The following is a 57,397-nucleotide window of genomic DNA, read 5'->3' as shown; positions in this document are numbered from 1 at the left end:
GCGTATCAATATACGCTGACGGGTGCCGATGCCGGCGAGGTGGCGGGCTGGGCCGAAAAGCTCTCGCGCCGCCTGGCCGACGATCCGGCGCTGATCGATGTCGCCTCCGACACGGAGCTGGGCGGCGGGCGGCTTGCCATCGACGTGGACCGCGAGGCCGCCGCGCGGCTCGGCGTCACCATGCAGGAAATCAGCGACACGCTCTACGACGCCTTCGGCCAGCGCCAGATCAGCACGATCTACGGGCAGGCCAACCAGTACCGCGTCATCCTGGAAGCCGCGCCGCGCTATCAGAGCGACCCCGCCGCACTGGCAAAGGTCTATCTGCCGGGCACGGGCGGGGCCATGGTGCCGCTGGGAGCCATCGCCCATGTCGCCTTCGCCGCCGGCCCGCTGGTTGTCAGCCGGGACGAGCAGTTCCCTTCCGCCACGATCAGCTTCGACCTCGCCCCCGGCGCGTCGCTCGGCACGGCTCTGGAGGCGGTAGTGAAGGCCGAGCGCGCCATCGGCCTGCCCGATACGATCGGCCGGCGCACCAGCGGCGACACGGAGGAGTTCGCGCGCTCGGCCGCCAACGAGCCCTGGCTGATCCTCGCCGCCATCGTCACCATCTATATCGTGCTCGGCCTTCTCTACGAGAGCGCCGTGCATCCAATCACGATCCTCTCCACCCTGCCGTCTGCCGGCGTCGGCGCGCTTCTGGCGTTGATGCTGACGGGGCAGGACCTGTCGCTGATCGCCCTCATCGGCATCGTGCTGCTCATGGGCATCGTGAAGAAGAACGCGATCATGATGATCGACTTCGCGCTGGAGGCCGAACGCGGCGAAGGGCTCACGCCCCGCGAGGCGATCCTGAAGGCCGCCACCTTGCGCTTCCGTCCGATCATGATGACGACGCTGGCCGCCCTTTTCGGCGCGGTGCCGCTGGCTTTGGCGCAAGGGCCGGGCGCGGAGCTGCGCGTGCCGCTCGGTATTTCCATCATCGGCGGCCTCGTCCTCAGCCAGCTTCTGACACTCTACACGACCCCCGTCATCTATCTCGCGCTGGACGGGCTGAAGCGCCGCTTCGCCCCGCGCGGCGCGCCGGTCGAGGGCGAGCCGGCGTGAAACTGTCCGACCCGTTCATCGATCGGCCGATCGGCACGACGCTTCTGGCGCTCGGCCTGATCCTGGTCGGGCTCGTCGCCTACCACGTCCTGCCCGTGGCGAGCCTGCCGGCGGTGGACCTGCCGACCATCCGCGTCAGCGCCAGCAGGCCCGGGGCAGACCCCGAAAGCATGGCGGAAAGCGTCGCGGCCCCGCTGGAACGCCATCTCGGGGCGATCGCGGGCGTCACGGAGATGACCTCCACCAGCGCGCTCGGCGCCACCGGCATCACGCTTCAGTTCGATCTGTCGCGCAGCGTCGACGGCGCGGCGCGGGACGTGCAGGCGGCGATCAACGCCGCCATCGCGGACCTGCCGAGCGACATGCCGGGCCTGCCCTCGATCCGCAAGGCCAACCCGGCCGCCGCGCCGATCCTGACCCTCGCGCTCACCTCCGACACGATGAAGGCGAGCGATGTGTTCGATGTCGCCGACAGCATTCTCGTGCAGCGCATCGCGCAGGTGGACGGCGTCGGCGATGTCTCGGTCAGCGGCGCGGACCAGCCGGCGGTGCGCGTGCGCGTCGATCCCCAGCGCCTCGCAGCTCTGGGCCTGTCGGCCAACGATGTGCGCAACGCCATCGTCAACGCCAACACGCTGGGGCCGATCGGCTCGATCGACGGGCCGGGCTCGGGCTATGCTCTGACCATCAACGCGCAGCTGACGACGCCCGAGGATTATGGCGCGATCCTCTTGCGCGCCGCCGACGGCACCGCCCTGCGCCTGTCGGACATTGCCACGGTCGAGCCCGGCGTGCGCAATCGCCGCTCGGAAGCCTGGTTCAACGGCAAGCCCGCCGTGATCCTCAACCTCACCAAGGCGGCGGACGCCAATGTGGTGCAGACGGTGGACGCGGTGAAGGCGCTGATCCCCGAATTGCACGATCTCCTGCCCGCCGGCATCGACATCGCCGTCCTGCACGACCGCACGCTCACCATCCATGCCAGCGTCGAGGATATGGAGCGCACGCTGCTCATGACGGTGGCGCTGGTCATGCTCGTGGTCTTCGCCTTTCTGCGCGCGCTCGTGCCGACGCTGGCGGCGGGCGTCACCGTGCCGCTCGCCTTTGCCGGGGCCTTCGCGGCCATGTTCCTGTCGGGTCTGGCGCTCGACAATCTCTCGCTGATGGCGCTGGCGGTGGCGAGCGGCTTCGTGGTGGACGATGCCATCGTCATGATCGAGAATATTCACGCCCGGCTGGAACAGGGCCTCTCGCCCATGCAGGCGGCGCGCGAGGGTGCGCGGCAGATCGGCTTCACCGTGATCGCGATCAGTCTGTCCTTGATGGCGGCCTTCATCCCGCTCTTCTTCATGGGCGGCGTCACCGGGCGCTTTCTCGTCACCTTCTCGCTGACGCTCGCCTTCACCATCGCCGTCTCCACGCTCGTCTCGCTGACGCTGACGCCGATGATCTGCGCCCACCATATGCGCCGCGCGCCCGAGGGCCATCGGCCGGGACTTCTGTCGCGTCTGGTGGAGCGGGGGCTGGAGCGCATGGCGGGCTTTTATGCGCGAACGCTCAAAAGCGTTCTGCATCATCGCTTTCTGGCGGTCATCAGCACGCTCGGTTGCATCGGGCTCACGGTGCTCCTGTATGCCCAGGTTCCCAAGGGTTTCGTGCCGCGCGAGGACACGGGCTTTCTCGTCGCCAGCACGCAAGGGGCGAGCGACATTTCCTTTCCCGCCATGGCGGCGCTGGAGCGACGCGCCGTGGCCAGGGTGGATGCCGACCCGGCGGTGGAGAATGTCGGAGCCTCGGTCGGCGGCGGCACGTTCGGCACGGCCAATCGCGGCTCCATGCAGATTTCGTTGAAGCCCGCCGCGGAGCGCGACCCGACGGAGGTCGTCGTCAACCGGCTGCGTCAGGCGCTGGGTGCCATTCCGGGGCTGGAGAGCTCGGTCTACGCGCCGAGCGATATCCGCATCGGCGCGCGAAGCTCGGATTCGGAATATCAGTTCACGTTGTTCGACGCGGACTTCGCCGAGCTGACCGCCTGGGCCCCGCGCATTCAAGAGCGCCTGCGCGCGGAGCCTCTTCTCGCCGATGTCAGCAGCGACCGCCAGCCGAACGGCTTGCAGGCGAGCGTCGAGGTGGACCGGGCGCAAGCGGCCAATCTCGGCGTCGCCATGACGGCCGTGGACTCGGCGCTGAATAACGCCTTCGCGCAGCGCCAGATCACCACGATCTATGGCGACCGGAACCAGTATCGCGTCATTCTGGAAGCCGGTGCGGACTTCGCGACCGACCCGGAGGATGTCCTGAAGATCCAGGTGCCGGGCCTTCACGGCGCGCCCGTGCCGCTCTCGGCCTTCGCCCATATCAAGCGCGAGGAAGCGCCGATGGGGGTGAACCATCAAGGACAGTTTCCCGCCGTTACGATCGCCTTCGATCTGGCTGATGGCGCGACGCTGGAGGCCGCCAACGCGGCGGTGCGCGCGGCCGTCGCCGGCATGAACCTGCCTGACACGCTCCATGCCGAGTTTGCGGGCGATGCGGCCGTCTCGAACGCCGGCGCGAGCCAGCCGCTCCTGATCCTGGTGGCGCTTCTTTCGGTCTATGTCGTGCTCGGCATCCTCTACGAGAGCCTCGTCCATCCGCTGACGATCCTCTCCACCCTGCCCTCGGCCGGGCTGGGCGCGCTTCTGGCGCTCTGGATCACCGGCACGGAACTCACCCTTATCGCCTTTATCGGCATCATCCTCCTGATCGGCATCGTGAAGAAAAACGGCATCATGCTGGTGGATTTCGCGCTGGAGGCCGAGCGCCTGCGGGGCCTGTCGGCGCAAGAGGCGATTTTCGAAGCGTGCCTCCAGCGCTTTCGCCCGATCACCATGACGACGCTCGCCGCCTTCGCGGGCGCCATTCCGCTGATCGTCGCCACCGGCCCCGGCGCGGACCTGCACCGCCCGCTCGGCATCGCCATCGCGGGCGGGCTTCTCGTCAGCCAGGCGCTGACGCTCTACACGACGCCCATCATCTATCTTCTGTTTGCCGGCTGGGCGGAGCGCTGGAAGCAGCCCGCGCCTCATCAGCCGGCCCATTCCTGAGAGAAGCGCTCAGCGCCCCCGGCAGTTCGGCTCCAGCATGAACTCGACCGGAAAGAACGTGTCCGTTCGCCGGCCGACCGGATTGGTCAGAAGCACGAAGGTCCGTCGTCCGTCCGCCAGGCGCTCGGGCACCACGAACAGGAGATGGTCGCCCATCGCGGTGCGCGCGCCGGGCATCTTCGCCGCCAGGATCGCGAACGGGTTGAAATCCGCGATCGCGCCGGCATCCACCCGCATGGCCCACAGCTTGCGCCCGTGAATGGTGAAGCCGAGCGGCTTGAAGCCCCGCGTGCCAAGCCGCCCGGCCGCCTCGGCCAAGGCTTTCGCCGCCTTGGGCGCGAGGCAGCCCATATGGATGTGAAGCCGGTCCTGCGAGCGGGATCGATGGGAGTTGATCCCGAGCGCAAAACCGGTCGGCGCGGGCTCGGCCACGCGCGGATCGAGCAGCCAATGCCGCTGCGCCCAGGCCGCTTCGAAGAAGTTCGGCGCGTCAGCCTCCGGAAGGCGGGGGTCTTCGATGCCGTGGATGGCACTGAGCGCGACGAGGATCGTGCGCCGCCGGTCGATCGGCTCGCGCAGGATGGCGTAGCCTCCGAGATCGCCCTGTAGATGGCCGACCTGGAGGCACGGAAAGGGCAGACTCGTGAGGGCCGCATTCACGGCGCAGGCATCGGCCACCCAGCCGAGCGTCGAGCGCTGATAAGCATGGGCGAGCTTCACGCCGCCATAGAAGGCGGCGAGAGCCAGAACGAGCGCTATGGCGCGCTTTCGCATGAAGACGATCCGAGAAGCACGGGGCCGATCGGCATGGAACGGCGCGGGGGACAGGAAGCGGCTTGGCGGGGGCCGCCACGTCCGAGCGATAGGGCCGGACGGGCCGGCCCGCAAGCCCCGCCAGCCTATGACAGGTCGTGCAGATCCTTGCCCAGATGCGGCTGGAGCGACCAATGCGAGAATCGGACCTGAAGGCCGCCGCGCTCCGGCGTGCAGGCCATGGGGCCGACGCTGTAGCGCTCGGCTCGCGGAAACGGGCAAAGGCGCAGGAGAGGCCAGCGCTTGCCATCGGGCGAGATCTGGAGGCGCAGCACGCCGGCTTTCAGCGACACGCGCAGCCAGAAGTCCGACGCGTCCCCCTCGAACGGGCCGGTTGCCCAGTCGGAGCGCCCATCGGTGACGACGCTGCCCGCCATCGCCCGCCCGTCGGACACTTCGACGCCGAACTTCACCCAGCGCTCGGCATCCAGCCGCACCATGAGGCCGGCCTGGTCATAGAGGCTCTCGAAACGGGCGCGCACGCGGACCTGCGCGGTGAAGCCATCGGATGTGTCGAGGCCGAGATGATGGCCGCTGTCGCGCGTGAACCCGTAATGCGTTTCGCGCCAGAAGTCGGTCGAGGGGCCGGTGGTCAGATCGAGAACGCCGTGTTCCAGCGCATGGGCGGGCGGCTCGTTCAGCCAGATGCCTCGGTCCAGTCCGTTCATTTCCAGTCCGTTCATCCGATGTCTCCTCCCGCGTCCACGGGAGCCGGCCCCGTCGATCGACCTTCGATCAGCGGCACATCCCAGACCTCCACGAGGTCGGCGGCGGGCGTGCCTTGGCGGCGCTCGATCGCCATATCCGCGAGACGCCGCCCCGCCAAGCGCACGCTGGAGCGCAGAACCGTGAGGCCGGGCGCGGCGATCTCGCTCGGCAGGGCGTCGATCACGTCGTCATGGGCCATCAGCGAAATGTCGCCCGGCACGCGCAGGCCCGCCGCCGCGATGGCGCGGGCCGCGCCCGTCGCCATCAGAACCGAGGAACACAGAAACGCCGTCGGCCTCGCGCCCGAGGCCAGCATCGCTCTGGCGGCGGCAAAACCCTGCGCGAAGGTTTGCGGCCCCTGTGCCATCAGGTCCGGGCCGGGGGCGAGTCCGGCTTCGGCCAGGGCGCGGACATAGCCCTCGCGCCGGTCCACCGCGTAGGAATAGATTTCTTCGCCGTTGAGGAGCGCAATCCGGCGGTGGCCGAGTGCGGTGAGATGGGCGGTGCCCTTGAAGAACGCGCCGAGATTGTCGACGCTCATCGAGGCGACGGCCTGGCCGAGCAGCGGTCGCCCATGGCAGACCACGGGAAAGTCGATCTCGGCGAGATCGGCCGTGTCGGGCCGGTCGAGAATGGGCGACAGAAGCACCAGCGCATCCACCGCGCCCGAGCTCACGATCCGCTCGCAGGCCGCGCGCTCCTCTCCCCTCTTGGTCGGAAAGAGATGGATCGCCATGCCTCGCTCGGCCGCCGTTTCCGCGATGCCGGTCAGGAGATCGGTGACGATCGGATTGTCGAGCATATTGTCGGCGATGCCGAACAGGAGTCCGATCGCGTCGGCGCGGCCCGTGGCAAGGCGCTGGGCCGAGAGGTTCGGGCGGTAGTTCAGCCGCTTGGCCGCGTCCAGAACACGGTGCCGCGTCTTCGCGTTGACTTCGGGATAGCCGTTCAGCGCGCGGCTCACCGTCGCCGGCGACAGGCCGAGATAGTCTGCGAGGTCCTTGAGATTGCGGATCATCCCGCCACTTATCCTGTTCCACGATCAACGCCGCCCGAGCGCAACCTGCAAGCGGCAAACCGATCCATGCCATGTTGACACAGAGTTTAAAGCGCTTCAAATTCAATGAAAGCGCTTTAAACAGTGCCGGGACGCAAATTTGTGGGATCATGCAGGGCCGGAGCGGAACCGGCGGAAACCATGAGCCGCCGCATCGTCGCCAGGGAGGGCGACGGGGCGGAAGGCGGCGCTGATTGGAACGAAACGGGAGGACATCATATGCTGAAAGCATTCGCCGCAGGGCTCATCGCCGCCACGATTCTGGGAAATGCCGGCGCGCACGCCGAAACCTTGAGCATCGCGCTCGGCTCGGTCGGGCGCGACGTGGACGAGATGCGCGGGCAGCTTGACGCGTTCGAGAAGGCGTCGGGCCACAAGGTGACCATCGTCACCATGCCGGCCTCCACGACGGACCAGTTCGGCCAGTATCGGCTCTGGCTTTCGGCCGGCAACAAGGATGTGGACGTCTATCGCACCGACGTTATCTGGGCGCCGCAGCTCGCCGCCAATCTCGTGGACCTGTCCGGCCCCATGAAGGACGTGATCGGCCAGCATCTGCCCGCGGTGATTCAGTCGCAGACCGTGGACGGCAAGCTCGTCGCCATGCCGCTCTTCGCCGATGCGCCGGCCCTCTACTACCGCAAGGATCTTCTGGAGAAGCACGGGCGCCAAGTTCCCAAGACTTGGGCCGAGCTGACAGAAACCGCCAAGTTCGTGCAGGACGCCGAGCGACAGGGCGGCAACGCGCAGATGAACGGCTTCGTGTTCCAGGGCGCGGCCTATGAGGGCCTGACCTGCGACGCGCTGGAATGGACTGCCTCCAATGGCGGCGGCCAGATCGTCTCGCCCGAAGGCGAGATCACCGTCAACAATCCCAAGGCCGCCGCCGCGCTCGACATGGCGCATGGCTGGGTCGGCACGATCGCCCCGCAGGGCGTGCTCGGCTACATGGAGGAAGAGTCGCGCGGCGTCTGGCAGACCGGCAACGCCGTCTTCATGCGCAACTGGCCCTATGCCTATCCGCTGGGCAACGCAGCCGACTCGCCCATCAAGGGCAAGTTCGACGCCGTGCCCCTGCCGGCGGGCGAGGGCGGCCAGTCCGCCGCGTGCCTGGGCGGCTGGAACCTCGCCATCTCGCAATATTCCGAGCACAAGGACGCCGCGATCGAGCTGGTCAAGTTCCTGACCTCGGCCGAGGCGCAGAAGTCCCGCGCGCTCGGCACCGCGCGCCTGCCCACCATTCCCTCGCTCTACGAGGACCCCGAGATCGTGGCGCAGCAGCCGCTGGTGGCCAAGTGGAAGAGCGTCTTCGAAAACGCGACGCCCCGCCCCTCCGCGCCCACCAAGGCCAAGTATAACGAGGTGTCGCAGCAGTTCTGGACGGCGGCCAACAAGACGCTGGCCGGCCAGGGCGACGGTGCCGCGAACCTTCAGGACCTTGAGCGCCAGCTGCGCCGTTTGAAGCGCAACGCCTGGTAAGCTTCCGCCGGTGAGCGAACGGTGCCTTCGCCCCCGAGGCGAAGGCACATGGCATGAGCCCTTTCGACGCCGCGCCGCCACCCCAGCCGCGCGCCGGCTCGACCTCTCCCCTTTGCGAGGCGCTTGCGATGTCCAACGCCACACCCGGCGCACCCCCCACCCGGAAAAGCTTCGAGGCCGAGCCCAAAGCCGGCCTGCCCGCCCCGAGCGCGCCATCCGCTCCGGCAGGCCGCTCGGCCCTGACGCGCCAGCGCCGGCGCGCCGCCTGGCTCTTTCTTCTACCGATGCTCCTCGTTCTGGCGCTGGTCGCGGCCTGGCCGCTATTCCAGACCATCCAGTTCTCCTTCACCAACGCTCGCCTGTCCGACCTCGAAGGCGCGCAGTTCGTCGGCTTCGCCAACTATTACGAGTGGGTGGACTATGGAGGCGGAGAGGGTGAAGCCTTCGGCCTGCTCGCCGATCCCATCTGGTGGCAGGCGGTCTGGAACACGGTGCGCTACGCCATCATCTCGGTGTCGATCGAGACGGTGCTGGGTCTGATCTTCGCGCTCGTCTTGAACGCCGAGTTCAAGGGCCGCGCCCTGGTGCGCGCCGCCGTGCTGATCCCCTGGGCCATCCCGACCATCGTCTCGGCCAAGATGTGGGCTTGGATGATGAACGACCAGTTCGGCATCCTCAACGACATGCTCGTGAAGCTCGGCCTGATCTCCGCGCCCATCGCCTGGACTGCCTCGCCCGACACGGCCATGATCGCCGTGATCATCGTGGACGTCTGGAAGACCACGCCCTTCATGGCGCTGCTGATCCTCGCCGGCCTTCAGATGGTGCCGGGCGATGTCTACGAGGCCGCGAAGATCGATGGCGTGAACCCGGTCAAGGTCTTCTTCAAGGTGACGCTGCCGCTGATCCGCCCGGCGATCCTCGTCGCCGTCATCTTCCGCGCGCTGGATGCGCTGCGCGTCTTCGATCTGATCTACGTGCTGACGCCCAACAACCCGCAGACCAAGACCATGAGCGTCTATGCGCAGGAGAACCTCTTCCAGTTCGACAATTTCGCGCAAGGCTCGGCCGCCTCGACCATGCTCTTCCTCGTGATCGCGATGATCACGCTGCTTTACATCAAGACCGCCCGGCTCAATCTTGCAGGAGGCCAGTGATGAGCGCTCGAACCCTCCAGCGCGCGGCCGGCCGCGTCGGCTTCTACGCCCTCGTCATTGCCATCGTCGTGTTTTCGGTCTTCCCGTTCTACTACGCCATCCTGACCAGCCTGAAGAGCGGCACCGATCTCTTCCGCATCGACTATTGGCCGCGCGCCATCACGCTCGCCAATTACGAGGGCGTGCTGTCCACCGGCACGTTCCTGCGCAACATCCTGAACTCGCTGATCGTGGCGGTTTCGGTGGTGGCGATCTCGCTGTTTCTGGCCGTCACCGCCGCCTACGCGCTGTCTCGCGTCTCGTTCCGGGGACGCGGACTCCTGCTGCTCACCATTCTCGCCGTGTCGATGTTCCCGCAGATCGCGGTGCTGGCGGGCCTGTTCGAGATGGTCCGCGCCATGGGCCTCTACAACACGCTCTTCTCGCTGATCTTCGCCTATATGATCTTCACCCTGCCCTTCACGGTTTGGGTGCTGACCACCTTCATGCGCGATCTGCCGGTCGAAATCGAGGAGGCGGCGATCGTGGACGGGGCCTCGCCCTTCACCATCATCCGGCGCGTCTTCCTGCCGCTGATGTGGCCGGCGCTGGTGACGACCGGGCTTCTGGCCTTCATCGCCGCCTGGAACGAATTCCTCTTCGCGCTGACCTTCGTGGCCAACAACGACACGCGCACGGTGCCCGTCGCCATCGCGCTTCTGTCGGGCGCGTCTGAACAGGAAACGCCCTGGGGCACGATCATGGCCGCCTCCGTCGTCGTCACGGTGCCCTTGATCGTTCTCGTCCTCATCTTCCAACGCAAGATCATTTCCGGCCTCACCGCAGGCGGCGTGAAGGGTTAGTCCCGATGCTCGATAAAGTTCAAGCGACCTCCACCGAGAGCCCGGCGATCCAGCCGACGGCGACTCCCGATCGCGACTGGTGGCGCGGGGCTGTCATCTATCAGGTCTATCCCCGCTCGTTTCAGGACTCGAACGGCGACGGCGTGGGCGACTTGCCCGGCATCACCCAGCGCCTGCCCCATATCGCCAAGCTCGGGGCAGACGCGCTCTGGATCTCGCCTTTCTTCACCTCGCCGATGGACGATTTCGGCTACGACGTGTCGGACTATCGCGGCGTCGATCCGATCTTCGGCACGCTCCAGGATTTCGACATGCTGGTGGCGGAAGCCCATCGGCTCGGGCTCAAGGTCATGATCGACCTCGTTCTCTCCCATTCTTCCGACCGCCATCCCTGGTTCGTGGAAAGCCGCAAGGACCGCACCAACCCACGGGCGGACTGGTATGTCTGGGCGGAGCCGAAAGACGACGGCTCGCCGCCCAACAACTGGATGTCGAATTTCGGCGGCTCGTCCTGGGAGTGGGACGCCGGGCGTCAGCAATATTACCTCCACAACTTCCTGATCTCGCAGCCCGACCTCAACTTCCACAACCCCGCCGTTCAGGACGCGATGCTGGATGTCGTGCGCTTCTGGCTCGACCGGGGCGTGGACGGATTTCGGCTGGATACGGTCAATTTCTACTTTCACGACGCCGAGCTTCGCGACAACCCGCCTCTCCATCCCGGCAATTGGAACGAGCGCACCGCTCCGCGCGACCGGCCCTATAATCGGCAGGACCATCTCTACGACAAGAACAGGCCCGAAAATCTCGGCTTCCTGACACGCTTCCGCGCCCTGCTCGACGAATATCCGGCCGCGACGGCGGTGGGGGAAGTCGGCGAACTCATTCGCGGTGTCGAGCTGATGCGCGAATATACCGAAGGCGGCGACCGGCTTCATATGAGCTACGCCTTCGACTTCCTGAACACGGAGCTGCCCGCGATCGACGACATCCGCCCGGTGATCGAGCGGTTCCTGGACGGGGGCACGGACGCCTGGGCCTGCTGGGCCTTTTCCAACCATGACGTGACGCGCCACGCCACGCGCTGGGCGGACGGGCAGGATGACCGGGACGCGGTGCTCAGGCTCGCCGCCGCGCTTCTTCTTTCTCTGCGCGGCTCGGTGTGCCTCTATCAGGGCGAGGAACTCGGCTTGAGCGAGGCCGAAATCCCCTACGAGGATATCGTGGACCCTTGGGGCAAGCGCTTCTGGCCCACGATCAAGGGCCGCGACGGCTGCCGCACGCCCATGGTCTGGACCGCCGGCGCGCCGAATGGCGGCTTCACCACGGCCGCACGCCCCTGGCTGCCTGTGCCCCCCGAGCATCTGCCGCTGGCGGTGGATGCGCAGGAGGGCGTGGCGGGTTCTCTGATGGAGACCTATCGCAACTTCCTTGCCTTCCGCCGCCGCCATCCGGCGCTGGTGAAAGGCGACATCGCCTTCCACGATCTCGGCTCGGACTGTCTCGCCTTCACGCGCCGGCAAGGATCGGACGCGCTGCTCTGCGTCTTCAACCTGTCGCGTCGCGAAGCCGAGATCGACGTGGGTGGGGATTTCTCGGGGGCGCGTCTCCTGAGCGAAGCGGGCGCGTTCGGCGCGCGGTTCGAGACAGGCCGCCTCGCGCTCGCGCGGCATGGCGCCGCCTTCTTGCAGCTGGATTGATCGACAGGGGGAGGACGACCAATGGCCCATCTCAAGCTGACGGGCGTGCAGAAACGCTATGGCGCGGTGGAGGTTCTGCACGACATCAATCTGGACATTCCCTCGGGCGAGTTCGTGGTCTTTGTCGGCCCGTCCGGCTGCGGCAAGTCCACGCTTCTGCGCACCATCGCGGGGCTGGAGGAGATTTCGGGCGGCACGTTCGAAATCGACGGGCGCGTCGTCAACGAGGAAACACCCAAGCAGCGCTGCGTCGCCATGGTGTTCCAATCCTACGCGCTCTATCCGCACATGAGTGTTTACGACAACATGGCCTTCGGCCTGTCGCTGGAGAAGGGACAGTCCAAATCCGAGATTGATCGGCGGGTGCGGGAAGCAGCGAAGATGCTGCAGATCGAGTCCTATCTCGACCGCCTGCCCAAGGCCCTGTCGGGCGGTCAGCGCCAGCGTGTCGCCATCGGCCGGGCGATCACGCGCGATCCGAAGGTGTTCCTGTTCGACGAGCCGCTGTCCAATCTCGACGCCGCCCTTCGCGTGCAGACCCGCATCGAGATCGCGCGGCTGCACGAGCGGATGCCGAACACGACGATGATCTACGTCACCCACGATCAGGTCGAGGCGATGACGCTGGCGGACCGGATCGTGGTGCTGAACAAGGGCCATGTCGAGCAGGTCGGTACGCCTCTGGAACTCTACAACGATCCCGACAATCTCTTCGTCGCGCGCTTCATCGGCTCGCCCGCCATGAACATCCTGCCGCTGGCGGCCGATGGTAGCGGCGGCTGGGTCTTGAAAGGAGGCCGATTGCGGGTGCCCATCTCGTCCCCCGCCGGGGCAGGCGGCGAATTCCATCTCGGCGTGCGGCCGGAGGACCTGTCGCTCGCGGGCACAGGAGAGGACGCCCTGATCGAAGGCCAGGTGGCGCTGACCGAGGATCTGGGTGAGGTAACGCTGGTCTATGTGGATGTCGGACTGACGGACGAGCCTGTCGTCGCCAAGCTGCCCGGCAGCGTCACCCTTCAGCGCGGCGCGAACCTGCGCCTTACCGCCAGCGCGGACAAGCTGCGTTTCTTCGGCGCGGACGGGCGCGCCATCCGCCCGCCGCTCGCCTCGACGCGGTTCGCGGCAGCGGGCTGAGCAGGGAAGGCGGCGAGGGCCGATCTCGCCGCGCCGGGGGCGATCGCATAACGGGAAGCGCTTGCCTCCGCCCGGACGGCGGGGTGCGTCGCCCTGCCCGATCCCGGATCTGGGGAACCGGCGGATTCGAGCCGACGCGCTTTACCGGATCGCAAAGCGATGGAGCCTAAGGTCGGCCGCATCGAGACCGACGAGGGACGAGTCATGGCACGCAACGAGGATCGGACAGCCGAAGCGCTGTCGCGGGACGATCGCGCCGATGCCGGCTTCACGCTGGTCGAGCTTCTCGTGGTTCTGGCGATCATCGCGATGATTGCGACGCTCGTCGGCCCCCGCGTGCTCGGCTATATCGGCACCGCCAAGGCCGACACGGCACGCACGCAGGTGCACAATCTCGCCAATGCCGTGGAACTCTACTACCTCGACACCGGCGCCTATCCGCAAGCCGACAAGGGCCTGGCCGCCCTCATGACGAATGACGGCTCGCCCGGCTGGAACGGCCCCTATCTCAAGAACCAGAGCGGCCTGACCGACCCATGGGGCCGACCCTATGCCTACGAAGTGTCTCCCGGCGGCTTCCGCATCGTCTCGCTCGGCCGCGATGGCGCACCCGGCGGCACGGGCGAGGACGCCGATATTTCGGGGCCTTGATAGGCGCATCACAGCGCAGCCGAAGCGGATTGGATCAGAGGCTCTTCATTCGCAATGAAGGGCGGGAACGGCAGTCGTCGCCTTGGATTCGACCGATCGCGTTCAAACGTTAGCCCTCGTCCCGAAAATCGTTCCGAGCCGTTGCTCGAGCGCTCGCCTACCGGCGTCCTCGCCGATCTTCGAGTTCCGGGCCAAACCACCGGGCCGAGAGTGATGATGTGTTTGGGGTCTGGGCGAGAAGCGAGGCGCGCGTAAGGCGACGGCGCATCGGCGGTGCGGTCGCGACGAAATATCCTCCACAATGCACAGCCAAGGACTCTGCCAAAACGCGCGGGGAGGATCAGCGGAGCCTATGGTTTGCACGCAGATCGAGCGGGCTTTGGTTGAGCGGATGTCGGCGGGCACGACGCGCTGGAATTTCCCGTGCCAGCCCGCGCCTGGAACAGCCTTATCCCTGAGACGGCAGTCGGACAGCCTTAGGCTTGCTGTGGGCCTTGAGGCAAAACTCGTATCGGATCAACGACGTTGGAGGCGTCCGGCCCCGACCACATTCGAGGCGACATTCCCGGTCTGTGGCCCACGGCCCTATGAGGATTGGCAGTTTCGAACCCGCAGCGGGCGGTCGGCAGGAAAGAGCCGGCGCGGCGGCGGCGACGCACGACAAGCGTCGGGCGTCCGCCAGACGGTCTTGCCGCGTTTCACTGAGCTGACGCGAACGAGCCCTTAAACGGCGGATCGCTGCCGGCGATCGGGGCCGCGATAGGGGGCGGCGGCCGAGGGGGCAGGCAGGAGAAGCCGGATCGCGAGGGCGGCCGCCAGCATCCCGATCAGCCAGACGAGCAGAATTGCGCCGAACCCCGCGCCTTGGTTCCATTCGCGCAGGACGCCCAGCGCGAAGGCCACAAGCCAGGAGGTCGCGGACACGGCCCCGCACGCGACGAACAGGCGCCGCTCGCGCCCGCGCCAGCGCCCGTCGATGGCGCGGGCAAGGGACTGGGAAAAGGGTGACAGGACACGGGTGTGCAGCACGAAGGCGTTGGCGGTCAGCGCCGTCACCACCACGATCTTGGCCCAGAGTTTGGGGCTCGCGAGGAAGCTCGGATCGCTCGATACGGCGAGCGCCGTCAAAGCCGCACCCGAGGCCCAGAGGAGGCCGAAGCCGACCATCACCACACGCCTGCCTGCGCCGAGGATGCTCGGCGCATAATCGGGCGCGCGCCCGGCGCGCATCCAGCCCAGAAGGTTCCCGTCCAAGAGAAGCGTGGTGCCCAAGCCAAGGCAGAGGCCGATCAGATGCACCATGCGCAGGAGCGAACGGAGTTCGACGGGCGGCAACGACCAGCCGGACAGCGTGCTCGCCGCGCCGCCATGCGCCGCCATTTCGAGCGGAAGCGAGCCGCGCAAATCCCAAGCGCCGCTCGGCACGGCCTCGGCCGCCCCCACAGCGAGCAGGAGCGCGAGGGCGACCAGAAGCGACGGCAAGACGGTCGGGCGAGGCGGCATGGCAGCCAGGATCGAGACGGCGACAGGCGCGGCCCTTCGGGCGCGGCCCGAAGGTGACACGAAGGAACGAGCGCCGCGCGTTCCCCTATCGCCCATACCCGACCTCACCGAGCGGATGAGCGATCAGGGCGGCGGGCGGAGGCCGGTCGTGCCGAGCAGGGCCCGTCCGGTCCCAGCGCCCGAAACAAAGGCGCGGACTGCGGAAGCGACAAACGCCGCGATACGGCAACGCCGCGCCGCATCGACGGACCAGCCCGCGTGGCGGCTGCATATGGGTCCGCGGGGACCGACGACATCACCAACCCATTGTCCATGCCCGTCCCTCCTCTTCCGTCCCCGAACCCTATGCCCTTTCCGCTAAAAGACCGTTTCGAAGCGGACTGGATACGGCGGACGAGACTGAACAGAACCGAACGAAAACCTTGCGAGGTCGATGCGAGACGTCTTCTCCGGGTGGGCGCCGTTGTGCGTCGGGGAGCGCGATGCGTCTTCCCCGCCCCTCCCGGAGACGCGCCGGTCGAACCCGAAGCGCGTCAGCGTTTCAGGCGCGGCAGGAAGATGGTGGCAAGGCCCAGAAGCGGGAGATAGGAGGCGACGCGATACACGAATTCGATGCCGCGCGTATCGGCGAAATTGCCGAGGAACGCCGCTCCGAGACCGCCCGCGCCAAAGGCGAAGCCGAAGAAGATACCGCCGACAAGGCCGACCCGGCCGGGCAGAAGCTCCTGCGCGAAGACCACGATGGCCGGAAAGGCCGAGGCCAGAACGAGACCGATCACGACGGTCAGAAGCCCGGTCATGGGCAGGTTGGCATAGGGCAGCATCAGCGCGAAGGGGATGACGCCGAGGATCGAAAACCAGATCACGAAGCGCGCGCCGAGCTTGTCGCCGATCGGCCCGCCCGCGAAGGTGCCGACCGCCGCCGCGCCAAGGAACAGGAAGAGCATCAGCTGCGCCTCGCGCACCGTCAGGGCGAATTTGTCGATGACGAAGAACGTGTAATAGCTCGACAGGCTCGCCAGATAGACGTTCTTGGTCGCCGTCAGCAGAATCAGGATCGCCAGGGCCCAGAGCACCTTGCCGCGTGGCAGGGGCAGCGTCCGGCTCGCCGCCGGGCGACCCGCATGAGCCTTGCGATGGGCCGCATACCAGCGCCCGGACCAGGACAGGATAACGATGCCCAGAAGCGCGATCGCCGCGAACCAGGCGATGCTCGACTGGCCGAAGGGCAGAACGATGAAGGCCGCGAGCAGCGGGCCGATCGCGGTGCCCGCATTGCCGCCGAGCTGAAACAGCGACTGCGCAAAACCATGCCGCCCGCCCGAAGCCAGCCGCGCGACGCGCGAGGATTCCGGGTGGAAGACGGCCGAACCGAGGCCGACGAAACAGGCGGCCACCACCAGAAGCGGGTAGTTGTGGGCGTGGGCCAGCAGGATGAGGCCGAAGAGCGTGCTCGTCATGCCCACGGGGAGCGAATAGGGCATGGGCCAGCGATCCGTCACCAGACCGACCACCGGCTGCATCAGCGAGGCGGTGATCTGGAAGGCCATGGTGAGGAGCCCGATCTGTGCGAAGTCGAGCGCGTAGTTCTGCTTCAGCAGCGGATAGAGCGAGGGCAGCAGCGACTGCATGATGTCGTTGAGCATGTGGCAGCCGCTCATCGCCACGAGGATCGAGAAGGTCGCCCGATCGGGAGACGCTTTCGAGGGCAGGGCCATATCGCTCATGATCGCTCTCTTCGGATACCAGGCGGCAGAGCGCCGGCCCCCTGGCCCCGCGCGATCTGTCCGCCACGCTTACCTTTGGTCCCTCAGGGGCCGCTTCGTCAACGGGCCTCGGCACCTCGCTGAGACGCGGAAATCCTAGCCGGCTGGCGCGACGCCCCGCCCGTCGCCTCAAGCCAACTTCGAGCGCGCGGGCCTTGCGCTCGAAGCGTGAGCGCTGTCTGTTCGATGCGTGATGGAGATCTCGCGCTCTCGTCGAACTTATCGGCGCGCCCGCGTTGGGCGACCGTTCTCCCGTTCGATGTGAGCCTCGCGCAAGACGCGAACCATCATCATACTGTCGCGATAGCCGAGACTGTAAATCTGGATGGCAACCGGCTTCGAAGCGCTGTCTTTCGAAGAGCGAAACCTCCAGAGAGAGCGATACGAATAGTATCGATCATAGTCTGCAAAATTAAGTGTTCCGCCATCTCGCAGGTCAGTGAGGAACGTTTGCCCCATCAACAGGATCGGCCGTCCCTGCACGTAAAAGAGGAACTCCCTCAAGGAGGCCTTGGCCGGAGGGAGCGTATGGAGAGCGCAGACGGCGGTGACGAGAGCACAAAACAGAACGAAATCGAGGAAAATTCTATTCGTATGAATTTTTGAAACAACGGCATAGATCACCATAATGGTAAACATGACATGCGCCAGGAAACCGAGCCATATCGAACCGCCGGCATATATCGCGACGGCTTCATTCTCGTCGGGAACAGGGATGCTACTGTCGCGAAAATTCCGCCACGCCCATATGCCGATGAGCAGCATGGCTGAAACGACGAAAATCATGTAGATGACAACGATGATCAACGAGGCATTCTCTTGGTCTTCCGTTCGACATCGCCTGTCGTGGCTATGATCGTGGCCTCATGATCTCAAGAGTAGATCGGCGACTCCTTGTCGGCGATGCCCTGATCGGTTGCGCGATACGATCATTCGGTCGGAGCAGCCATGCATGGCGCAGCGTTATGTGTCTGCCCACGGTTTCTCGCGCGGGTATCGACGTCCTGAGCACGTTATCCTACCCTTGGCCAGTCGCAGCCCCCCACTTCAGAGAATGAGCCCGCCATTCCAGGGCACAAGGACGCTGGGTCGCCAGCGCGGTTCTCGAAACCGGAAGCGTCCAACGCTTGTCTGGGCCGACACATCAAAAGACGTGATCGACATCTCCCGCGATTGGCTCCATGCTCACTGCGAGAAGTCGGCCTCCAGCGGCTGCGCCGATCCTTGGAAGCGCGCGTCGAAAGGCCGAACGTGAAGACGAAGCGAGACGGCCGATCCGTTGCGGAAACCCGGCCGAACGATAGACCTTTGTCAAACGGTTCTTTTCGGTGCGTCCCCTGGGACGGCGTATGAATCATCCCGTCTTGATGGAACGTCGGGGACAATTCGAGACCCCAGGCGAAGCCGAGGCGTTGCGGGCCTTTCTCACGCCCCTGTTCGACCTCACCCTGATGCACGACGCCCCCGTTTCCATAAGCTGCCACGCGCGCGCCACGGGCGGCGGGCTTGTGGTCCGCCTGGACGCCGGATCGCTTGAACTCGAGCGCGCCGTGGGCGCGGCGCGGCGCGGCGGCTGGGATCATCGCCTCGTGCTGCTCGTGTCGGCCGGGTCTTGCGACAGCACCGTGCGGGAGCACGTCCAGCCGCTGCGCTCGGGCGACATCGCCTTGTTCGACATGGCGCGGTCCTTTAGCCTCAGCATCCAACGCCCCGCCAGCCTCGTTCTCCTTTTTCTGCCGCGAAGCACGCCGCTCGAAAGCCTGCCGCCGCATGGCCGGCATCTTCCGGCGGAGGATGTGATGAATGGGCTGATCGTGCCTCCGATCCGCTTGCTGGCCGACGGTCCGGCCCCCTTGTCCCCAACGGAAGCCAGCGCCTTGATCGATGCGATCGCGCTTCTGGCCCAAGCGCCGCCGCCGGACGCACCGGATCGGCTGACCGATCTCTGGGCGCTTCTGGACGCTTGCGCCACCAATGCGGAGTGGCCTCCGGGGCGCATGGCGGCGGCGCTCGGCTTGTCGCGGACGGGACTGTATCGCCTGGCCACGTCCGAAGGCGGCGTCAGCGCGATGCGGCAGGATGCGCGGCTGCGCCACGCCGTCATGCTTCTCCTGGACCCATCGGGCCCGGTCCGCGCTGTGGCCGACGTCGCGCTCGCGTCGGGCTTTGCGTCGCCGGCGCATTTCTCGCGCTTGTTCCGCCAGCGCTTCAGCCTGTCGCCGCTGGAATTTCGAACGCGCGTCCGCTACAGCGGCGAAGCCAGGCTCGACCCGCGCTTCGCCCTGTGGCTGGAGCGTGGGCTGAACGGGGTCGCCCCTTCCTGAGTGGGCAAGAGCGGGGCCGCTTCGGCGCGGAGGGATTGGCCCCCCGCAGCCCTTCCGCGGGCCGGAACGGACGGAGGATCACCGGCCGGATGATCGATCCATCCCGTCCCTGAAATTCCCGCAGCCTGATAGTAAAAAGAAAGATTAGAAGATTTCTAATATAGGCGCCACAGGCTTTTGCTTTCTTCCAAAACAAACAAAGAACCTGAGCCAGCTACTCTTGTTTGGGGCGGGGCTATGCTTTAGGGAGCGGACGCACCTTATCTTCTCAAGGAATCGAACCTTGGTCTCCCGGACGTCCCTCGCCGCCGTATCGAGCCTGCTTGCGCTTCTGAGCGCCGCCGCGTCCCCCGCCCTGGCCGCTCAGACGCAATACCCGCTGAAGATCGAGAATTGCGGCGTCGAAGTCACGTTCGACAAGGCCCCGACGCGCACCGTGGCGCTCGGCGCCAACAGCGCCGAAATCCTGCTCCTTCTCGGCCTGCAGGACAAGCTCGTCGCCAGCGCCTTCTGGCCGAGCAAGGTCATGCCGGAGCTGGCCGCCGCCAACGAGAAGGTGAAGGTGCTGACGGTCGAGATCCCGACCTTCGAGAGCGTGCTGGCCGAGGAGCCCGATTTCGTCGCCGCGCAGACCGTGCTTCTGATGGGGCCCGAGAGCAAGGTCGCCAAGCGCGAGGACTATGCCAAGCTGAACATTCCGACCTACCTCTCGCCCAGCACCTGCGCCAACAAGCAGGACACCAAGGACATCTACGGCAGCCGTTCCGAACTCTGGAACATGGACGCGGTCTACAAGGAGATCGACGATCTTTCGCGGATCTTCGACGTTCAGGACAAGGGACAGGCCGTTATCGCCGACTTCAAGCAGCGCGAGGCGGCGCTGCGCGAGAAGGCCAAGGCGCGCGGTAAGGACTATTCGTACCTATTCTGGTTCTCCAGTCCCTCCCCGTCGGCCGACGCCTATCTCACCGGCAAGCTCGGACCCGGCGGTTATATCGCCGATCTTCTGGGTGGACATAGCGCCGTCGAGAGCGAAGCCGAATGGCCGACCATGGGCTGGGAGGGCATCATCGCCACCAATCCCGGCGTGATCGTCGTGGCCGATCTCGATCGCAACCGCTGGGCGCTGGACAAACCGGCCGCCAAGATCGAATTCCTGAAGACCGATCCGGCCGTCAGCCAGCTGGACGCGGTGCAGAAGGGGCGCATCGTAGTAATGGACGGACAGGCCATGAACCCCACGATCCGCACGATCCGGGGCGCCGAGCAGGTCGAGAAGCAGTTGGAAGCCCTGTCGGCAGACTCGAAGTGACATCACCCGTTTTGGCAGGATTCAGACGGCAGGCCGGTTTCGGCCTGCTTCTTGCGTTTTGCGCCGTGCTGACGCTCGCCGCCATCGCGCTGAGCGTGCGCACGGGCGACCTGCCGATCTCGCCGGAAACGACCTTCTATGCCGTGACCAACAGCCTGGGCTGGACCCATGTCCCGCTCAATCGTATCCACGAAAGCGTGGTGATGGACTATCGCCTCAGCCGGGCGCTGGCGGCGGCCTTTTGCGGCGCGGGGCTGGCGCTGTGCGGCGCGGTGCTGCAATCACTGCTGCGCAACGCGCTGGCCGAGCCCTATGTGCTCGGCATCTCGGCGGGCGCTTCGACAGGCGCGGTGTCGGTCGTGGTGATCGGGCTGGGCGCGGGAGCGCTGACGCTCTCCATGGGCGCGTTCGTCGGAGCCTTCGTGGCGTTTCTGTTCGTGGCGCTCCTGTCCAACGGCACGCGCGGGGGCACGGATCGCACGATCCTGTCGGGCGTCGCCGCCTCGCAACTCTTCAACGCGCTGACCTCCTATATCGTCACCACGGCGGCCGACGCGCAGCAGGCGCGCGACATCATGTTCTGGCTGCTCGGCAATTTCAGCGGCGTGCGCTGGCCCGATGTTCAGCTCGTCTCGGTGGTGGTGCTGGCCGGTCTGGTCCTCTGCCTTCTCTATGCGCGCGTCTTGGACGCGTTCGCTTTCGGGGATGACGCCGCCGCCGCGCTCGGCATCCATGTCGGGCGCACCCGGATCGTCCTGTTCGCGGGAACGGCGCTGATGGCGGCCACCATCGTCAGCATGGTCGGCTCGATCGGCTTCGTGGGCCTCGTGGTGCCCCATGCCGCGCGCTTCCTCGCCGGCCCGCTCCACACGCGCCTTTTGCCGGCCTGCGCCATCACGGGCGCGATCTTCATGGTTCTGGCCGACACGGCCTCGCGCGCCCTGATCCCGCATCAGGTCCTGCCCGTGGGCGTCGTCACGGCGCTGGTCGGCGTGCCCTTCTTCTCCCTCATCCTCTATCGGTTCCAGCGCCCGTCATGAGCATCCTTGCCGACAACATTTCCTGGCGGATCGGCAAGAAGACCGTGGTGGACGGCGTGTCGCTCCGGGCCGAGCCCGGCAAGGTCCTGGGACTTCTCGGCCCCAACGGCTCGGGCAAGACCTCGCTGCTGCGCATCCTGTCGGGCCTTCGCCAGCCGCACGAGGGCTCCGTGCGCCTCGACGGCACGGATATGCGCACCATCGGCCGCCGCGCGCTGGCCCAACGCATCGCCTTTGTGGAACAGCACGCCAACACCACGGCGGATCTCTGCGTCATCGATGTGGTCAAGCTCGGCCGCTTTCCCCATCGCTCGCCCTTTGCCGGCTGGGGCGCGGCCGACGAGGCGGCGGTGAACCAGGCGATCTCGCGCGCGGGCCTCGAGCACAAGCGCCATGACCGCTGGCAGAGCCTGTCGGGGGGCGAGCGGCAGCGCGTTCATATTGCACGCGCGCTGGCTCAGACGCCGACGGAACTGCTTCTGGACGAGCCGACCAACCATCTCGACATTCATCACCAGATCAGCCTGCTCCAGCTGATCTCCAGCCTGTCGCTGACCTGCATCGTGTCGCTGCACGACCTCAACCACGCGGCCATGTTCTGCGACCGGCTGATCGTCATGAACCAAGGTCGTATCGTCGCCTCGGGGTCGCCAGAAGAGGTGATGACGGAACGCTTGCTACGCGATGTCTTCGCGGTGGACGCGCGGGTCGAAGCCTCGCCGCACCATTCGCGCCCGCATGTGCAGTTCCTGCCCTTCCAGCCGGGCGTGGCGTCGGCCAGTCCGCACCGGGGCTGAAGATCGGCCGCACGATCCTCGGGTCGATCGTGCGGCCTTCTCGTCTCAGATGCCGAGTTGCCGGCGCATGTCTTCCAGCCGCTCCATCGCCACCACGCCGTCATGGATGGTCGGCGCGGGCGTCGTCTCGCCCCGCAGCGCTGGGACGACATCGGCCAGGAGCGAGTGATAGCCCTTGTAGTCCTCGTTGGCGGCGGCGGTGAAATTGGGCTTCCAGGTCAGCGTGTCTTCGTTGTCGAGAAGCGTGGCGGCGGGGTCGGCCACCTTGAAGGGCGGGTTGCGGTGCCAGCGCACCTCCACCACGTCCTCGACCTCAAGCCGCTGATGATCGCCCATGATCTCGATGCGCTCCACCGGCGTGCCGCGTGATTGCACCGTGCCCATGACCACCGTGCCGATCGCCCCGCATTCGAAGTCGAAGCCGACATGGAAGAGGATGCGGCCCGGCGTCTTCTCGACCTTGCGCGCCGCGATCCTCGTCACCGGCGAGACAAGATGCGACACGAGGTCCATGTAATGGACGCAGTGATGCAAGAGGAAGCCGGTGTAATCGACATTGCCTTCGAAGTAACCCGGCGCGGTCATGTAATAGCCGGTGAGGCCCAGCACATCGCCGAAGCGGCCGGACTTCAGGACATTGTGGGCGATCTTGTTGCCGACCGAATAGCGCTTCATGAAGCCGACGAGCAGCGGCTTGCCGGCGCGGTCGGACGCGGCGGCGAGCTGGCGCGCGCCATCGGCCGAGCCCGATGGCGGCTTTTCCATGAAGACGGGCAGGCCCCGCTCCAGGGCTTTCAGGCCGAAGGCGAGATGCTGGTCCGGGCCGACCGCCATGCCGATGGCATCCAGCCCCGGCGTTGCGATCAACTCTTCGGCGTCCTGCGTCAGCGTGCGAACGCCGAACTGCCGCCCGGCGGAGGCGAGCCTGATGCCGTCGATGTCGCAGAGCACCGCGATCTCGACATCGTGGCGCAGGAGCTGGGGCAAGAGCATCTGCGTCGCGTGGATGCCGCAGCCGATCCAACCGATCCGGAGTGTCATCGTCTGAATTCCGTCAAAGCGAGATGGGATTTGATGAAGGCGGCGCTGGCTTCCAGCCGGGCGCTTTCGTCCTCGTGCGGCGCGCGCCATTGCGCGAAGGGGACGCCGAACCGATCGTCATTGCGCCGGAAGGGCTCCAGCGAGACGGGGCCGGTGTAGGAGACCTCGTGCAGCGCGCGGCAGACGGACACCCAGTCCACCGAGCCCGTGCCGGGAAAGCCGCGATGGTTCTCGTTGGCCTGGAAATGCTTGAGGCGCGAGCCGGCGAGCCGGATGGCCTCGGCGATGGAGGCTTCTTCCATCGCCATGTGGAACGTGTCGAGCATGAGCTGGATGGCGGGATGGTCCACCGCGTCGAGCAGCTCGACGGCCTGTTGCGTCGTGCACAGGACATCGCTCTCGAAGCGGTTCAGCGGCTCGACGGCAAGCGTCACGCCCGAGCCCGCCGCGTGCGCGCCCGCGATCTGGAGCCCGTCGACGCAGCGCGCCTTGCGGGCCAGGCGCTCGTCCTCCGAGACCGGCGCGGGCGCGCGCCCGGCGAAGACGAGCGGATTGCCGGTCAGCGGGCCGCCGACGATCGTGGCGCCGAGTTCCACGGCGGTATCCACGGCATAGCGGAGATAATCGACGCCGCCCTGCCAGTTCGGCTTTTCGGCCGAGGAGAGATTGCGCTGGAGATTGACGCGGGCGGCCAGCACCACGCCGAGCCCGGCGTCGGCGAGCGCCCTGGCGGTTTCGCCGGTGTCGAGTTCGCCCGGCTCAGGGACCAGCAGCTCGACGAAGTCGAAGCCGAGCGCCTTCATCCTGGCGAAGAGCGGGAAATGCTCAGGCCCGAAGGGCCTTGCATATTGCATGGAGATCAACCCGACCGGGTTCATGGAAGCGTCTTTCCTGCGACGTGAAAGGGAGGGGCGCGGTGGGGGGGTCAGCCCTTGACCGCGCCCTGTGTGAGGCCGCCGACGAGCCGGCGCTGAACAAGAAGGAAGAGGATGGTGACGGGCAGCGCGCCGAAGACGCCGCCAGCGGCCAGCAGGCCCCATTCGATCTGGAACTCGCCGATCAGCGTCTGGATCGCGACCGTGACGGTGCGCACGTTTCGCCCGCCGAGCGTCAGGGCGTAGAGATATTCGTTCCAGGCGGTGATGAAGATGTAGATGCCCGTCGAGATGATGCCCGGCAGGGCCAGCGGCAGCACGACCCGGCGCATGGCCGACAGGCGCGAGCAGCCGTCGATCATCGCCGCCTCGTCGAGGCTCTTGGGGATCGCCCCGACATAGCTCGTCAGCATCCAGACCGCGAAGGGAATGGCCGTGGTCGCATTGGCGATGATGAGGCCGAGATGCGTGTCGAGAATGCCGAACCGGCGCATCAGGACGAAGAGCGGCAGGATCAGGAGCACGATCGGGAACATGTTGACGAGCAGGAATTGCAGCATCAACAAGCGCCGCCCCGGAAAGCGGAAGCGCGAGAAGGCATAGGCCGCCGAGACCGAGACGAGAAGGCCGAGCGCGACCGTGCCGAGCGCCACGATGAAGCTGTGGCCCATATTGGCGAGAAACGAGGTGCGCCCGAGAAGCCGGGCGTAATTGTCCGCGCTCCAGCCTGCCGGCGTCAGCGACACGCCCCGGGCCGCGATGTCGGCCGAGGGGGTGAGCGAGGTAAGCACCATCCAGGCGAAGGGGCCGACCGCGAGCAGCACGATGAGCGCCGCCGGGATGTGAATGGTGAGAAGGCGCTTCAGAAAACTGGCGCGGTTCATCGTTCGACCTCCCGCATGGTGCGCGCGATATAGACCGCGACGATCGAGCCGAGGATGAGAGTGAAGGTGACGGCGATGGAGGAGCCATAGCCGAAATCGAGGTTCTGCCGCGCCTTGACGAAGGCGTAGAGCGGCAGCGTCGTGGTGGAATAGCCCGGCCCGCCCCCGGTCATGACGAAGATCACATCCATCGAATTCGCCACCCAGATGACCCGCAGGAGACCCGCCGTCGCCAGAACCGGCGCGATGCCGGGCAGCGTGATGTGGCGGAACTGACGCCAGGCGCTCGCGCCGTCGATCGAGGCCGCCTCGTACTGGCTCTTCGGAATGCCCTGGAGCGCGGCGAGGATCATCACCGCGAAGAAGGGAAAGCCCTGCCAGGTCAGTGTCGCGATGATCGCGTAGAGCGCGACGCCGGGATCGGCCAGCCAGGGAACGGCCGTGGTGATGACGGTGAGATAGAGAAGCAGATCGTTGAGCACGCCGATATTTGGATCGTAGATCCAGCGCCACATGAGCGCGATCACCACGCTCGGCAGCGCCCAGGGGATGATGACGAGCGCCCGTGCCAGACCCCGCCAGGCGAATTCCTGATTGAGAAGCAGCGCGGTCAGCAGCCCGAGCCCCATCTGAAGCGGCACGGTCAGCCCGATCCAGATCGCAGTGTTGCCGAGCGCTTCCCAGAAGACGGGATCGGCGAAGAGCTTGACATAATTGGCGAGCCCCACGAAGCGGCTGGCATTGGGCTTGAACAGGACGAGATCGGTAAAGCTCGTCACCACCGCCTCGATCATCGGCAGGAAGACGACGACGAGCACCACGAGAACCGCCGGGGCGAGCAGCGCATAGGGCATGAGCCGCGCCCGCGAGAAGGTTTGGGGGGTGCGGGGCGCGCCCTCCAGGGCGGCCAGATCGTCAAGACTGGACATCGGAAAACCTCGCTGGCCGGGCGGATCGCCGCCCACGGCACTCGAAGAAAAGGCGCGCCGCCGCCCGAACGCGGATCGCACAAAGGGCGGCGCGGCCGAGCCCCGGAGGCTCGGAACCCGAGCGGGTCGATGCAGGCGGAGGGCCAGTTCGCGGCTCACGCTTGGCGGCGAGCCGGAGAACGCGCCCTCCCCCGTCGAAGAGCGGAAACTTTACTGCGCAAACAGGGATTGCAGGCGCTTCATCATCTCGGCCGAGCTAATCTGCCCGGTCATGGCCTGCTGCATCATCGGCTGCCAGGTCGTGTTGACGAAATCGGCCGTGGCGGAAGACTGCGGCAGAACGGCCGCGAAGGGCAACGAGGCGAGCGTCGCATCCACGAAGCGCTTTTCATGGCCCGTCCAGCCCGCCGACCCGGTCTTGGTCACCGGAAGCTGATTGGTGGCCTTCACGAACTCGACATTGTTTTCGGGCTCGGCCAGGAACGAGATCCACTTCCACGCGGCGTCCTTGGCCTCGGACTGCGAGAAGATGGCGAGCGACTCGTCGCCGTAGGACGTCCACGCCTTGCCGTCGCAGGCCGGCACGGGCACGGCCGACACCTTGTCGCCGAGCGCGGCCACCAGATCCTTGGACGAGCCGATATGGTGGATCGTCATCGCCGTCTTGCCGGACTTGAACGCGCCGATGATCTCCTGGAACCCGTCATTGGGCGAGGAGGGCGGGATCGACTTGTCCTGCGCGAACATGTCGATCAACCATTGATTGGCGGCAATGGCCTGAGGATTGTCGAGCCCGCCGGGCTTGAGTTCGGCCCCGCGCGAGAAGACGAACGTACCCCACTGATCCCAGCCGCCCTTGCCGCCCCGGAAGCCGAAGCCATAGGTTTCGGGCGCCTTGGTCAGCGTCTTGGCGGCGGTGCGGAATTCCTCGCACGTTTTGGGCGGTTGCAGTCCGGCGGCCTGGAACAGGTCCGTGCGATAATAAAGATAGAGAACGACATACTGGATCGGCAGGTAATAGTTCTGCCCGTCCGGCCCGGCGTTCAGCTTCAAGAGATTGTCGAGAAGCTCGGCCTTGCCGGACCAGGCGTCGATCCGCTCGCCCAGCGGCTCCAGCGCGCCCATTTCCAGAAGGCGCGGCTGGGCGAAGAGCTTCACCATGGCCGCGTCCGGCGCATTGCCGCCGACCAGCGCCGTGTAGAGATTGTCGTAATAGCTGTTCCAGGGAACGTTCTCGGCCTCGATCGTGACGCCCGGATTGGCCTTCTGGAACTTGTCCACGAGGGCCGACATCGGGTTCTCGGGATTGTCGAAATGGTACCAGAAGCGCACCGTCTCGGCCTCTGCCCCGGTTGTGCCGAGCGTGGTGATGAGCGCGAGCGCGCTGGCGAGCGCCTTCAGCTTGGTCATGGTTGTTCCTCCCGTTTTTCGTTCAGATCAGGCCGCGCACGAATTGCGCGGCCCGCCCCAGTGCCTCCCGAGCCTGGGGCAGTTCGTTCGTCATCTGCAGGAAGCCGTGAACGACCCCCGGCACGATCTCCAGCCGCTCCGGGCGGCCCAGCGCCTGCAGGCGGCGCTCCAGGTCGAGACTGTCGCCGAGCAGCGGATCGACGCCCGCCGCCATCAGATGAAGCGGCGGCAGCGCTCGCAGCGCGGCCTCGCCGGCGAGCGCGGGCGATGCCAGCGGATCGGCGCGCGCGGACGCGTCCTTCAGATAGAAGTCCCAGTAGCGCTGCATCTTGCCGCGCGTCAGGCCCGGCCCGTCCGCGAAGGTCCGGTAAGCCTCCGTCTCGAAATCGGCGGCATAAACGCCGTAGAACAGAAGCGCGGCGTCCGCTTGTCGGCGGCCCGCCTCGTGCAGCAGCGCCGACAAGCAAAGCCCCGCCCCGGCGGAGTCCCCGGCCAGCACCAGCGGCCCCTCGCGCAGGCCAAGCGCGCGCGTCGCCTCGAACAATCCGCGCCAGGTGGCGACCACATCCAGAAGCCCCGCCGGAAACGGATGCTCGGGCGCAAGACGATAATCCGGCAGCACCACGGGCAGGCCCGTCTCAGCGGCGAGCACCCGCGCGCAGCGCTCATGCGTCTCAGGGCTGCAAAAGGCAAAGCCGCCGCCATGCACGAACAGGATCGCGCCCTCACGCGCGCCGGGCGGCACGAGAACCAGAAGCCGCGTGCGCGCCGAGCCGAGCGCGGGGTCGGCCGGCACGAAGGCTTCGGCACGCTCGGCCATCTCGGGCATATCGACGTTCCAGCGGCGGTTGCCCGCCTCGGCCAGAGCACGCCCCTCGGTTGGCGGCAGGGTCGTCGGATCGGGCTGCGGCCCGTCCTCGCGCGCCATGCGCTCCATCAGCGCCGCCATCTCGGGCGCGAGGTCGCTGGACAGGACGCTCATTGAAGCTGCTCCGGGAAGACGTTCGGCCCGAAATCGACGATCGTCGCGATATGGTGGAAAAGTGCGGACGAGGCGGCTTCGAGATCGCGCGCCTCGATCGCGGCGACGATGGGCTCGTGTCGGCGCGCCGTCTGCGAGAGGTCGCGCGGCTCCAGACTGCGCGAGATCTTGAAGCGGTGATTGTGGATCAGGCAGCGGCGTAGGATCGGGTCCAGCGCGTCGAGCCGCGCGTCCGCGAAGATGCGGGCGTGGAAATCGCGGTCGATGGCGGCCAGTTGCAACTCGTCGCCCTGCCCCGCCGCTTCCACCATGCCCGCCAGCATCTCCTTCAGGTCGGAAACCAGCGTCCGGCTGGGATGGCGCAACACATGCACGATGCCGCGGCACTCGATCGACTGGCGGATGCGGAACAGTTCCACCGCCTCTTCCGGCGTGCAGGGCGAGACCTGCGTGCCCCTATAACCATTGCGCTGCACCAGCCCTTCGTCCTGGAGCTGAAGCAGGGCTTCGCGAACCGTGCCCTGGCTGCATCCAAAGCGCGTCGCGAGTTCCAGTTCGACCAGAAGGCGGCCGGGCGGCAGCTCGCCCAGCATGATCTCCCGCTTGAGCGCGGTGAAGGCGAGCGCGGATTTGCTTGTCGCGGGGCGACGGGCCGAACCGGACGGGCGCGCGTCCCTCTGTTCCACCTCTTCCACATCGACCTCCTTGCCTCAAACTATCAATATCATTATTGATAATGGAAGAAAGATCAAGCGGCCTGGGAGAGGCCGGGGAGGAAACGAATGTCCGCTATCGTGCTCGACGGGCTGCGCAAGGATTACGGCTCGGTCAACGTGATCCGCCGCGTCGATCTGTCGATCGCGAGCGGCGAGTTCGTGGTGCTGGTTGGCCCGTCCGGCTGCGGCAAGTCCACGCTTCTGCGCATGATCGCGGGGCTGGAGGAGATTTCGGGCGGGCAATTGTCCATCGGCGGGCGCGCGGTCGGCCATCTGCCCCCGGCCGAGCGCAATATCGCGATGGTGTTTCAGGATTACGCGCTCTACCCGCATATGAGCGTCGAGGAGAATATGGGCTTCGGCCTGAAGATGCGGGACGCGGACAAGGACGGGATCGACGCCAAGGTGAAGGGCGCGGCCGGCATCCTGAAGATCGAGCCCTTTCTGGACCGACGCCCGGCGCAGCTTTCGGGCGGCCAGCGGCAGCGCGTCGCCATGGGCCGCGCCATCGTGCGCGAGCCCGACGCCTTCCTGTTCGACGAGCCCCTGTCCAATCTCGACGCCGCGCTCCGCGTCGAGATGCGCCTCGAGATCGCGCGGCTTCACCGGCGCATGAAGGCGACGACCGTTTATGTGACGCACGACCAGACCGAGGCGATGACGCTCGCCGACCGGATCGTGGTGATGAATGGCGGCCATATGGAGCAGGTCGGGCCGCCGCTCGAACTCTACCATCGGCCGAAGACGCTCTTCGTCGCCCGCTTCATCGGCAGCCCGACCATGAACACGCTGGATTGCGGCGCGCCGATCGTGGGGCCGGGCGCGCTGCGCCTGCGTCTTCCCCAGCGCGAAATCCAGTTGCCGCTTGCCCTCGCCTCCCCCGCGCCGGAGCGGCTGACGCTCGGCATCCGCCCGGAAGACCTCCGCCTGTCCTCGCTCGAAGAGGCCTGGTTCACCGGCGAGTTGGCGATGGTGGAGCGTCTGGGCAGCCAGACCTTCGGCTATCTGGAAGCCGGCGGCGAGCGGCCGATCACGGTGGAGTTCCCGCGCGACAGCTCGGTTCAGGTGGGCGAACGCCTGTCGGTGGCGGGCGACCCGGCACGGGCTCACCTCTTCGACAGTGCGACGGGCCAAAGGGTCGAAGCGACAGCCATGGCCACCGTCTGACGAGCGCGCTGCGCTCGCCAGCGGAGCGCGAGTTGTCAGAGGCCAACTCGCAGGCCCCTGCATCGGCGGCAGCGCGGCCTTCAACCGATCTCAACGCCGCAAGCCGGCCGCAGGGGGGAACTGCGACCGGCTGACGAGAGCGGTTTTCAGGAGAGCGCGAGGCGGACGCGCCCTCTTTGTCAGCCGCCCTGGAGCGAGGCGGAACTTTACTTGGTTGTGGTGGCAACCGTCGAAGACGTGGTTTCCTTCGTGTCGGCCGTCGTCGCCTTGGCCTGATGCGCGACCGGCACGGCGTTCACATCCAGAACATCGAAACGGATGCGCTCTTCGGTTCCCTTCAGAAGGGCGTTCGCCTCATAGAACTTGCCGCCGTCGATCAGCTTGGCCGCCTCGCCGATGTCATGGGCTGTCTTGTCCAGCGGCAGCACCGCCATGGAGAAGCCGACATTCACATCGGCCAGCTTCAGCGTTTCCAGCGCGGCCTTGCGGTCGCCCTTCTGGACGCTTTCGTTGGCCTTCTTGATGGCCGCGGCCTTTTCGGGCGTCGCCACGAAATCCTCGCCCAAGACGAGCTGACCGTCGATCGGCAACCAGGCGACCTCCTGCGTCACGTCGTCGGTCGCGGTCTTGGCGGAGCCCTTGGTCTTTTCGGCGATCTGATTCAACTTGGCGTCGAGCTTGTTCTCGGCCTTCCAGAACACGGCATCGTCGGTCTTGGCCTTGTCGATGGCCTTCTCGGCCTTGGCGATCAGGGTCTTGGCGTCCTTCGGATCGGCATTGAAGATGGCCAGCCGCGCGTCATGCATATCCCGGAAGGCCTGGGCCCCATCGGCCGACAGCTTGCCGACATCCTTGTCCGCCGTCTTCTCCGCCGCGACAACGGCTGCGGGCTCGGCCTTGGCGGACTGGTCGGCCGCATAAGCGCCCCCAACGGCGGTGCTGGCGAGCAGAAGGGCGGCAACAACCTGATACGCTTTCATCGTGCTTCTCCTATGGAATGACTTGAACCCGTGGTTACTCCGTTGCGACCAGAAATTCCGTGGTCATCGAGTTCGAGGGAATAACATCGGCGTGAGCACGCAGTTTCATTACCATTCCATTAAAGTTAATTTGTAGAAGTGACATTCCGATCATCTGAATTCTGGAAAACTATACTGTCGCGCAGCAACAAAATGCTGCGTACCGACCCATTCCTCGCCTCGATCTGCCCGGGAACGCGGCTGGCGGGGCGACGCGGCCCTGTTCTCGCGCTGTGTTGGAACGGCGAGGGGTTGCCCCTATTGCTTTGCCTCGCTTATTAAAGCGGATGACTTCAAACTCCGCTCTTGCCGGCCGAACCGTCCGTTCGGCATTCGCTTTGACTGGCTTCGTTCTCTTGATCAGCCTCTCCCCGGCCTACGCGCTGAGCGCGCGGGAGCTGGCTGAGATGAAGCAGCTGACCCCCACCGACCGCATGATCCAGGTCTGCTTTCTGAAGCTCGAAGACCGCATCTCCCGCGAGACCGCCTATCGCAATGTCGACCGCGTCATGATGGACGCCTTCTCGCGCGGCGAGATCGACGGGCGTTCGCTGCGCGCCGACGGCGCAGCCTTCCGGGACAAAGGGCAGTGGTTCCGGCTTCGCTTCCGGTGCGCGGTGACGCCGGATCGCCTCCAGGTCGAAAACCTCCATTACGACGTCATCTCGAAGACACCGATCCCGCTGGGAGAGTGGGAGAAGCACAAGCTCTTCCCCTGAGCGCCGAGCTCGGAACCTCACGAACCCGTGACCATTAGCCAGGTATGATTTCGAACGGCGACATCCTCCTGCGGCTTCTCGCGGCCGCCGCGCTCGGCAGCCTGATCGGACTGGAGCGCGAGCGGCTGTTATGGTCGGCGGGCATCCGGACCCATATGCTGGTCTGCGTCGGCGCCTGCCTGATCATGATCGTCTCGGCCTATGGCTTCCAGAACGCCACCGCCATGGAGCATGTCACGCTCGATCCCTCGCGCATCGCCGCGCAGGTCGTCTCGGGCGTCGGCTTCCTCGGCGCGGGCGCGATCCTTCTGAAAGGGAATGTCGTTCGCGGCCTGACCACGGCCGCCAGTATCTGGGCGGTGGCGGCGCTAGGGCTCGCGGCGGGCGGCGGCCTTTATGTGGCGGCCTTCATGGCGACCGCCATCATCCTCATCATCCTTGCCGGCATCAAGCCGCTGGAGGACATGTACCGCACAAGGCTGCAAGCCTGCTTCGTGCATATCCAGGCCGATCGGGACGCCCTGTCGCTGCATGACATCAAGACGTGCCTGCGCGTGCGCAACGGCCAGATCAAGCGGATCACCCAGACGCTGGGGCCGGATGGCGAAGACGATCTCCTCCTGCATCTCGTGCGTGTCGCGCCGCAAGCCATTCGCGGCCGCACGTCCGTTCTCGCCACGCGCCCCGGCGTGCGCTCGGCGCAGGTCGAGCGCGGCAAAGACCGATCCGGCCTTCCGACATGGTCCAGCAAGGGCAAGCTGCGATAGGCCGTGGTCGTCCGGGTCGGCCCACGCGCTCGTCTACGCCGCGACGCCCGGCGCGGTCTCGGCCCGGTGGATCAGCCCCATGATCGCCTCGCTCATCCGCGAATAGTCGCCGTCATTCGGCACCTCGCCGCGCAGGCGATAGGCGTCCATCACCAGGATACGATCGGCCACCGCGATCATCTCGGGCATGTCGCTGGTGATGACGATCACGGCCGTGCCGGCATCGGCGAGTTCGCGCAGGAGATCGTGCAGATAGGCCTTGGTCTTGATGTCGATGCCGACCGAGGGCTCGTCGACGATCAGGATGCGAACGCCCGCCGCCAGCCATTTGGCGACGCTGATCTTCTGCTGGTTGCCGCCCGACAGATTGCCGACCGTCTGCGACAGGCTCGGCGTCTTCACCTCCAGCTTGGTGATGAAGGGCTCGACGGCCTCGCGCACGCGCCCATCCGTCAGGAAGCCGAAACGCCCCGCCAGCCGCCGCCAGATCGCGATACCCGCATTGTCCAGAACCGAATGGGCGAGAACGAGGCCGTTGCCCTTGCGGTCCTCGCTGACATAGCCAATGCCGTGTTGGTGGATCGCTTCCGAGACATGCGAGATTTGAACGGGCGCGCCGGCCACTTCCACCGTTCCGGCCGTAATGGCGGACTGGCCGATGATGCAATGGGCAAGTTCCGTGCGCCCCGCCCCGACCAGCCCGTAAAGCCCGACGATCTCGCCCGGCCGTACCTCCATGTCGATGTCGCGATGGCCGAGTGCGGTGGACACGCCCGAAAGGCGCAGGAGCGGAGCAGCCGTGCGGCGCTGGGTCGCTTCGGCGCGGCGCGGCGCTTCGCGCTCGGCGCGCCCGATCATCAGGCGCACGATGTCCTGCCGGCCCATGCCCTCCATGGAGCGGCTGGGGCAGGCATTCTCCCCGTCGCGCAGCACGGTCACGCGGTCGCAGATCTCCTGCACCTCCTCCAGCTTGTGACTGACGAAGACGAGGCTCGCCCCGCCGTCGCGCAGCTTCTTGAGGAACGAGAACAAGCGGTCGGTCTCGTTGGAGGTGAGCGAAGCCGTCGGCTCGTCCAGGAGCAGGACGCGCGAACGGGACGACAGGGCCTTGGCGATCTCCACCATCTGCATCTGCGCGACGCTGAGGCGCGAGACGGGCGTGCGCGGGTCGATGTCGAGGCCGAGCATCTCCAGCCAGCGCTCGGCTTGGGCGTTCAGGGCGGCATAGTCCACGGGCTTCACGAGAAAGCCCGCGATCTGTTCCAGATGGATGTTCTCGGCCACCGAGAAACGCCCGATCAGATTGCGCTCCTGATGCACGACGCCGATCCGGTTCGCGATCGCCTCGCGCGGATTGCCGAAGCTGACGGGTTGTCCGTCGAGCAGCAGCGCGCCGCCATCGGGCCGGTGAACGCCGGTGATGATCTTGATCAGTGTCGATTTGCCCGCGCCGTTTTCACCGAGCAGCGCGTGGATGGAATGGGTTTCCAGCGAGAGCGAGACGCCCTTCAGCGCCTTGACGCCGGGAAAGGACTTCTCGACGCCGCGCGCCTCGAACACCGCGCTCATCGTGCGCCCCCTTTCAGAGCCCGTGCAAGGCGCGCTTCGCGCAGGCGATTGAGCCCGACCGCCGCGAGGATCATCGCGCCGAGCACGATCTGCACCAGGAACGGGTCGAAGTTGAAGAGAACCAGAAGCTGCGTGATGACGGCGACGATGGCCGTGCCGAAGAGCGTCGCCGCGACGCTGACATGCCCGCCCGAGAGCACCGCGCCGCCGATCACGGGCGCGGCGAAGGAGAGGATCAGCCAGTCGTCGCCGATGGTCGGCTGGCCGATCTGAAGCCGCGCGACGAGAAGAACGCCGGCGAGCGCGGCCAGAAACCCCGAGGCCGCATGGGCGACCGTCACCGTCAGCCCGACCGAGACGCCCGACAGTTCGGCGGCGTGGCTGTTGCCGCCGACCGCCAGGATGAAGCGGCCGATCGGCAGGCGCGAGAGCGCATACCAGAGGCCGAGCGCGGCGAGGATGGTCGGCACCATGAGCCAGGGCACCGGGCCGATCAGCAGCGCCTGCCCGAAGCTCTTCACGCTGTCGGCCACGCCGTAGAAGGGCTCGGCGCGCGTGATGCCGAGATTGATGCCCTTGAAGATGGACAGGCTCGCCAGCGTGATGACGAAGGCGGAAATGCCGGTCCAGTTGATGAAGAGCCCGTTGAGCAGACCGCAGCCGAGGCCGAGCGCCAGCGCCGCCAGCGCGGCCAGCGGCGCGGGAACGCCGAACTGGTCCATCAGCCCGGCGAAGGTGATGGCGGCGAGCCCCCCGATCGCGCCGATCGACAGGTTCATCTGGCCGATCGCGATGATGATCATCTGCGAAAAGGCGATCAGCGCGTTCACCGCGACGGCGAGCAGCAGAACCTGAATGTTGAGCGGCGACAGGAAGGACGGGGCCAGCGCGCCGGCGATACCCATGGTCGCAACGAGCACGGCGGCGGGGCCGAACCAGTCGGCGCGCAGGAGGCGCGAGGCCGCGGTTTGCGGTGAGGCAGCAGACAGGCTCATGCGAGATTCCTCCGCGCGAGGAAGGAGCGGCGGGACTTGTCGATCAGCACGGCGAAGAGAAGCAGCAGCCCCAGGAAGGACTGAATCCAGAATTCGCCGAGCTGGAGGAGAAGCAGGCCGCTGGTGAGAAGCGTGACGAGCAGCGCGCCGAGCGCCGTGCCGGTGACAGAGACCTTACCACCGTTGAGCAGGGTGCCGCCGAGCACGGGGCCGAGAAAGGCTGGCAGGAGCCAGTCCTGCCCGAGCTGGCCGGCCATGGAGGGGATCGCCGCGCCGTTGCGCGCGACCAGCATCAGGGCGGCGACGGCCGCCAGCACGCCCGACAGGACATGGCAGAGAATGAAGACGCGCCCGACCCGCACGCCCGACAGCTCGGCGGCTTCCGGCCGCGCACCGGCCGCCAGCATCTCGCGCCCGAGCGCGGTGAAGCGATAGAGATAGACGAGCGCCAGCATGACCGCGAGCGTCACCAGAAGCAGCGGCGAGACCGAGCCCGCGATCTTGGCGCGGCCGAGGGCGAGGAAGTCCGGCGGCAATTGGCGGAAGGACTCGGCGCGGGTGAGATAGATCATCGCGCCGAAGAAGATGCTCATCGTCGCCAGCGTGATGATGAAGGAATGCAGGCCCGTGCGCACCACGGTCCAGCCATTGACGAAGCCGAGCGCCGCGCCGGTGCCGAGCCCGACCAGAACCGCCAGCGGCCAGGGCAGGCCGAGACGCTCCACCGCGAAGCCGAAGCTCATGGCCGCGCAGACGCCGATCGCGCCGACCGCGAGATTCAACCCGCCCGTCACGATCACGGCCATCATGGACAGGCCGATCACGATGCCGACCGCCGCCGTGCGCCCGAGGGTAAAAAGATTGAAGGGCGACAAGAAGCCGTTGGCGAAACTCGCGAACCCCAAGCCGAACAGGAGGATCAGGACGAGAAGGCCGAACTCGTTGGACAGAAGCAGGCCGGGGCCGGTTCGCGGTCTTCCGGGGCTCAAGGCCTTGGCGTCGTCGAGAGTCATCGCGTGGCTCCTGCGAAAAATTCGTTCGGTCGGCGGGCGGCCTCCGCGCCGATGGGAGGCGGGGCCGCGCCGGAAGGCGGGGGCGAAAGCGGCTGGGAGCTTTGGAGCGGGAGGGCGGCGGCGCGTTCACCAAACCTCCGCCGCCATCCGCGCCGAGGGCGTCACGCGCTTCGGCGACCTAAGCGCTCTGTCATCAACCCCGATCAGAAAGCGGGCGTAGGCGGAAACATTCGCCCCCCGCCCGCCGGAGCACTGACCTCAGGGACAGGTCAGATACGTGGTCGCGAAGTCCGCGAGCAGCGTCTTGGTCTTGTCGCGCATGGCATCGACATAGGTATCCACCTGATCGGCCGCGACGAAGATCGTGCCGGAATCGATGAACTTCGATGTCAGGGCGTTGCTCTTGAACGGCGCGTCGGCCTTGACCGTGCAGCCGTTGCGCAGCTTGTCGAGCGCGAAGGCGCCGATATAGCCCTGGCCATAGGGGTTCTGAAGCATGGTGCCCGACACGAACCCGTCCTTGATCGCCTTCAGCACCACCTCGTCATGGTCGATGCCGACCATCTTGATGCGCTTGTCGCCGATCTTGCGCAGCGCGTTGGAGGCGACCACGGCTGGCACCCAGGCGGTAGTCACGATGCCGTCCACCTCGCTCGCGTGCGCGGCGAGATAGGCGTTGATCTTCTCTTCGGCGGGCTCGGGCGCGTCGATATCGGCGATGACCTGAACCACGGTCGCGCCGCCCTCCTTGGCCGCCTTTTCCACCGCGTCGATGCGCAGCTGGGTGTTGGGATCGACCAGGAATCCGGTGAAATGCGCGATGCGCTTGCCCGGTCCCAGAACCTTCAGAAGTTCCTTGGTGCCGAGATAGGCCGAGTTGCCGGTGTCGGTGCCGAGGCAGAAGGCGGCTTCCGACGGGTCCTTCAGGCAGCCCGCGCCGGTGACGACGGGCGCGCCGTTGCCGACCAGTTCGGAAACCGTCGAGGCCGTGCCGACGCTGTCTCCGGGGAAGATCAGGAAGCCGTTATAGCCTTGGCTCAACATGCTTTCGAGCAGCTGGTTCTGTTGGCTCAGCTCCCATTTCTGGGGAACCTTGTAGTCCGCGCCGGCCAGACCGAAATCCTTCACCGCGTCCTTGGCCGCCTGATCCCAGGCCGAAAAATACGGATGAGGGCCGCCCGGCACCAGCCCGATGCGGCTATCGTCGGCCGCCAAAGCGGCCGAGCCGCAGCCCAGAAGGAAAGCCGCTCCCATGAGACAGCGATTGAAATGGCGCATGATCGATCTCCCTGACGTCTCTTGGTCGCTGCCCCGTTCCACTCCGGCCTCCCAGAGCCCACCGAACCGGCTTGCATCTCACTCTGCAATCCTAGTATCCTTGTATCCAAGCTGCAACGGGATTTTCACATGACGCGCTCGACAGCCGGCCAACAGGTCGCGGAACGGCCCTCGGGCGCGCCGCAGGATGGCGGCCTGGGCCAACTCGCGCTGGTGCTCGACCGGCGCGGCTCGGTGGCCGATCAGGTCCATGCCGCGCTGCGCAAGGCGATCCTCGACGTGTCGCTGACGCCGGGCGCGGCGATCAGCGAGAACTCGATCTGCCGCCAGTTCGACGTGTCGCGCACGCCGGTTCGCGCCGCGATCCAGCGCCTGTCCGAAGAAGGGCTGGTGGATGTCTTCCCCCAGCAGGGCAGCTTCGTGTCGCGCATCAAGATCGGCGGCATTCATGACAGCCATTTCGTGCGCCGCACGCTGGAGATCGCGCTGGTGCGCGAGGCCGCCAAGCGCTGGACGCCGGAGGCCGGGGCGCGCCTTGGCGCCATCCTGCGCGCGCAGGAAGAGACGATCGCGGCGGGCGACGTGGACGGGTTCCACCGCGAGGACGAACGCTTCCATCAGCTGATCGCCGTCGAGGCCGGGCGCGAGGGTGTCTGGCCGCATATTCTGGCGACCAAGGCGCAGCTCACCCGCTTCATCCGCTTTTCCGGCAATTCGGAGCGCCTGCCCGTCGTGGTGGAGGAGCATCGGCGCATCGGCGAAGCGCTCGGCGCGCGGGATGCCGACGCGGCGGAGGCGGCGCTCACCGCCCATCTCGACAAGATCTTCATCCTGTTCGAACACATGCCCGACGAGGAACGTCGGCATTTCGAACCTTGACCTCATCCAACCAGGAAGGGCGCGAGCCTATGGAACTCAACGGCAAGGTGGCGGTGGTCACGGGCGCGTGTGGCGGCATCGGGCGCTCGATCGTTCAGGCGCTGGCTACCTCGGGCGTGCGTCTGGCGCTGGTGGACCGCGAGGCCGCGAGCCTTGCCGCCTTGTGCGCCGAGCTTCCCGTCGAGGCCGAGGGCTTCGCCATGGACCTCGCCGACCCGCAAGCCGTTCAAGCGGGCGCATCGTCCATTCTCCAGCGCTTCGGCACGGTGGACATTCTCGTCAACAATGCCGGCATCCTCTCGCCCGACAAGCTGGACGCCGTGACACTCCAGCACTGGCACGCGCTGATGGCGGTCAATCTCGACGCGGCGCTGCTTCTGTCGCAGGCCTTCGTTCCGGGCATGAAGGCCAAGAGCTGGGGCCGGCTCGTGAATATCTCGTCCTATGCCTGGAAGTCGGGCGGGCTCACCGCCGGCACGGCCTATTCGGTGTCCAAGACGGCGCTGGTCGGGCTCACCTTCTCGCTGGCGCGCGAGCTGGCGGGCTCCGGCATCACGGCCAATGCCGTCGCGCCCGCCTATGTCGTCTCGCCCATGATCCTCGATCAGCTGACGCCCGAGGCGCTGGAGCGCCAGCGCAAGGCCATTCCGGTCGGCCGCCTGTGCCAGCCTGAGGAAGTGGCCCATGCCGTCTCCTTCCTCGTCTCGCCGCTCGCCGGCTTCATCACCGGCGAGGTGATCGACATGAATGGCGGCATGGAATTCGGCTGAGCGCCCTCGCCTGCCGCCCTTTCCCTTCATCCTGCCGAGATCGCCATGACCGACCGCCCCCGCCTGTCCGATGCCACGCTGCCGCTTCTGCCGCCCGGCATCGGGCGCGTCGCCTATGAGAGGGGCGCGGCGCGGGCGGGCATCGTGCATCTCGGCCTCGGCGCGTTCCATCGCGGGCATCAGGCCGTCTTCGCCGACGACGCCCTGGCGCGGGGCTACGTGGGATGGGGCGTGGTCGCCGCCTCGCTGCGCTCGCCCGAAACGCGCGACGCGCTGGCGCCCCAGGACGGGCTCTACACCTTCGCTCTCAGGGACGGGGCCAAGGTCGAGGCGCGCGTCATCGGCTCGCTCCTGCGCATCCTCGTCGCGCCCGAAGATCCAGAGGCGCTCGTCGCCGCGCTGGCCGATCCGAATGTGAAAATCGTCACGCTGACCGTGACCGAGAAGGGCTATGGCATCGACCGCGCGACCGGCGGGCTCGACCGGGCGGATGCAGGCATCGCGGCCGATCTTCGCCCCGGCGCCGTGCCCTCCACAGTGCTGGGCTTTCTCGCGGCCGGGCTCGACCGTCGTCGGCGGGCCGGCGCGCCGCCGCTCACCCTTGTTTCCTGCGACAACCTGCCGAAGAATGGCGAGATGCTGCACCGCGTTCTCCGCGAATTCGCCGCCGAGAAGGACGAAGCGCTCGGGCGCTATGTCGAGCGCGAGATCGCCTGCCCCTCGTCCATGGTGGACCGGATCGTGCCCGCGACGACAGAGGCCGACCGCGAGGCGATCGGCGCGCTAACAGGGTTGCACGACGCCTGGCCGGTTCTGGCCGAGCCTGCCTTCGACTGGATCATCGAGGATCGCTTCGCCGGCGAGCGCCCGCCTTTCGAGGCGAGCGGCGTGCGCTTCGTCGAGGATGTCGAGCCCTATGAACATATGAAGCTGCGGCTTCTGAACGGCGCGCACACCGCGATTGCCGCGATCGGGCGGCTGGCGGGCTTCGAGACCGTGCCGGAAACCGTCCGGCATCCGGCCGTCCAAGCGTATCTGGCGCGCTTCTGGGCCGAGGCCGAGCCGACGCTTTCGATCGACCCTGCCATCGCGCGCGCCTATCGCGAGGCGCTGCTGCCGCGCTTTTCCAACCCGGCCCTGCCGCATCGCACCGCGCAGATCGCGACCGACGCCTCGCTGAAAGTGCCCCAGCGCCTCGTCGCGCCGCTGCGCGAGCGGCTGGCGCGGGGCGAAAGCGTCGCGGCGCTAACTTGCGCGCTTGCCGCCTGGATCCGATCCTGCGGCGGCGTCAACGACGCGGGCACCTCCTATCCGATCAGCGATCCCGCGCTGATGGCTTGGACCAGCCGCCCGAAACAGCCACTCGCGCCCGCTGAGGAAGCCTCGGCCTTTCTCGGCTTCGAAGCCGTGTTCGGCCGTGATCTCATGCAGAACGACAGCTTCGCCGCCGCGCTTCGAGAGGCGGTGTCCGACATGGCGGAGACGGGCGTCCTCGCCACACTGGAACGCCGCTTCGGCTGAATGCAGCCGTGAGACGGTCATTGCCGTCAAACGACATCGCCCCCCAAAACGGGAGGGCGACGCGGCGGGTCAGCCCGATGCTTCGCCGGTCAGGCGTAGTAGTCGGGCGCGTGCTTGAAGGTCGGCCAGGCGTCCGGGTCGTGCCCCGTCACAACCGTCGCGCCCGTTCGCTCGGCGAGCGTGCGCAGCTTCTGGACCGAGCGCACCGTGTCCACGGTCGAGGCGAGGAAGCCCGGCAGCGCCTTTTCGTCCCAATGGTCGAGCGTATAGGCGGCGTCGATGGTGAGCAGCATGGGCTTCGACTGCGGCAGGCGGACGAGGAAGGACTGGTGTCCCGGCGCATGGCCCGGCGTGAAGACCGTGGTCAGCGTGCCGTCGCCATAGATGTCGTAATAATCGTCCGCCTCACCGTTCAGGAACTGCCATTTCAGGCCGGGCTTGTCGAAATCCTTGCGGATATAGCCGCCCGCAGCGAACCAGTCCGGCGTGAAGGCATATTCGTATTCCGAGCGCTGGACGATATGCGTGGCGTTGGGGAAGCGCCCGATCGCGCCGGTGTGGTCGAGATGGAGATGCGACTGCACGACATAGCGCACGTCGGCGGGGTCGAAGCCCAGCGCCTTGACCTGATCGACGCAGCCCTGGTCCTTGTCCAAGACCGGCCAATAGACATCGCAGATGCCACCCCAATGGCCGCGCGGATCGGTGGCCACCTCGATGGCGTTGCCGCCGTCGATGATCGTATGCCCCTTGGGATGGGTGATCAGGAAGAAGGGAACGGGGATCTCGTAATCCGCGCCATTGCCCTGGTTCATCTTGATGTTGTGGACCTTGCACTTCAGCGTTCCCGACTGAAGCATGTAGAGCCGGATGTCCGTCATTCATTTCCTCCCTGGAGACCGTGTATGGGTGTTGGAGAAAGGCGTCAAAACGCCTCGGTGTAGAGCGCGAGCGCGTCGGCTTGCGTGACCTCGACTGGATTGTTCACGAGAAGCCGCGTCTGCTTCATGGCGTCGGACGCCAGAAGAGGTAGGCTGTCTTGCGTGACGCCGACATCGCGCAGGCGGCGCGGCGCGCCGCTCTCGTCCATCAACGTCTGCATGGCGGCAACGAAAGCGTCGGAGCGCGCGGAGGCATCGCCCGCGCCCGGCACGCCGAGAACATCGGCCAGCTCGGCATAAAGTGGCGCTGCGGCTGCCGCGTTTAAGCGCAGCACCGGCCCCAGCATCAGCGCGTTCGAAAGCCCGTGCGGGATGTGGTAATGGCCGCCCAGCGGATAGGCGAGCGCATGGACCGCCGCGACCGGCGAGTTGGCGAAGGCCTGCCCCGCCAGCATCGCGCCGAGCAGCATGGCCTCGCGGGCCGCGCGGTTGGAGCCGTCGCGGCAGGCCGCCACGAGATTGGCGCCGAGCAAGCGCAGCGCCTCCCGCGCGAGCGCGTCGGAGAGCGGGTTCTTCTTGTGCCGGCTCGTATAGGCCTCGATCGCATGGACCATGGCGTCGATGCCGGTGGCGGCCGTGTGGATCGCTGGCAGGCCGACCGTCAGCTCGCCGTCGAGCAGCACGTAATCGGCATAGAGCTGGGGCGAGACGACGCCCATCTTGGTTGTCTCGCCGGTGGTGAGGATGGAGATGTTGGTCACCTCCGATCCCGTGCCCGCCGTGGTCGGCACCAAGACGAGGGGCAGGCGCGAGCCCTTCACGTTGCCGATACCGTAAAGCTCCGAGAGAGGCTGCTCGGACACCGCGAGAACGGCCACGAGCTTGGCCACGTCCAACGAGGAGCCGCCGCCGAGCCCCACCACGATGTCGCAAGCCGCCGCCTTGGCCTTTGCCACGGCGTCCAGCAGAACGGCTTCCGGGGGATCGGCCACCACGGCGTCGAAGATCGTGACGGTGAAGCCGGCGGCTTGGAGATCGGCCGCGATCGGAGCGATCAGCCCGGCCTTCACCAGCCCCGCATCGGTGACGAGAAACGCGCGCCGCGCCGCGAAGCGGTCGCCCAGGCGCTGGCCGAGATGCTGCGCGCCCGACCATTCGACTTGGATAGCCGGCACGGTGCGAAATTCGAAACTGTTGATGGTCATCAAGGCCTCCCGACCGATGGGTTCAGCGCGGCCACGACCGTCCGCCCGGCCGGCGGCAGCGCTTCGAAACGGATGTTGGTTCGGCGCGTCTCAGCGCAGCGCCGAGCACCAGTATTTCACCTCGAGATATTCCTCGATGCCGTGATGCGAGCCTTCCCGCCCGAGGCCGGACTGCTTGACACCGCCGAAGGGCGCAACCTCGTTGGAGATCAGTCCCGTATTATGGCCGACCATGCCGTATTCCAGCGCCTCCACCACGCGCCACGCGCGCTTGGCATTCTCGGTGTAGAAATAGGAGGCGAGGCCGAACTCGGTGTCGTTGGCGAGCGCGATCACCTCCTCCTCGGTTTCGAAGCGGAAGAGCGGCGCGACCGGGCCGAAGGTTTCCTCGCGCGCCACGCGCATGTCCGATGTCGCGCCCACTAGCACGGTCGGCTCGAAGAAGAGCCCGCCGAGCGGATGACGCTTGCCGCCGGTGACGACACGCGCCCCCTTGGCCAGCGCGTCTTGGAGATGACTCTCGACCTTTTCCAACGCCGCTTCGTCGATCAACGGGCCGATCAGGACGCCCGGCTCCGTGCCGCGCCCGACGGGAAGCGCGGCGACCCGAGCGGCGAGCTTTTCGGCAAAGGCGTCGAACACGCCGGCCTGCACATAGAGCCGGTTGGCGCAGACGCAGGTCTGGCCGGCATTGCGGTATTTGGAGGCGATCGCGCCTTCCACGGCGGCGTCCAGATCGGCATCGTCGAAGACGATGAAAGGCGCGTTGCCACCCAGCTCGAGCGACAGGCGCTTGATGGTTGGCGCGCACTCGGCCATCAGGATGCGCCCGACCTCGGTCGAGCCAGTAAAGGAGAGCTTGCGCACCGTGTCGCTGCCCGTCAGCACGCCGCCGACCGTGCGCGACTCGCCCGTGAGGATCTGCAGAACGCCGGCCGGGATGCCGGCCTTCTCGGCCAGAACGCCGAGCGCCAGCGCGGTCAGCGGCGTCTGCTCGGCGGGCTTCACGATCATGACGCAGCCCGCCGCGAGCGCGGGGGCGGCCTTGCGGGTGATCATGGCGGCGGGGAAGTTCCAAGGCGTGATGGCCGCGCAAACGCCGACCGGCTGCTTCAAGACCATCAGCCGCTTGTCGGCCTGCGGCGCGGGAATGACCTCGCCATAGACACGCTTGGCCTCTTCAGCGAACCATTCGATGAAGGACGCGGCGTAGAGCACCTCTCCCCTGGCCTCCGCCAGCGGCTTGCCCTGTTCGGCCGTCATCAGCGCGGCGAGATCGTCGGCGTTCGCCACGATCAGTTCGAACCAACGGCGCAGGATCTTGGCGCGCTCCTGCGCGGCGAGCCCGGCCCAGGGCTTGAAAGCCCTGCCCGCCGCCTCGACCGCCTGGCTGACCTCCGCCGCGCTCAGCGAGGGAACGCGCGCAATCAGGGACCCGTCGGCGGGATCGTGCACCTCGATCGTGGCACCGCTCGAAGCCCTCGACCAAGCGCCATCGATGAGGCAAGCGTCTCGCAAGAGATGCGGAGATCGAAGCTGAACCAAGGGAACCTCCGGCTGACTCGACACTCAAGTTCGACTAATGGAACAAAGCTCCACTCTGTGAACCGATACTGTTTGCCATGAAAGGAATTGTCAAGCCGGGGCCGCGCGCTTTGTCGCAGGTCGGCAACCCGGCAATCGCTGGCGCTTCGACGCCCAGCCAAGGTGCAGGGCCTCCCCGGAAAGCGCGTCGAAGCCGCTCGTGGCGACCGATATTGCGTGGGAACTAGGCTTCATCAAAAGCTCGGCCTATAGGCCGACTGCGACCATGACTTGAGTTCGATCTGGCGACGCGGCTGCGGACGGGCGGTCTCGTCCCGGCCCTTGGCAGATGCGCTGGGCGAGCGGTTTCCTCGGCCGGACCGAGATCAGCGGGGGGTCCAAAGCCAACTCGCGGGCGAGACCGATCTCCTCAGGCAGCGCGGCTATGCGATGACGATGGCCGCGGCGCGAGGGCATGATCTGCTTGGGCGCGTCGATCCGGGACCATTCAGGCCGCGCCATCGCCGGCATCGCCGTCAGTCTCATCCCCGGCGAGGCGAATGCTCCGCTCCGGCAAAAGCTCGGAGCCGACCTTCGCACGGTCGCGCAGATCCTCACCCGCCGCCTTGGGACCTCAAGGCGCGGTTCGCGGACGTGATGGCCTAGCCGGCGGCCGACCGCTTCGGCGTGACGACGCGACACCTCCCGCGCCTGAATGCCGGGACGGATATACCGATGTATAGTGCGATTGACCCAATGCCCGCTCGGCCGAGGCCTGGCGCGGTGCTAGGAGTTCGCCAGTTGCAACGCGCCTGTCGGGCGGTTGTGCCGAGGAAGGAAGCCGCCCGTACGGTGGCCGCCACGCCTCGGCAGACCGGGCTCGCGCGGTGCGGGCTCTTCATGCGCGAACGCCCTCGCCGCCCCGGCCTGAGCGCTCGCGACCAATCGGCCGCTCGAACCGCCCATTCCTGACGTGACACGCCCCCAGCCGCTGGCTGGCGGGGTCGCCGGCGTTTGGGCGCGAGGGGTCCAAAGGAGGTGGGATCATGGCTTTCTTTCTCGCGCCCTCCCGCGCCGGCGGGGCGACGGGCATCGTGTCGTCGCTGGGCAAGGCCAGCATCTGGGCGGATGCGGTCGCGCTCGTGCTGCTGGCCGGTGTGGCGGTGATGGTGGTGCATGGCGCGGAGGAAGCGCGCCAGCCGCTCGACCTGTTGCAGCAGGTGCCGATCACGCTCGATCCCGCCCGCCTGCCCGATTATGCGCTGCGCACGACGCTGCGCATGTTCGCAGCCCTCGCCGCCTCGCTCCTCTTCACCTTCACGGTCGCGACGCTGGCCGCCAAGAGCCGCAAGGCGGAACTGATCATCGTTCCAGCCCTCGACATTCTCCAATCGGTGCCGGTGCTGGGCTTTCTCACCTTCACGGTGACCTTCTTCATGGGCCTGTTTCCCGGTCAGCAGCTGGGCGCGGAATGCGCCTCGATCTTCGCGATCTTCACGGGCCAAGCCTGGAACATGGCATTCAGCTTCTACCAATCGCTGCGCACCGTGCCGGCCGATCTCGACGAGGTGTCGCGCCAGTTCGGCTTCTCGGCCTGGCGGCGCTTCATCCGGCTGGACCTGCCTTTCGCCATGCCCGGTCTCGTCTGGAACATGATGATGTCCATGTCGGGCGGCTGGTTCTTCGTGGTGGCGTCCGAGGCCATCACGGTCGGCGACAAGACCGCGACGCTGCCGGGCATCGGCTCCTGGCTGGCGGTCGCGATCGAGCGCAAGGATTTCGGCGCGGTGGCGCTGGCCGTGGGCGCGATGGCGGTGGTGATCCTTCTCTACGACCAGCTCCTGTTCCGGCCGATCGTCGCCTGGGCCGACAAGTTCCGCTTCGAGCAGACGGCCTCGCAAACCCGGCCCAAAAGCTGGGCCTATGATCTCGTGCGCCGCACGCGTCTCGTGAAGAAGCTCGCCTTTGTTCTCGCCGCGCCCTTCCGCTTGGTCGAAACTCTCCGCCTGCCGTCCCTGCCCCACCCCCGCCTTCCCGCGATCGGGCGCACCACGGCCGGGGCGATCGACCGGGCCTGGGTTGGGCTGGTGCTTCTGGGCTGCGCCTGGGGGCTCTGGCAACTCGCGTCCTTCATCACCGACAGTCTGACGATGGGCGATATCCGCGAAGCCTTTCTCTTGGGCCTTGCCACGCTCGCCCGTGTCGCGGTGCTCACGGTTATCGCCAGCGTCATCTGGGTGCCGGTCGGCGTCTGGGTCGGCCTGCGCCCGCAATGGGCCGAGCGGGTGCAGCCGGCGGCGCAGTTTCTCGCGGCCTTCCCCGCCAATGTCCTGTTTCCCTTCGCCGTGGTCGCCATCTCGACGCTCCATCTCGACCCCAACATCTGGCTGTCGGTCCTGATGGTGCTGGGCACGCAATGGTACATTCTCTTCAACGTCATCGCCGGGGCGACCGCGATCCCGACCGACCTGAAGGAAGCCAGCGGCATTTTCGGCATCCGGGGTTGGCAATGGTGGCGCCAGCTCGCGCTGCCGGCGATCTTTCCCTATTTCGTCACCGGCGCGCTGACGGCGTCCGGCGGCTCCTGGAACGCCAGCATCGTGGCCGAGACGGTCTCCTGGGGCAACACCAAGCTCGAGGCGGCGGGCCTCGGCTCCTATATCGCCAATGCCACGGCGGCCGGGGACTATCCGCGCGTCGCGCTCGGTATCGCCATGATGAGCCTCTTCGTCATCCTCTTCAACCGCACCGTCTGGCGGCCGACGTACCGCTATGCCGAGCGGCACCTTCGCCTCAACTGATCTCCAAGCGGGAGTGCGCGCCATGAACGCGATCCAGACCCAGCCCCTCGTCGAAGTGCGCGGCGTGCGCCATGCCTATGGCAAGGCGAACGGAGCCGAAACCCTCGTCCTCGACGACGTGAACCTCACTCTTTACGACAACGAGATTGTCGGCCTGCTCGGCCGCTCGGGCTCGGGCAAGTCCACGCTCCTGCGCTCCATCGCCGGGCTGATCCAGCCGAATGTGGGCACCGTCACCTTTCCCAAGGCCAACGGCCCGACCAGCGTCGGCATGGTGTTCCAGAGCTTCGCGCTCTTTCCCTGGCTCACGGTTCTTGAAAATGTCGAGGCGGGGCTGGAGGCCAAGCGCGTGCCGCGCGAGGAGCGGCGCAAGCGCGCGCTCGCCGCCATCGACCTGATCGGCCTCGACGGGTTCGAAAGCGCCTATCCCAAGGAGCTGTCGGGCGGAATGCGCCAGCGCGTCGGCCTTGCCCGCGCCCTCGTGGTCGATCCGGCCATTCTCCTGATGGACGAGCCCTTTTCGGCGCTCGACGTGCTGACCGCCGAAACGCTGCGCACCGATCTTCTCGACCTCTGGTGCGAGGGGCGGATGCCGATCCAGTCGATCCTGATCGTCACGCACAATATCGAGGAAGCGGTGCTGATGTGCGACCGTATCTGCGTCTTCTCCTCCAATCCCGGCCGCGTCATCGCCGAGATCAAGGTGGACCTGCCGCAGCCGCGCAACCGGCAGGACCCGAGCTTCCGCGCCATGGTCGAGGACATCTATGTGCGCATGACGACGCGCCACGAGGCCGACCATCACAAGGAAGGGCTCTTCCCCGGCACAGGCATCGGCATGGCGCTGCCGCGCGTCTCCACCAACTCGCTCGCCGGCTTGATGGAGGCCATCGCCGCCCCGCCCTATCACGGAGAGGCCGATCTGCCCCGGCTCGCGGCCGAGCTGCAATACGAGGCGGACGAGCTGTTCCCGATCGCGGAAGTGCTCCAGCTGCTGCGCTTTGCCGAACTCGGCAATGGCGACATCAGGCTGCTGATCGCCGGGCGGCGCTATGTCGACGCGGAAGTGGACCAGCGCAAGCAGATCTTCGCCCAGCATCTCCTGAGCTACGTGCCGCTGGCGGCCCATGTGCGCCGGGTGCTGGACGATCGGCCGACCCATCACGCCCCGGCGCGCCGCTTCCGCGACGAGCTGGAGGACTCGATGACGGAAGAGGACGCCGCGCAGACGCTGAAGTCGATCATCCAATGGGGCCGCTATGCCGAGACCTTCGCCTATGACGAAGGCGCGGACCTCTTCAGCCTGGATAATCCCAGCTGAAGGGAAGCTTCAACGGGCCTGACACGCGCCTGTGATGAAGCTCTGCCATGGGCTTCATCCCGCCTTGCCCCTTCTTTGGGACCGACACCCATGTTCGACCATCTGCCGGAAACGGCGCTCAATCTCTTCGCGGCTCTGGTGCTCGGCTGCGCGATCGGCTTCGAGCGGCAATGGCACCAGCGGATGGCGGGCCTGCGCACCAACACGCTGGTGGCCATCGGCGCCGCGATCTTCGTCACCTTCGCCGCGCTCTTTCCCGGCGAATCCAGCCCGACGCGCATGGCCGCGCAGGTCGTCTCAGGGATAGGCTTTCTGGGCGCGGGCATCATCTTCAAGGAAGGGCTGAACGTGCGCGGCCTCAACACGGCCGCCACGCTCTGGTGCTCGGCGGGCGTCGGCACGCTGTGCGGCGCGGGCTTCTATCCCCATGCCGCCGTCTGCACGCTCTTCGTCATTTGCGTGAACCTGCTCCTGCGCCCGCTGGTGCGCGCCATCGAGCTGCGCCTGCCGCTCGCGCCCGACTTGAAGAGCCTCTACACGATCTCGATCGTCTGCCATGGCGAGCGGGAGGCCGATGTGCGCGGCCTGCTGCTGCGCGATGTGGGGACCCATCTCCACATTCAGGAAATCGAAAGCACCGATATCGAAGACTCCAACCGGGTGGAGGTCAACGCGATCATGCGTGCCGACCAGCGACAGGATCGCCTGGTGGAGCAGATGATCGGGCGGCTGAGCCTGGAGCCGCTCGTCACCTCCGCGCGCTGGCGGTTCGAGCGCGTCTGAAGTTTCGAAAGCTGGCATGAGGGCGAGCGGGATGCAGACGGGCGCGGAAGAGACGAGACGTGAGGCGGCCAGACGGCCGCGCTGGCGTCTGGCCGCGCTGGCTGTTCTCACGGCCCTCATCTTCATCGCCGACACGGCCACGCATTTCGAGATCGCCGTCGCGGTGTTCTACACGGCCGTAATCCTTCTGGCTGTCGATGCGCTGTCGGTACGGGGCGTCGTGGCGCTCGCGTGGTTCTGCGCCTTTCTGACGGTGCTCAGCCTGTTTCTGACGCGCGCCGGCGCCTTCGATTCTGGCCTCGCCAACTGCGTGATCAGCGTTCTCGCCATCGCCGTCACCACCTATCTCTCGCTCAAGCTGGTCGCCGCCAAGGCCGCCGTCTTCGCCGCGCAGGCCAAGCTCGGTCAGATGGCGCGCCTGACCCAGCTCGGCGAACTCACCGCCTCCATCGCGCACGAGGTCAACCAGCCGCTTGCCGCCATCACCACCAGCGCGCAGGCCGCGCACCGCTGGCTGGACCGCGAGCCGCCCGAGCCCGAGCGAGCGCGCGCCGCGCTCCATCGCGTCATCGACGCGGCCAACCGGGCAAGCGACGTCATCCTGCGCGTGCGCGGCCTCGCCAAGGGCGAAAAGCCGCGCAAGACGCGCCTCGACCTCAACGCCATGCTTCTGACGGCGCTGGATCTGGCGCAGGCGGAGATCGAACGCAACGGCATTGCGGTGACGCTCGATCTCGCCGATGCGCTGCCGCCCATCCTCGCCGACGAGGTGCAGATGCAGCAGGTCGCGGCCAATCTGCTTCTCAACGCCATAGAGGCGATGAGCGCGGTGCCCCCCGCACGGCGCGAACTCGCCATCGCCTCCTTCCGCGAGGATTCGGGGCATCTGGGCTTCTCCATCACGGACACGGGCGTCGGCCTCGGGGCCAACGCGTTAGAGCATCTGTTCGATTCCTTCTGGACCTCAAAGGAAGGGGGCATGGGCATCGGCCTGACCATCAGCCGCTCCATCGTGGAAGCGCATGGCGGGCGCATCTGGGTGACCTCCGAGCCGCGACCGGGCGCCGTGTTCCGCTGCACCTTGCCTCTGCCCGAAAAGGACCACGCATGACCCCGCCCACGCAGGCGCCCCTCGTCTTCATCGTGGACGACGATCCGAGCGTGCGCGAGGCGGTGGCCGACCTCTTAGCCTCGGTCGATCTCGAAGCGCGCTCTTTCGGCTCGGTGGCGCAGTTCCTCGCCGCCGAGCAGCCGAGCGCGCCGAGCTGTCTCGTCTTGGATATCCGAATGCCCGGCCAGAGCGGCCTCGAATTCCAGAAGGATATGGGCGCGAAGGGCCTGCGGATGCCCGTCATCTTCATCACCGGCCATGGCGACATCGAAATGTCGGTGCGCGCGATGAAGAACGGGGCGATCGAATTCCTGACCAAGCCGTTCCGCGACCAAGACCTGATCGACGCGATCCAGGAGGGGCTGAAGCGGGATCGGGCGCGGCTCGAAGCCGACGGCGCGCTCGCGGATCTCCACCGCAACTGGCAGTCGCTGTCGCCGGGCGAGCGTCAGGTCATGGTGATGGTCGGGCGCGGTCTTCTCAACAAGCAGATCGCCGGCGAGCTGGGCCTCAGCGAGATCACCGTCAAGGTTCGGCGCGGACATGCCATGCGCAAGATGCAGGCGAAATCCCTGGCCGATCTTATTCGAATGCTCGATCGCCTCGGCAGCGCCGCGACGGACGCGTAGACGGTTGGGGGCTGACGTCCTGTTCCGAGCCCTCGCAATGGAGGGCCGGAAACGACTTTCATTCGGTGCTGCCGCTAGGGCGTGGGAGCGGCCGTGAGGCGAGCGCGGTTCACGGCCCGAACACCCGGTTGGCGAGCAGGCATGACACCGGCTGCCATCCTCCGTGCGCCGCACCGCCGCCCGAAGGCGATCAGCTACAGCCCCTCGCCTCAGCCGTCGTTCGCGAAGCGGCCCTGTGCCTGATCGAGGGCGGCGAGGCCGCGCACGCCTTCGCGGTTGCCGGTGCGCGCGACCGCCGAGAAGACCTGCCGCGCGTCGGCCCAGCGGCGCAGTTCCAGATAGGCGTAGCCGCGCAGAACCATGAGGTCGAGCCGCTCGGGCGCGATGCGGGCGCGCTCGTCCAGTGCCTGCAGGGTCTCCACCGGGCGCTTGGCCTCGAAGGCGCTGGTGGCGCGGGCCGAGAGGATGGCGGTGTCCAGCTCGATGCGGCGCGCGGCGGGCTGGGGCGCGCGTGTGGCGGCAATGGCAGCGCGGTCTCCGACGCCGAGGCGCAGATAGGCCAGACTCTCGCCATAGGACGCGTCCTGGCGCGTGCGTCCCTCGCCCCGCCGCGCCGCGCTTTCGAACGCGCCGGCCGCCTCCAACGGGCGGTTGAGGTCGAGAAGGCACCAGCCGCGCGCCATGGCAGCGTCGGGCGAAAGCGTCGACGGATCGATCTCAGCGCCGCCGCATCCCCTTGCGGGCGCGGACCTCGACGCCACGCGCCGGGCGGGCGCGGCGCTGGCGGCGGGCTCGGATCGAGCGGATGGCGCGACGTGGGCGCGGCGTGTCGCAGGCGGCGTCTGGCCTTGCGCCATGGCGCTGCTGCCCGGCTGCGGCGAGGTGTGGGACATCCCCTGCGAGCCGGCACCGGCTCCCATCACTGCCGCGGACGGCATGCCCGCATAGGCGGAGACAATCGAACCGGCTCCCGCTTCGCCGGCCATCGCAGCCGCAGTTCCCGCACGCATCGAAGCTCCCGGCTGTGAGCCCGCATCGGCAGTGGCGGGCAATTCTGCGCCCGCCATCTGCGGGGCACCGCTCATGGCGGAACTCGGCTGCGCGGCCGCGAAACCGGCGGCGGGCGCATTCGCCCCGGCTGGACCGACCATCGCTCCGCCCGGCTGCGCGGAGGTGCCGGATGGCGCCCCGGCAAAAGGCGAACCCGCGCCCGCCATCCCGGCCATGGCCTGCGCCGATGCGCTCGGCTGCGCGGCGGCATAGGCCGTGGGCGGAACGGTGCCGCCGTCGCGCGCGGCCTGGGCGGCCGCGACCTCCGCCTGATCGGGGCGGCCGATCGCGGCGATGCGCGGCGAGCGGGGGCCGAAGGCGCGCTGGAGGGCGGCGAGGCCCGGCTGATCGCCGAGGCGCTGGCGCACCAGCGCCAGACCATAGGCGGACGGCTCGTCGCCGCGCCGGAAGTCGAGCGCGGCGGCGAACCATTGGCCGGCGGTCACAAACTGGTTCAGCCCATAGGCATACCAGCCGAGCTGCTGGGCGCTCGCGCCATCGCGCGCCTGCCCGACGGCGGCCGTGATGCGTGCGAGCACATCGGGCTGAATGATTTGGCCCCCGCTCGCCGCCAGCAGATTGGCGGCCGCCGCGAGATAGACCGCCCGCGCCCCATCCGACGCCGTGCGCCACCGCGCCATGGCGTTTTCGGCCTCCGCGAAGCGGCCGAGCGGAATGAGGGACAGGGCATAGCCTTGCGAGATCGTGGCGCTGTCGTCCCTGGCGCGGGCGCGCTCGAAATTCGGCAGGGCACCGGCCGCATCGCCCCGGCGCAGCGCGTACCAGCCCAGAAGCTCGGCATCGGACGCCCGGCCTTCGGGCGCATCGACCAACTTGCGGATCAACGCGAGATCGGCGTCGGAGACCTGCGCCGAGGCGTCGTCCGCCGCCTTGGAGAGGCTCGCGCGGGCGAGATCGGCGCGCAGCGCGGCGAACTCGCCGACCCCGTCCGGCCCGCTGCGCTCGGCCGCCAAGAGCGGGTCGAGATCGGCGCGGGCCAGCCGCTGGCTCGCCATCTGGATCGTGGCGAGCCGCTCGCCGACATTGTCGCAATGGGTGAGGACGTAGAGATAGGCGTCCTTCGCGCGCTCGGGGCGCTTGGTTTCGGCAAAGGCGCGCGCCACGCGCCAGAGGCTGTCCACCTCCGAGCAGGTCAGGAGGCTCGGGGTCGAGGCCGCGATGCGGATGACGCTTTCATATTGCTGGAGATTCGAGGCGTTGACGAGTTGCAGGCGCGCTTCCGCCACCGCGACCCGCTCCAGAAGATCGGCGGGCGGCTGCCAGCCGGGCTGGCTCTCAGTCCGCGCCGCGATGGCCTCGCGCACCTCGCCCAGGCGTCCCTGCGCATAGAGTTGCCAGATGCGGTCCAGCTCGGGGTCGCCGGCCGGGGCGGCGGCCGGCAGATCGAACGGATTCTCGGGCGGCTGCCAGTTGGGATACAGGCTTTTGAGCCGCGCGATTTCCGCTTCCAGACGCCTCGTATCGCCCTGCTGGGCGAAGTAGCGCAGCGCCGTCAGATCGACCTGCGGCGGCGCGGCGGCTGGCTCGTTGGAGGCCGGTTGAGACGGTGCGACCTGCGTTGGCGGCAGCGTCGGAGCCTGCGCCGGTGCCGGGTTCGATGTCTGCGCCTGCGCGACGAGCGCGCCGCTCGGCTCGGCTGCCATGGCCACGCTCGGCGCGGCCGGCGGCGACAGGTCGTAACCCTCGCGCCAGGCATGCATGGCGACGGACAGGCCGGCAATCGCGGAGAACGCGGCGAGGGTCTTCAGCGCAGACATTCGGGATGCCTCTCGTTGAGCGCGTCGAGGGCGAGAAGGTGCAGGGTCGAAGGATAGTAGAGCGTCGGCGCGAAGCCGCGCAGGTCCTCCGGCACGGGCGTTCCCTCGAGCACGCAGGCGACTGCGGCCGGAATGATGCGATAGCCGGGGTCGCTGAGCGTTTCCTTGGTCGCGCCACTGGCGAGATCCACGATCCGCAGGTTGCCGTTCGCGTCTGTCATTCCGGCCGTGAGCTTGCGCAGGAGATCGGTATCTCCTTCCCTTGCGCGCAGGAGATAGAGCGGCAGGCGCAGCGCGTTGTAGCCGAACTCGGCCGGGAAGCCGGCGGCGGGCTTGGGCCGCTGGGCGAGCGAGAGCCATTCGGGCGGCAGGGCGGCGTCGGTGAGGACGCTGGCGAGAAGGTGCCGCCCGCCCCCCTCGGCCCCGCTCCAGTCATGGCCGGGTGCGAGCGCGGCGAGTTCGCCGAAGGCCTCGAACACCCAATAGGACAGGTTCACAACCGGCCCGTCCGCGCGCTCGCCCCGATCGAACCCGGAGACGCCCGGCCGCAGCAGCGTCTGCCCATCATGGGCGAAGAGAAGGCGCGCGCCGATGAATCCCGCCAGCGTCGCGGCGGCCTCTGTCAGGTCGGACCTCTGCCATTTGGCCCCGCCCCGCGCGAGGCCGAGCGCGATCAGGATGTCGCCGTCGCTGGCATCGTTGAGATCGGTGACGGGCGGCTCGGAGCCCGGCGTCCAGCGCCAGGCGGCCAGCCCGTCGTCGCGCACCAGAAGCTGCGTGCGCGTGAAGCTCCAGATGCGGTCGAAATTGGCCTGGTCATCGGCCATCACGGCCAGAAGCAGGCCGTAGCCCTGCCCCTCGCTATGGCTGATGCCGTGATTGCCGGTGTCGACGATGCGCCCCGACGCGTCGAGGAAGCTGGCGCGGTAGCTCTCCCACGCGCCGGGTGGAAGCGAGGACGCAGCCATGGCGGGTGTCCCCCAAGCCAGAAGAAGCGCGAACAAGAGAGGCGTCAGCGATCTCATTCGCGGTGCCCCAAGGTTTGCACGAAGGCGGTGGTGGCGATGCCGAGGAGAAGCGCCACCACCACGATCAGCGAAGCATAGGCGAGGACGTTTTCCGACAGCCAGTTGGCGAGGATCAGGCGCATATTGGAAAAGGAAAAGGGCTGCGTCGGCACGAAGGACGCCGCGCCGACGGGCTGGCTGGCGGTTGTGCTCTCTTTTGGGTCGAAGGCCGACACGCGCCCCACGAGCTGCACCCAGTTCGCCTCGCGCGCGACCAGCGCGATATTCTCTCTCAAGGCCGCCGTGCTCGGCGCGGTGAGAACGGTCCAGACGCCGGCCGGCCCCTCGCCTTGCCCGACCACCAATCCGTCATCCGCGCCGGGGGCGAAGGGCTGCTGGCTGGCGGGCACCAGCCGAAGCCCGCCAGCCTCGATGTCAAAGGTCTCGCGCAGCCAGCCTTCCAGATCCGACAGCGTCGCGCGCCAGCCAGACGCCGTGCCGAACTGCTTCTGCCAGCCCTCCAGCGTCAGCGCGGGGGCGGCGGCCGGCCCGGGCGCCTGCCCGCCCCATTCGGCCGCGCGGGCGGGATCGATATGGGCACGCGTCAGCGCCTCGGGCGGCAGTTGGCGCGTCGGCCCGATGAAGAGCGCGTGCGAGCCGAGGGCGCCGGTCGGCGCGGGCGCGAGCCGCAGCGGAATGGCATGGCCGGCCGAAAATGCGATGCGGCCCAGAAAGGTCGCGGCGGCGCTGAGGCCCTCCGCCCGATCGTCCGGCAGCACGACATCCACGGGATCGCGCGTGACATTGTAGGGAAAGCCGACGCCCTGAAAGGCCGAGAGATCGGGCACCCGCGCGATGCGGGCGAAATCGGGCACTTCGAGCCGCGAGGTATCGAACAGAGCGAAGCGCGGCGCGCCGCCGGTGGAGGTGCCCGGCCGGCAGCTCCGGTCGGCCTCGGTCAGAAGATTGGCCTCCAGCGCGATCGTGTTCACGCCGGGCCTGAGATGGCGCATGGTCATGCGCAAGGGAAAGCCGTCCAGCACGCCGCTGCCCCCGCCGCCGATCGGCAGGGTCGTCGCGATATTGCCGTTCACATAGAGATTGACGAGGCTGCCCGGCAGAACCTCGCCGCTATAGGCGGCGTCCAGCCGAACCACGGCCTCGCCATAGGCTTCGGCGAAGAAATCGCCGGGCACCGCGACGGCGAACTCGGTGCGGAAACGCCGCCCGGCGAACTCCTGCGAGACGACGCCCAACTCGCGGAAACTCAGCGCCCCGCCCTCGCGCATCAAGGGCGCGTCGGGCGTGCGCAGCGCGGGGTTGAGGATCGCCGGGCGCGGGGCGGCTCCCTCCCGGTCCACGAAGGAGACGATGCGCTCGGCGCCCGCTGCCACTTCGTCCCAGTTGGAGCCGGTGAGAGCCAGAACGCTCGATCCATCGCCGCGGCGCAGGAAGCTCGCGCCCCCGCTCGGGCTTGCGCTCAAGGCCCCCGCCAGCGCGCCGAAGGCGTCGGCCGGGGCGACCACGACATCGAGCGTCCCGGCGCGGGCCGGCGGCACGCTGCCCTGCACGATCTCGACGCTCTGGTTGGGCATGGCGGTGAGAAGCGCCAGCCCCTGCGACAGGCGCATGAGGGCCGGGGCGGCGTCGCTGAGGTCTCCGGCGGGCAGCGCGAGGCGGATCAGCGTCAGCCCCTCGCCGTCGAGGCCGGTGGCGCGCACGTCCTCCAGCCGGCGCGGCGCGAAATCGGCGGCGCTTCCGGCGAATTCGAGAAAGGTGCGGCCCGAAGCCAGCGTCGTCCAGAGTTCGTAGGTGGAGCTGACAGTGCAGTCCGTCCTGTGCCGCAGAGTGCTTTCGACGCCGATCGTGTTGAGGCCGGGGCGCAGCAGGCCGGCCGGCACGGCGACCGTGAGATCGCTCAACCCGTCCGACGAGGCGACGGGCGCGTCGATCAGCGGCATGTCGTTGACGAGAAGGCGCAGGCGCGACGCTTCGGGAGCCACCAGAATGGCGTTCTGATAGGCGATGTTGAGCCGGGCGGCGGCTTCCGCTTCCTCGCGCGTCAGAGTGATCGACCAGCGCCGCCGATCGATCTCGCCCGACAAAGCCAGCTCCGGCCCGGCGATGAGGTGGCGACGCCAGCCGTTGGAGGGGGCGGGTTGTGCGCTGGTGTTAGACGCGGATGCCGGTGGCGCGGATGGAGGCGCGGCGATTGCGGGCGCGTCGGGTCTTACGGGGCTCGGCGCGGCCGAGGCGCTTGGCAGGCTGGCCGGGCGCGGCGGCTGCGGCTGCGGCTG

Annotated in this window: 47 protein-coding genes (1 of these 47 cut by a window edge); 23 read left to right on the top strand and 24 right to left on the bottom strand. The window is 67.3% G+C overall.

The window, feature by feature from the left end:
- Both NS365_RS02550 and NS365_RS02545 read left to right on the top strand, forming a co-directional pair.
- A protein-coding gene (locus tag NS365_RS02550; RefSeq protein WP_058598710.1) for an efflux RND transporter permease subunit crosses the window boundary here: on the top strand, positions 1–1,107 show its end. It extends 1,989 nt beyond the left edge of the window; the window shows 1,107 of its 3,096 coding nt (coding positions 1,990–3,096); the start codon falls outside the window, past its left edge; the stop codon is at positions 1,105–1,107.
- Entirely contained in the window at positions 1,104–4,193 is a 3,090-nt protein-coding gene (locus NS365_RS02545) for an efflux RND transporter permease subunit (RefSeq protein WP_058598709.1), read from the top strand. Before NS365_RS02550 ends, NS365_RS02545 begins: the two co-directional genes overlap by 4 nt.
- 9 nt (positions 4,194–4,202) lie before the next feature.
- On the opposite strand, the gene NS365_RS02540 is transcribed toward NS365_RS02545, so the two are convergent.
- The 3 genes from NS365_RS02540 to NS365_RS02530 form a co-directional block, all read right to left on the bottom strand.
- Positions 4,203–4,967, bottom strand: a complete 765-nt coding sequence (locus NS365_RS02540) for a CDP-diacylglycerol diphosphatase (protein WP_058598708.1) — start codon at positions 4,965–4,967, stop codon at positions 4,203–4,205.
- A 125-nt stretch (positions 4,968–5,092) separates the two neighbouring features.
- On the bottom strand, positions 5,093–5,689 hold the full coding sequence (locus NS365_RS02535) for a DUF1349 domain-containing protein (RefSeq protein ID WP_244498334.1): 597 nt from the start codon (positions 5,687–5,689) through the stop codon (positions 5,093–5,095).
- The gene (locus tag NS365_RS02530) at positions 5,686–6,732 is read right to left on the bottom strand and encodes a LacI family DNA-binding transcriptional regulator (RefSeq protein WP_058598707.1); all 1,047 of its coding nucleotides are present in this window, start codon (positions 6,730–6,732) and stop codon (positions 5,686–5,688) included. Before NS365_RS02530 ends, NS365_RS02535 begins: the two co-directional genes overlap by 4 nt.
- Before the next feature lie 258 nt (positions 6,733–6,990).
- Between NS365_RS02530 and NS365_RS02525 the strand changes: the two genes are divergently transcribed.
- From NS365_RS02525 to gspG, 6 genes are all read left to right on the top strand, one after another.
- On the top strand, positions 6,991–8,250 hold the full coding sequence (locus NS365_RS02525) for an ABC transporter substrate-binding protein (RefSeq protein WP_058598807.1): 1,260 nt from the start codon (positions 6,991–6,993) through the stop codon (positions 8,248–8,250).
- Between the two features lie 128 nt (positions 8,251–8,378).
- Positions 8,379–9,407: a carbohydrate ABC transporter permease gene (locus NS365_RS02520; RefSeq protein ID WP_082655668.1), complete on the top strand. Its 1,029-nt coding sequence runs from the start codon at positions 8,379–8,381 to the stop codon at positions 9,405–9,407.
- Positions 9,407–10,249 carry a carbohydrate ABC transporter permease gene (locus NS365_RS02515; protein WP_058598706.1) on the top strand — a complete coding sequence of 281 codons (843 nt, stop codon included), beginning with the start codon at positions 9,407–9,409 and terminating at the stop codon, positions 10,247–10,249. Before NS365_RS02520 ends, NS365_RS02515 begins: the two co-directional genes overlap by 1 nt.
- A 5-nt stretch (positions 10,250–10,254) precedes the next feature.
- A complete protein-coding gene (locus tag NS365_RS02510) occupies positions 10,255–11,949 on the top strand; it encodes an alpha-amylase family glycosyl hydrolase (RefSeq protein ID WP_082684368.1) in 1,695 nt (564 codons plus the stop codon).
- Between the two features lie 21 nt (positions 11,950–11,970).
- A complete protein-coding gene (locus tag NS365_RS02505) occupies positions 11,971–13,083 on the top strand; it encodes an ABC transporter ATP-binding protein (protein ID WP_058598705.1) in 1,113 nt (370 codons plus the stop codon).
- A gap of 204 nt (positions 13,084–13,287) precedes the next feature.
- Positions 13,288–13,734 (top strand): type II secretion system major pseudopilin GspG, encoded by a 447-nt coding sequence (gspG, locus tag NS365_RS02500; protein WP_058598804.1) that lies wholly within the window; start codon positions 13,288–13,290, stop codon positions 13,732–13,734.
- A gap of 723 nt (positions 13,735–14,457) precedes the next feature.
- On the opposite strand, the gene NS365_RS02495 is transcribed toward gspG, so the two are convergent.
- From NS365_RS02495 to NS365_RS02485, 3 genes are all read right to left on the bottom strand, one after another.
- Entirely contained in the window at positions 14,458–15,333 is an 876-nt protein-coding gene (locus NS365_RS02495; RefSeq protein WP_153003624.1) for a hypothetical protein, read from the bottom strand.
- A gap of 437 nt (positions 15,334–15,770) precedes the next feature.
- Positions 15,771–16,955, bottom strand: a complete 1,185-nt coding sequence (locus NS365_RS02490; RefSeq protein WP_058598803.1) for an MFS transporter — start codon at positions 16,953–16,955, stop codon at positions 15,771–15,773.
- Positions 16,956–17,222: 267 nt separating this feature from the next.
- Positions 17,223–17,810: a hypothetical protein gene (locus NS365_RS02485; RefSeq protein WP_058598703.1), complete on the bottom strand. Its 588-nt coding sequence runs from the start codon at positions 17,808–17,810 to the stop codon at positions 17,223–17,225.
- A 542-nt stretch (positions 17,811–18,352) separates the two neighbouring features.
- On the opposite strand from NS365_RS02485, the gene NS365_RS02480 reads away from it, so the two are divergent.
- The 4 genes from NS365_RS02480 (at position 18,353) to NS365_RS02465 (ending at position 22,476) form a co-directional block, all read left to right on the top strand.
- The gene (locus NS365_RS02480) at positions 18,353–19,327 is read left to right on the top strand and encodes a helix-turn-helix transcriptional regulator (RefSeq protein ID WP_058598702.1); all 975 of its coding nucleotides are present in this window, start codon (positions 18,353–18,355) and stop codon (positions 19,325–19,327) included.
- Positions 19,328–19,610: 283 nt separating this feature from the next.
- Positions 19,611–20,639, top strand: a complete 1,029-nt coding sequence (locus NS365_RS02475; protein WP_058598701.1) for an ABC transporter substrate-binding protein — start codon at positions 19,611–19,613, stop codon at positions 20,637–20,639.
- A 44-nt stretch (positions 20,640–20,683) separates the two neighbouring features.
- The gene (locus NS365_RS02470; protein WP_058598802.1) at positions 20,684–21,679 is read left to right on the top strand and encodes a FecCD family ABC transporter permease; all 996 of its coding nucleotides are present in this window, start codon (positions 20,684–20,686) and stop codon (positions 21,677–21,679) included.
- The gene (locus tag NS365_RS02465; RefSeq protein WP_058598700.1) at positions 21,676–22,476 is read left to right on the top strand and encodes an ABC transporter ATP-binding protein; all 801 of its coding nucleotides are present in this window, start codon (positions 21,676–21,678) and stop codon (positions 22,474–22,476) included. The genes NS365_RS02470 and NS365_RS02465 overlap by 4 nt, the downstream gene beginning before the upstream one ends.
- Positions 22,477–22,521: 45 nt before the next feature.
- Here NS365_RS02465 and NS365_RS02460 read toward each other — a convergent pair whose 3' ends face one another.
- The 7 genes from NS365_RS02460 to NS365_RS02430 form a co-directional block, all read right to left on the bottom strand.
- Complete coding sequence (locus NS365_RS02460) at positions 22,522–23,517, bottom strand: Gfo/Idh/MocA family protein (RefSeq protein WP_058598699.1); 996 nt, start codon at positions 23,515–23,517, stop codon at positions 22,522–22,524.
- Entirely contained in the window at positions 23,514–24,395 is an 882-nt protein-coding gene (locus NS365_RS02455) for a sugar phosphate isomerase/epimerase family protein (protein ID WP_058598698.1), read from the bottom strand. Before NS365_RS02455 ends, NS365_RS02460 begins: the two co-directional genes overlap by 4 nt.
- A gap of 47 nt (positions 24,396–24,442) precedes the next feature.
- Positions 24,443–25,276 carry a carbohydrate ABC transporter permease gene (locus NS365_RS02450; protein ID WP_058598697.1) on the bottom strand — a complete coding sequence of 278 codons (834 nt, stop codon included), beginning with the start codon at positions 25,274–25,276 and terminating at the stop codon, positions 24,443–24,445.
- The gene (locus NS365_RS02445) at positions 25,273–26,130 is read right to left on the bottom strand and encodes a carbohydrate ABC transporter permease (RefSeq protein WP_306302825.1); all 858 of its coding nucleotides are present in this window, start codon (positions 26,128–26,130) and stop codon (positions 25,273–25,275) included. Before NS365_RS02445 ends, NS365_RS02450 begins: the two co-directional genes overlap by 4 nt.
- A 285-nt stretch (positions 26,131–26,415) precedes the next feature.
- Entirely contained in the window at positions 26,416–27,615 is a 1,200-nt protein-coding gene (locus NS365_RS02440; protein ID WP_058598695.1) for an ABC transporter substrate-binding protein, read from the bottom strand.
- A gap of 22 nt (positions 27,616–27,637) precedes the next feature.
- Positions 27,638–28,597, bottom strand: a complete 960-nt coding sequence (locus tag NS365_RS02435) for an alpha/beta hydrolase (protein WP_153003623.1) — start codon at positions 28,595–28,597, stop codon at positions 27,638–27,640.
- On the bottom strand, positions 28,594–29,292 hold the full coding sequence (locus NS365_RS02430; protein ID WP_082684366.1) for a GntR family transcriptional regulator: 699 nt from the start codon (positions 29,290–29,292) through the stop codon (positions 28,594–28,596). Before NS365_RS02430 ends, NS365_RS02435 begins: the two co-directional genes overlap by 4 nt.
- Positions 29,293–29,379: 87 nt before the next feature.
- Here NS365_RS02430 and NS365_RS02425 point away from each other — a divergent pair, with 87 nt between their 5' ends.
- Positions 29,380–30,480, top strand: a complete 1,101-nt coding sequence (locus NS365_RS02425; RefSeq protein WP_058598694.1) for an ABC transporter ATP-binding protein — start codon at positions 29,380–29,382, stop codon at positions 30,478–30,480.
- Positions 30,481–30,686: 206 nt separating this feature from the next.
- On the opposite strand, the gene NS365_RS02420 is transcribed toward NS365_RS02425, so the two are convergent.
- A complete protein-coding gene (locus NS365_RS02420) occupies positions 30,687–31,460 on the bottom strand; it encodes a YfdX family protein (RefSeq protein WP_058598693.1) in 774 nt (257 codons plus the stop codon).
- A gap of 446 nt (positions 31,461–31,906) precedes the next feature.
- On the opposite strand from NS365_RS02420, the gene NS365_RS02415 reads away from it, so the two are divergent.
- Complete coding sequence (locus NS365_RS02415; protein WP_192843797.1) at positions 31,907–32,218, top strand: DUF930 domain-containing protein; 312 nt, start codon at positions 31,907–31,909, stop codon at positions 32,216–32,218.
- A 44-nt stretch (positions 32,219–32,262) separates the two neighbouring features.
- Positions 32,263–32,985, top strand: a complete 723-nt coding sequence (locus tag NS365_RS02410) for an MgtC/SapB family protein (RefSeq protein WP_082684364.1) — start codon at positions 32,263–32,265, stop codon at positions 32,983–32,985.
- Between the two features lie 33 nt (positions 32,986–33,018).
- Here the strand turns inward: NS365_RS02410 and NS365_RS02405 are convergent, their stop codons facing one another.
- The 4 genes from NS365_RS02405 to NS365_RS02390 form a co-directional block, all read right to left on the bottom strand.
- On the bottom strand, positions 33,019–34,554 hold the full coding sequence (locus tag NS365_RS02405; RefSeq protein ID WP_058598691.1) for a sugar ABC transporter ATP-binding protein: 1,536 nt from the start codon (positions 34,552–34,554) through the stop codon (positions 33,019–33,021).
- Positions 34,551–35,549 carry an ABC transporter permease gene (locus NS365_RS02400; RefSeq protein WP_058598690.1) on the bottom strand — a complete coding sequence of 333 codons (999 nt, stop codon included), beginning with the start codon at positions 35,547–35,549 and terminating at the stop codon, positions 34,551–34,553. Before NS365_RS02400 ends, NS365_RS02405 begins: the two co-directional genes overlap by 4 nt.
- Positions 35,546–36,562: an ABC transporter permease gene (locus tag NS365_RS02395; RefSeq protein WP_058598689.1), complete on the bottom strand. Its 1,017-nt coding sequence runs from the start codon at positions 36,560–36,562 to the stop codon at positions 35,546–35,548. The genes NS365_RS02400 and NS365_RS02395 overlap by 4 nt, the downstream gene beginning before the upstream one ends.
- 258 nt (positions 36,563–36,820) lie before the next feature.
- Positions 36,821–37,840, bottom strand: a complete 1,020-nt coding sequence (locus NS365_RS02390; protein ID WP_058598688.1) for a sugar ABC transporter substrate-binding protein — start codon at positions 37,838–37,840, stop codon at positions 36,821–36,823.
- A gap of 129 nt (positions 37,841–37,969) precedes the next feature.
- On the opposite strand from NS365_RS02390, the gene NS365_RS02385 reads away from it, so the two are divergent.
- Genes NS365_RS02385 through NS365_RS02375 form a run of 3 tightly spaced genes read left to right on the top strand, consistent with a single transcriptional unit; the run spans position 37,970 to position 41,010 of the window.
- Positions 37,970–38,719, top strand: coding sequence for a GntR family transcriptional regulator (locus NS365_RS02385; protein WP_058598687.1), 750 nt, complete (start codon positions 37,970–37,972; stop codon positions 38,717–38,719).
- Positions 38,716–39,489: an SDR family NAD(P)-dependent oxidoreductase gene (locus tag NS365_RS02380; RefSeq protein ID WP_244493489.1), complete on the top strand. Its 774-nt coding sequence runs from the start codon at positions 38,716–38,718 to the stop codon at positions 39,487–39,489. Before NS365_RS02385 ends, NS365_RS02380 begins: the two co-directional genes overlap by 4 nt.
- Positions 39,490–39,534: 45 nt before the next feature.
- On the top strand, positions 39,535–41,010 hold the full coding sequence (locus NS365_RS02375; protein ID WP_058598685.1) for a mannitol dehydrogenase family protein: 1,476 nt from the start codon (positions 39,535–39,537) through the stop codon (positions 41,008–41,010).
- Between the two features lie 89 nt (positions 41,011–41,099).
- Here NS365_RS02375 and attM read toward each other — a convergent pair whose 3' ends face one another.
- The 3 genes from attM to NS365_RS02360 all read right to left on the bottom strand — a co-directional run bounded on the left by attM (position 41,100) and on the right by NS365_RS02360 (position 44,641).
- Positions 41,100–41,891 (bottom strand): AttM family quorum-quenching N-acyl homoserine lactonase, encoded by a 792-nt coding sequence (gene attM / locus NS365_RS02370; RefSeq protein WP_058598684.1) that lies wholly within the window; start codon positions 41,889–41,891, stop codon positions 41,100–41,102.
- Between the two features lie 44 nt (positions 41,892–41,935).
- A complete protein-coding gene (locus NS365_RS02365; RefSeq protein WP_058598683.1) occupies positions 41,936–43,096 on the bottom strand; it encodes an iron-containing alcohol dehydrogenase in 1,161 nt (386 codons plus the stop codon).
- Positions 43,097–43,186: 90 nt separating this feature from the next.
- Positions 43,187–44,641 (bottom strand): NAD-dependent succinate-semialdehyde dehydrogenase, encoded by a 1,455-nt coding sequence (locus tag NS365_RS02360; RefSeq protein ID WP_058598682.1) that lies wholly within the window; start codon positions 44,639–44,641, stop codon positions 43,187–43,189.
- Positions 44,642–45,666: 1,025 nt separating this feature from the next.
- Between NS365_RS02360 and NS365_RS02350 the strand changes: the two genes are divergently transcribed.
- The 5 genes from NS365_RS02350 to NS365_RS02330 all read left to right on the top strand — a co-directional run bounded on the left by NS365_RS02350 (position 45,667) and on the right by NS365_RS02330 (position 51,265).
- Positions 45,667–47,421, top strand: a complete 1,755-nt coding sequence (locus NS365_RS02350) for an ABC transporter permease (RefSeq protein WP_058598680.1) — start codon at positions 45,667–45,669, stop codon at positions 47,419–47,421.
- A gap of 22 nt (positions 47,422–47,443) precedes the next feature.
- On the top strand, positions 47,444–48,742 hold the full coding sequence (locus NS365_RS02345) for an AAA-associated domain-containing protein (RefSeq protein WP_058598799.1): 1,299 nt from the start codon (positions 47,444–47,446) through the stop codon (positions 48,740–48,742).
- Positions 48,743–48,832: 90 nt separating this feature from the next.
- Positions 48,833–49,525, top strand: coding sequence for an MgtC/SapB family protein (locus NS365_RS02340; RefSeq protein ID WP_058598679.1), 693 nt, complete (start codon positions 48,833–48,835; stop codon positions 49,523–49,525).
- 16 nt (positions 49,526–49,541) lie between these two features.
- Positions 49,542–50,636 (top strand): sensor histidine kinase, encoded by a 1,095-nt coding sequence (locus tag NS365_RS02335; protein WP_244498333.1) that lies wholly within the window; start codon positions 49,542–49,544, stop codon positions 50,634–50,636.
- Positions 50,633–51,265 (top strand): response regulator transcription factor, encoded by a 633-nt coding sequence (locus NS365_RS02330; protein WP_058598677.1) that lies wholly within the window; start codon positions 50,633–50,635, stop codon positions 51,263–51,265. Before NS365_RS02335 ends, NS365_RS02330 begins: the two co-directional genes overlap by 4 nt.
- Before the next feature lie 209 nt (positions 51,266–51,474).
- On the opposite strand, the gene NS365_RS02325 is transcribed toward NS365_RS02330, so the two are convergent.
- The 3 genes from NS365_RS02325 to NS365_RS02315 are packed head-to-tail and all read right to left on the bottom strand — an operon-like array spanning position 51,475 to position 57,226.
- Entirely contained in the window at positions 51,475–54,093 is a 2,619-nt protein-coding gene (locus NS365_RS02325; RefSeq protein WP_058598676.1) for a hypothetical protein, read from the bottom strand.
- The gene (locus NS365_RS02320) at positions 54,081–55,118 is read right to left on the bottom strand and encodes a glycosyl hydrolase family 8 (RefSeq protein WP_058598675.1); all 1,038 of its coding nucleotides are present in this window, start codon (positions 55,116–55,118) and stop codon (positions 54,081–54,083) included. Before NS365_RS02320 ends, NS365_RS02325 begins: the two co-directional genes overlap by 13 nt.
- The gene (locus NS365_RS02315; protein WP_275477546.1) at positions 55,115–57,226 is read right to left on the bottom strand and encodes a cellulose biosynthesis cyclic di-GMP-binding regulatory protein BcsB; all 2,112 of its coding nucleotides are present in this window, start codon (positions 57,224–57,226) and stop codon (positions 55,115–55,117) included. The genes NS365_RS02320 and NS365_RS02315 overlap by 4 nt, the downstream gene beginning before the upstream one ends.
- Positions 57,227–57,397: the final 171 nt, after the last annotated feature.

Source organism: Aureimonas ureilytica (genome assembly GCF_001475935.1).
Classification (GTDB): Bacteria; Pseudomonadota; Alphaproteobacteria; order Rhizobiales; family Rhizobiaceae; genus Aureimonas; species Aureimonas ureilytica_A.
Note: the sequence above shows the minus strand (reverse complement) of the source record. Positions and strands in the feature narration are given on the sequence as shown.

What these genes read in the sequence shown, in the direction of transcription:
- NS365_RS02540 (WP_058598708.1), bottom strand. Translation starts at nt 4,967, where the DNA reads ATGCGAAAGCGCGCCATAGCGCTCGTTCTGGCTCTCGCCGCCTTCTAT.
- NS365_RS02535 (WP_244498334.1), bottom strand. Translation starts at nt 5,689, where the DNA reads ATGAACGGACTGGAAATGAACGGACTGGACCGAGGCATCTGGCTGAAC.
- NS365_RS02530 (WP_058598707.1), bottom strand. Translation starts at nt 6,732, where the DNA reads ATGATCCGCAATCTCAAGGACCTCGCAGACTATCTCGGCCTGTCGCCG.
- NS365_RS02525 (WP_058598807.1), top strand. Translation starts at nt 6,991, where the DNA reads ATGCTGAAAGCATTCGCCGCAGGGCTCATCGCCGCCACGATTCTGGGA.
- NS365_RS02520 (WP_082655668.1), top strand. Translation starts at nt 8,379, where the DNA reads ATGTCCAACGCCACACCCGGCGCACCCCCCACCCGGAAAAGCTTCGAG.
- NS365_RS02515 (WP_058598706.1), top strand. Translation starts at nt 9,407, where the DNA reads ATGAGCGCTCGAACCCTCCAGCGCGCGGCCGGCCGCGTCGGCTTCTAC.
- NS365_RS02510 (WP_082684368.1), top strand. Translation starts at nt 10,255, where the DNA reads ATGCTCGATAAAGTTCAAGCGACCTCCACCGAGAGCCCGGCGATCCAG.
- NS365_RS02505 (WP_058598705.1), top strand. Translation starts at nt 11,971, where the DNA reads ATGGCCCATCTCAAGCTGACGGGCGTGCAGAAACGCTATGGCGCGGTG.
- gspG (WP_058598804.1), top strand. Translation starts at nt 13,288, where the DNA reads ATGGCACGCAACGAGGATCGGACAGCCGAAGCGCTGTCGCGGGACGAT.
- NS365_RS02495 (WP_153003624.1), bottom strand. Translation starts at nt 15,333, where the DNA reads ATGGGCGATAGGGGAACGCGCGGCGCTCGTTCCTTCGTGTCACCTTCG.
- NS365_RS02490 (WP_058598803.1), bottom strand. Translation starts at nt 16,955, where the DNA reads ATGGCCCTGCCCTCGAAAGCGTCTCCCGATCGGGCGACCTTCTCGATC.
- NS365_RS02480 (WP_058598702.1), top strand. Translation starts at nt 18,353, where the DNA reads ATGAATCATCCCGTCTTGATGGAACGTCGGGGACAATTCGAGACCCCA.
- NS365_RS02465 (WP_058598700.1), top strand. Translation starts at nt 21,676, where the DNA reads ATGAGCATCCTTGCCGACAACATTTCCTGGCGGATCGGCAAGAAGACC.
- NS365_RS02460 (WP_058598699.1), bottom strand. Translation starts at nt 23,517, where the DNA reads ATGACACTCCGGATCGGTTGGATCGGCTGCGGCATCCACGCGACGCAG.
- NS365_RS02455 (WP_058598698.1), bottom strand. Translation starts at nt 24,395, where the DNA reads ATGAACCCGGTCGGGTTGATCTCCATGCAATATGCAAGGCCCTTCGGG.
- NS365_RS02450 (WP_058598697.1), bottom strand. Translation starts at nt 25,276, where the DNA reads ATGAACCGCGCCAGTTTTCTGAAGCGCCTTCTCACCATTCACATCCCG.
- NS365_RS02445 (WP_306302825.1), bottom strand. Translation starts at nt 26,130, where the DNA reads ATGCCCTATGCGCTGCTCGCCCCGGCGGTTCTCGTGGTGCTCGTCGTC.
- NS365_RS02440 (WP_058598695.1), bottom strand. Translation starts at nt 27,615, where the DNA reads ATGACCAAGCTGAAGGCGCTCGCCAGCGCGCTCGCGCTCATCACCACG.
- NS365_RS02435 (WP_153003623.1), bottom strand. Translation starts at nt 28,597, where the DNA reads ATGAGCGTCCTGTCCAGCGACCTCGCGCCCGAGATGGCGGCGCTGATG.
- NS365_RS02425 (WP_058598694.1), top strand. Translation starts at nt 29,380, where the DNA reads ATGTCCGCTATCGTGCTCGACGGGCTGCGCAAGGATTACGGCTCGGTC.
- NS365_RS02420 (WP_058598693.1), bottom strand. Translation starts at nt 31,460, where the DNA reads ATGAAAGCGTATCAGGTTGTTGCCGCCCTTCTGCTCGCCAGCACCGCC.
- NS365_RS02415 (WP_192843797.1), top strand. Translation starts at nt 31,907, where the DNA reads ATGAAGCAGCTGACCCCCACCGACCGCATGATCCAGGTCTGCTTTCTG.
- NS365_RS02410 (WP_082684364.1), top strand. Translation starts at nt 32,263, where the DNA reads ATGATTTCGAACGGCGACATCCTCCTGCGGCTTCTCGCGGCCGCCGCG.
- NS365_RS02405 (WP_058598691.1), bottom strand. Translation starts at nt 34,554, where the DNA reads ATGAGCGCGGTGTTCGAGGCGCGCGGCGTCGAGAAGTCCTTTCCCGGC.
- NS365_RS02400 (WP_058598690.1), bottom strand. Translation starts at nt 35,549, where the DNA reads ATGAGCCTGTCTGCTGCCTCACCGCAAACCGCGGCCTCGCGCCTCCTG.
- NS365_RS02395 (WP_058598689.1), bottom strand. Translation starts at nt 36,562, where the DNA reads ATGACTCTCGACGACGCCAAGGCCTTGAGCCCCGGAAGACCGCGAACC.
- NS365_RS02390 (WP_058598688.1), bottom strand. Translation starts at nt 37,840, where the DNA reads ATGCGCCATTTCAATCGCTGTCTCATGGGAGCGGCTTTCCTTCTGGGC.
- NS365_RS02385 (WP_058598687.1), top strand. Translation starts at nt 37,970, where the DNA reads ATGACGCGCTCGACAGCCGGCCAACAGGTCGCGGAACGGCCCTCGGGC.
- NS365_RS02375 (WP_058598685.1), top strand. Translation starts at nt 39,535, where the DNA reads ATGACCGACCGCCCCCGCCTGTCCGATGCCACGCTGCCGCTTCTGCCG.
- attM (WP_058598684.1), bottom strand. Translation starts at nt 41,891, where the DNA reads ATGACGGACATCCGGCTCTACATGCTTCAGTCGGGAACGCTGAAGTGC.
- NS365_RS02365 (WP_058598683.1), bottom strand. Translation starts at nt 43,096, where the DNA reads ATGACCATCAACAGTTTCGAATTTCGCACCGTGCCGGCTATCCAAGTC.
- NS365_RS02350 (WP_058598680.1), top strand. Translation starts at nt 45,667, where the DNA reads ATGGCTTTCTTTCTCGCGCCCTCCCGCGCCGGCGGGGCGACGGGCATC.
- NS365_RS02345 (WP_058598799.1), top strand. Translation starts at nt 47,444, where the DNA reads ATGAACGCGATCCAGACCCAGCCCCTCGTCGAAGTGCGCGGCGTGCGC.
- NS365_RS02340 (WP_058598679.1), top strand. Translation starts at nt 48,833, where the DNA reads ATGTTCGACCATCTGCCGGAAACGGCGCTCAATCTCTTCGCGGCTCTG.
- NS365_RS02335 (WP_244498333.1), top strand. Translation starts at nt 49,542, where the DNA reads ATGAGGGCGAGCGGGATGCAGACGGGCGCGGAAGAGACGAGACGTGAG.
- NS365_RS02330 (WP_058598677.1), top strand. Translation starts at nt 50,633, where the DNA reads ATGACCCCGCCCACGCAGGCGCCCCTCGTCTTCATCGTGGACGACGAT.
- NS365_RS02325 (WP_058598676.1), bottom strand. Translation starts at nt 54,093, where the DNA reads ATGTCTGCGCTGAAGACCCTCGCCGCGTTCTCCGCGATTGCCGGCCTG.
- NS365_RS02320 (WP_058598675.1), bottom strand. Translation starts at nt 55,118, where the DNA reads ATGAGATCGCTGACGCCTCTCTTGTTCGCGCTTCTTCTGGCTTGGGGG.